Genomic DNA, 57,671 nt, shown 5'->3' on the forward strand with positions numbered 1-57,671 from the left:
AGCAACGCATTCTTAGCGCCATACATGAACTACTCGTCACCAAAGGCTATGCCGGCCTCGGCATTAATCGTATAGCGAAAGAAGCCGGTGTCGACAAGGTGTTAATCTATCGCTACTTTGGCGGCTTTGAAGGGGCACTAAAAGCCTACGCTGAAACAGAACTTTGCTGGCCCCCACTTGAAGAGATGCTTGGATGCGATAAAGACTCTTTCAGTAAAATGTCACCTCTTGAGCAACGCAAGTCTGTGACACGAAACTCATTGCGCGCCATGCGTAAACGCCCCCACACTCTCGCCCTACTAGCCTGGGAGTTGGTCGAAGCCAATGCATTAACGTCTATTCTTGCTGAGCTAAGAGAGAAACAGAGCCAAGAGATTTACCGCTTGATTCCGTTCGATGCTGCCTCTGAAGATGCGATTGACGCTCGAGCCTTCTACTTCGTGCTCGGATCTGCCATTCACTACCTTGCGATCTCAGAGCTTAGCGATAGGAATATATTTGGACTCAATAAACAGCGTGGTGTGGACTGGGATAGCGTCGAGCACGTTCTCGACATGATCCACGATGGCATTCCTCAGAAAGCCACCGCTGAAACAGAGGTTTAATGACACCCTGTTAATACAACAATACCTTGACCCTACATTGCGGCGACACCGGTTGCCGCAATGACAGCAATAAGACGCTATTGATTCTCCTCTAGCCAAGCTAGAACGTCTTCATGATGGGTCTTAGTCTTACTGCCTGTCTTTCGGCCATTGACTTCAATTATGCCGGAGACAGTCCCTGCTGCGTCTATTAGGAACGTTGTACGAACAACCCCCATCGACTCCCTCCCCATGAACTTCTTCAACTGCCAGACACCATAGAGTTCAGCAACTTCATGATTCTCGTCGGCCAACAAAGTGAAGTTTAATGATTTTTTCTCTGTGAAGTTGCTGATTTTCTTAACGGTGTCGGGACTCACACCGAGTACTACGGTATTCAATTTTTCAAACGACTGCAGATGATCCCGAATCCCTTCCGCCTGAATAGTACAACCCGGTGTATTTGCTCGTGGATAAAAATACAATACTACTGTCTTCCCGCGTAAAGAAGATAGCGATATGCTACTCCCATTCTGGTCAAGCAGCGTAAAATCATGTGCGGCACTGCCTATTTTTGGAAAACTCATCTCTAGGTACTCGTATTATATTGATTTAAAGTAATTTAATGCTTTTAGTGAATAATGATAATATTCGATGAAACAAGCCTGTAGGATTATAACAGTGCCCACCACTTTCTCAATGCTCACCCGGTAGCCAGTCATAGTCTGCACCAGAGCACACATCAATCGAGCCGCAGCAATGCCTGACCCCATAGAAGAAGAACACTCCCTACCCGAACAGCTTCATTGCGCAATTCTTCGCCAGTGCCATCAAGGTTATCAACTTTATGATCAGGGCAATTATAAGCAAGCCCTCTTAGTCTTTTATAAGGCGTGGATCAGCATCCCAAAACCGCAAGCAAAATGGCAAGAAAGCACCTGGGTCCTCACTGCGCTCGGCGACGCCTACCTCAAAAAAGGCGATTACGCCGCCGCCTGCGAGGCACTTCGTACCGCGTTGCGTTGCCATTTAGCCTTAGACAACCCCGTGATACACTTAAAGCTGGCGCAGAGTTATGTCGGCGCACGAAAGCACGACCTGGCAAAAGAACATTTCATGAAGGCCATAAGCGGTGGTGGCTGCGAGATCGTCAGTGCTCTACCCGCCAAATATAACAGCTACATTGAGCCGCTCATTCAACAGTTAGAAACCGAGAACAACGGATAACACTATGTTTCTAGAAGTACGCAAAGCACCACAAGTTTACATTCAACACAAGGCAATGGGGCCAAAATACCTCGCGCCAATTACCAGCACACTGCGCATTAACCTCGACTTAGTTGCCGAAGTGTCTATGTACACTCTCAAAGACAACAAGCAACGCATGGCGCTCGACGGCAGAGAGCTCTACGTCCCAGAGGGTAGTACTGTTATCCATTTAGAGATGAGCTACACCCACTCAACCCATCGCGAGAACATTGGCCAACCCTCCGAGCACACCGTCAATGAACGCTACTTCTATAAGTTGGTATTTTTCCCGGATGCCGCTGTCGAATACGCACGCATTCGTGGCATTATCGACCAAATGACGATCGCCAGCTGATCAACTTTACCGTCTGCAGCCTGCCTGCAGACGGTAAATAGATTAGCTCTTAGATATCAACGCCCTGCTGAACAACAATCGTCTTCTCAGTCAATGCAAATTGACCGCTTGGCCTATCCTCACAAAATTGGCGTAGCACAGCCTCGATAGTTGGAAAGGCAAGTTCCGACCATGGTAACTCTGCTTCATCAAAGAGTGCCACCTCAAGGCTCTCCTCACCTACTGAAAAACTCTCATCACTCATCTCTGCCCGATAAAACATATAGACTTGGTCGATCCTTGGCACATCGTAAATGGCGTATAGATTCAGGTCCGATAATGTAACGCCAGCTTCTTCCCGCGTTTCTCGTCGCGCACCTTCGGAGGTCGTCTCTCCGCACTCCATAAACCCTGCTGGTAATGTCCAGTAACCTTTACGTGGTTCGATAGCCCTACGGCAGAGCAAGATCTTACCCTCGAAAGTCGGCAATGTTCCTACGATTAAACGAGGATTGTGGTACTGCACAAAACCGCAAGAAGTGCAGACATCGCGAAAGCGGTCATCGCCCGCGGGAGTGCAACGATCTGTCTTACTACCACATTGGTTACAAAAGTTTATCCTGAACATATCAGCGCTACCATTCACCTAAATGACGGCAATTGTAGAGGCTGTCACCCCATCGGTCGAGTTAAGAATAATTTCACTCTTTGTCGACGGCATAATAAGTTGGGGGGAATATGCTTAAAGCAGTAAGAAAATGTGATGACGTGGCTTGGGGTAGCGCAGGTCAGAGTGGCTTCACGGTGCCAATAACACCGTGAAGAAATAGAGCTAGCGAAGTTGCTCGTACTTACCGCTATGAAACACCAGCGGACGCCCAGTAGGGCTATTATCCATTTCAATAACTTCACCAACGATAATGACATGGTCACCACCGTCATGTTGTGCAGACATTGTACACTCAAAACTTGTGATGGCACCTTTCAAGACCGGCTGACCCGACTTACCTAGACGGAATTCGCCCTCTTTGAGGTCGTGATCACCTTTTTTAGCGTAGGCATTAGAAACATCTACCTGCTCTTCTGAAAGCACGTTAACAGTGAAGCCTTTCGCCTTCTCAAAAACGGCATAACATTCTGAGTTTGTCTGAATGCTCCATAGTACCAGAGCAGGCTCAAGCGATAGCGCTGCAAATGAATTTACAGTCATCCCCATTGGCTTTCCGCCCTCTGGTGTTGTGGTAATAACACAAACTCCAGTAGGGAAACGCCCCAGCGCGTTGCGAAACTCACGACTGTCAAAACTCATAACACCGACCTTTTATTATTTAATCAATACGCTCGCCCGTAACCATAACAGTCTTATAAAGGCGCGCAAAGTACATATCGAAACAAACAGCTAAGCAACTGCTCGTCAAATATTCAATAGTGACTACTTTAACAAATACAGCAATAAAGAGTGTCACTCAAACAGACTAAGAAGGCAGTATTATTCTGCCCAACGCTCTGCCGCACTATGATCTTTCTCTCTTGCATCAACCCACTTTGCCCCTGCAGCTGTTTGCTCTTTCTTCCAGAAGGGTGCCTGGGTCTTCAAATAATCCATAATGAACTCGCATGCTTGGAATCCATCACCACGATGTCGCGAACTAACGCCCACATAGACGATCTGGTCGGCGGGACACAACAACCCCACCCGATGCACCACACTGACGCTATGAACAGGCCAGCGCTGTGTTGCTAGCTGACAGATATCTTCTATTGAACGCTCAGTCATACCCGGATAATGCTCGAGCTCCATAGTGCTAATATCCAGTCCCTCATTTATATCACGCACCAGCCCAACAAAGCTCACCACAGCACCCACATGATCCCCCACGCTTGATAACCAGTCTTGTTGCTGCTGAATATCGAAATCGGACTCCTCAACAACAACCCTGATTAACGCCTGTGATTTATCATTGCTCATCTCTAGCCTCCTGTCACCGGTGGGTAAAAGGCGACTTCATCACCGTCTTTAATAGCAGAGTCAGCCTCTACGACTTGCTGATTACAGGCGCAGATTAAATTGCTCGCCTCTAAAACCTGCTGCCAGCGACCACCGTGGGCCGCGATTAAGGAGCGCTTCAAATCAGCAATAGTAAGTAAGCCCTGTGCCGAGACCTGCAAGCTGCGACAATCAAGATCTTCCCGTACTTTGGCGAAAAACAATACCGTAATCACTTTGCATCCTTCTGCAGTTGATAGTGACCCGACTTGCCGCCCTGCTTCTCTAGCACTTGTACGCCACCAATCACCATTGCTTTATCAACCGCTTTACACATATCATAAATCGTCAGCGCCGCCACGGACGCCGCAGTCAGTGCCTCCATCTCGACACCTGTCTGCCCTGCCAACTTACAGGTCGCAGTCACCAGAACACGGCTGCTATCGGTGTCTGGTGTCAGCAGCACTTTGACAGACGTTAGCATCAAAGGATGGCACAGCGGAATGAGGTCAGAACACTTTTTGGCAGCCTGAATACCCGCAATACGAGCAACCGCAAGCACGTCACCCTTTTTATGGCCACCCTCAATGATGAGCTTGAGCGTTTCAGGCTGCATTTCGATATAGGATTCAGCAACTGCAACACGATGAGTGACTGACTTTGCTGTGACATCTACCATCTGCGCATCGCCAGAGGCATCAATGTGGGTTAGTTCCACCGTTCTCTCCATCACCAAGAATTAGAATAATGGCGGCATTATACTGCAATATAACCGTCTGGCTGTTGATTATTTTGTGCCTTGTTTTGACTCAGTAATGACCGATAAGCATAAACACCTTCAACCAACTGTCGCTCCATGACACCACGGCGTATCAGTTCATGAAGGTGAGCAATACACTCACCAAGGGCTAGCGTGAGAACCCCCGGCGGCAATTCGCGTTTAAAAAGTACTGGCAACAACTCAAGCGCGGTCTTTGCCGTTGCCGTTGCCGCCAGAATCGCCTTAAGGTGATTTTCATGATGTTGTTGGAGCTGGAACAGCCTGCGATGCAAACCATAGAACGGCAGCTTATGTGCTGGCAGCAGCAAGATATCATCATCGAGTAGTTTAAAGCGCTCGATCGACGCCAACCAATGTTGCAGCGGCTGCCCTTCAGGCTCCACTGCAGAAACACTCACGTTGGGGGTGATATCTGCGATAATCTGATCACCAGCCAGCATAACCCCCAAATCACGGCAGTACAGACAAGCATGCTCGGGTGAGTGTCCCCTGCCCACAATCACCTGCCACTCGTGCTTTCCCCATTGCATTCGCTCCCCGTCGACAAGGCGAGTATAACTGCGAGGCATCGATTCCACCGCGGCCGCAAAGCCCCCCATCCCTTTCACCACCTGAGCGATCATCGACTCACTGAGACCACTGCGCGAAAAATACTGCTCGGCACGCCAACCTAATGCCGCTACCTCGTGCCCCTGCAGCGGCCTCGAAAATACGGCTGCCTGAAAGAACTCAGCCATCGTCATGTACAGTGGCACCCGATAGGTATCAACCAGCCAACCCGCCAACCCCACATGATCTGGGTGCATATGTGTACAAACCACTCCAACAATTGGCCGACCAGACAACTGCGTATCTATAATTTGCCGCCAATACTCCCGGGTCTGCTCCCCCTTCATGCCGGTGTCGATCAACATCCAGCCATCGCCGGCATCAACGAGGTAAACATTAATATGATTAAGAGCTAATGGCAGCGGCATTCTCGCCCACAGCACTCCCGGCGCCACCTCGCAAACCTCACCGAAATCAGGTGGGTTTTTAAAAGGCATGGTGATCTCACGCATAACATAACCTCAAGCGGTACTAATAAGTCCATCATTGCCGCCACAACACGTAATAAGGGTTAATCTACGCTTTGCAGCCAATTAAAGCGTGCCATAAGTTCACGAAAAGCGCCCCCTGGCGCACAAGTGATAAGCAGGCTCTCACCCGTTTGAGGGTGTTTCATCGCCATTCTATACGAGTGCAAGAGCAGCCTAGGCGCCATCAACTGTTCAGCAAAGTAGTGATTATGACTGGATTTACCATATTTCGGGCAGCCAATAATCGGGTGGGAAAGGTGCTTAAAGTGACGACGCAGCTGGTGTTTTCGACCGGTCAGTAGCTTCGCCAGCACTAAGGAATAACGGCTTGCGGGGTATTTATCAACACAGACGGGCAGCTCTACCGTTGCCAGCCGTCGGTATTCCGTTTGCGCCTCCTGCGCCTCTCGGGGCTCTCTTGCCTCTTTTCTCTTGTGCTTAAACTCATCGATTGGCCGAATAGCATGATCGATAAATCCCGACTCCGGGGTGTATCCGCGGCAGACTAGCAAGTATTCTTTGGTAGCTTCGTTAGCAGCCATCATCGCCTGTATCTTCGCCGCTGTTACAGGGTCGAAAGCAAATAAGATCAAGCCTGATGTCGGCTTATCTAAACGATGAATAGGGTAAAGGTAACGATCGAGCTGATCTCTCAGGCGCTGCAGTAAGAAGCTCGTTTCATGGGGGTCTATGTTACTTCTGTGTACCAGCAAACCTGCCGGTTTATGTACGGCGACGAAATAATCATCTTGGTACAATATCTGCAAGGCCTCAGTGAGCATTAGTTTCCCCAACTTAGCGCCAGAGGGTCTTGCCAGCCCACGCAGCTCAACTGATCAAGTAAGAGCTGGAAGTATTCCCCCTGAGCCGGCGGGGCAACAAACTGATACGACTTACCACGTAATTCGAAAGCCAGGGCATAAGCATGCAAATAGCCCCTATCTACCTCACGCCCGCCATAGCGGCTATCACCTAATATTGGCACGCCAATACTTTTCATCGCCACCCGCAGTTGATGTGTTTTGCCGCTGTAGGGACGAAGCAGGTAAGCTCTCAGTGAGGGGGCTAAAGAGTGAGAAAGAAAACGCGTCTTCGCCGGGTTACTACGAGTTCGTAGTAGCTTATAGCTGCCCTTCCGTGACTTCGCCATATCCCCGACAATTACCCCCTGCTTCTTACTGGGCTTACCTTCTGCGATGGCCAAATAACACTTCTGTACTTGCTGTGACTCAAACAAGCGACCAAATTCTGCTGCTATCTCCGCGGATTTAGCCAATAGTAATAAGCCAGAGGTCAGTTGATCTAAGCGATGAACCGGCCAGAGCGCGCAGCCTTGCTCTTGCTGAACCTGTTTGAACAGTCCTACGCTACCAGTATTACCGTGAACATCACGATGCACCGAAACCCCCGCAGACTTATCGATCAGCATGAACAGCGCATTATCTTCCAATACTCGATACATCATTGACTACCCAGCTACTCCCAACCATTCCTAAGCACTAGCAAGCCACACAAAGCTACACATAAGCAGTCCTGTGCGGAAATTAGTCGCTATGATGATCGCTTACAGGCGAATTGGCAATGTACGATGCCGCTCGCCCGTTGCTGCATACAATGCATTCGCCAATGCGGGGGCGAGCGGTGGGACACCAGGCTCACCAACACCGGTAGGTGCCGCCGAAGATGGCATAATCTCCACTGTAATGGTAGGCACCTCATTCATTCTCAGCATTGGGTAGTCATGAAAATTACTCTGCTGAATAGTGCCATCTTTTATCGTAATCTCTCCATAAAACGCGGCGGTCAAAGCGAAGATGATCGCGCTCTGCATCTGCGTAACAACAAGATCAGGGTTAATCGCACGCCCACAATCAACGATACAAAACACTTCTTCTACGGAGACCTTCTCACCTGCCATTGAGATGTTAACCACTTCCGCCACGACAGTACCGAAGCTCTCATGCACAGCAACACCTTGAAAAACATCATCGGGCTGCCGACCCCAGTTCGACATTTGCTGAACTCTCTGCAACAGTTTCGCATGCTTACTCTGGGCTTCTAAATGGGCCAACCGAAATGATAGCGGGTCCTGCTTGAGCTTATTCGCTACTTCATCAATAAAACTCTCAACCACAAAAGCATTCTGAGAGTGACCGACAGAGCGCCAAAAACCAATTGGCACATCCGGCGTGTGCTCGACATAGGAGACATCAATATGCTCGAATTGATAAGGCAAGCTCGCCGCACCCTCTATGGATGTCGGGTCCTTTGAGGCCATCATCGCCCCGACACTGTTAGATGCCGCCTCCGGCGCCCAAGAAGGCAGCACCGCCTGCATCGACGTCGGTAGTTGCTGACGATAAAGGCTGGGGCCAACGAGACGATGCGTCCAGCTCAACTTACCAGAGTCACTGACCTTGGCCGTTAAGCGGCTACTATGGCTTGGGCGGTAATAATCATTCGCCATATCATCTTCACGACTCCAGATTAGTTTGACGGGATTTTGCACCGCTTTGGAGACCAGCGCCGCCTCAACCATATAGTCTGGAACAACACGGCGACCAAAACCTCCACCAAGTAAACAGGTAAAGATTTCAACCTGCTCCCGATCAAGCTCTAGGGCACGGGCAACCATGTCACGCGCAATATCTGGCCCCTGATTGCCCGCCCAGACACGCACCTGACCATCACGATAATCGGCCACCGCATTCATCGGCTCCATCGTCGCATGGGCGAGGTGAGGCGCCCGGTAAGAGGCTGTTAAAGTTATGGTATTAGAGCCGATAAACGGCTCCCCTTCTTCACGAACAACTTCAGCCTCATCCGCAGTCAAAAGACGCTGCTGCTCAACAAAAATCACATCGGTAGAAACACCTTTTCCCGCCGACTCATCCCAGTTAGCCGAGACCAAACCGGCAGCCTTACGCGCAGGCCAATACCCCGTCGCGACGACAGCCACCGCCTCACCTACACGAACGACATGCTTGACCCCATTAACTCTCAAGGCCTCAGCGGCATCGTAATCGATTAACAAGCCACCAATAGAGGGCGAACGTAGCAACACCGCTGTCAGCATATTCTGCTGAACCACATCAATACCAAATTGCGCACTGCCATCAACTTTCTGTTGGGCGTCGACACGACCGATACTTTGGCCAATATACTTAAACGTCGATGATGGCTTCAGCGGCACCCGATCAGGCAAAGGCAATTTAGCAGCTAGCGCCACCAAACGACCATAAGCTAGCGATTGTGTTTCGTGATAGACCTTGCCATCACGTGTTGATAACGCCGAAATATCAGCGCTCAAGGCCTTAGCAGCTGCTTGCAGCAACAAGTGCCGGGCAGTCGCTCCCGCCTCTCGCAGCAATAAATAGTTACCTGCAACCGAATTACTTCCACCAGTAAACTGCAAGCCAACATCGGGGTCCTGGAACTCAGGGTGAATACCTGCAAACTCTATCTTGATCTGGCGAGGGTCAAAATCGAGCTCCTCTCCGACAATTTGCGCGAAGCCGGTCGTAATTCCCTGCCCCATTTCAGCGCGATGAATTTGCAGCCCTACCTCTCCTGATGGCGAGATAGAGAGAAACGCGTTAGGAAGAAAGTCACCTTTTTTTCCATGCGAGTACTGGTCCGAGGAACCCCCGCACCCCGTCAAGTGTACCCCTAAAGAAAGGCCTGTACCCGTGACGAGCATCGACTTGATCAAACCACGACGTGTTGTTCTCATGATTGCCCCCCATCTTGCGGGTCGTAATGACCTACCGCCACTTGTTGAATAGCACGCTTGATTCTAGGATAGGTACCACATCGACAGATATTCCCCGACATAGCTTGATCGATCTCTGTTTCACTGGGCTGTTTGTTCTCTGATAACAGCGCTGCTGCTGACATTAGCTGACCTGACTGACAATAGCCGCACTGCGGTACATTGTGCTCTACCCATGCACGCTGCAGGGGGTGGTCAGCCGACTCACTCAACCCCTCAATGGTTGTCAACTGCCGCCCTGCAACAGCTGCAATTGGCAAAATACAACTACGTGTAGCCACACCATCAAGATGTATCGTACAAGCGCCACAGAGACCTGCACCACAACCAAACTTTGTTCCCATTAATCCCAAGTGATCGCGTAATACCCAAAGCACAGGGGTATCAACACCAACATCAAGGGAAACAGCACTACCATTGACGGTTAGATCAATCATATTCACCCTGCAGATTCTTATTATTCGTGTCGGGCTTACTAACAACCCACTCCATGATTATCAGTCTGTCAAAATATTTAAAAGACTTGATAGATTACAGCATATTAACTCTTTTAATACGGCGGGGGTATCACCCATTAGTCCTTGCCAGCATAACAAAGTACGAGCTTAGGTAAGAACAAGCAAATTAGCCTGCAGAGTAGGAAGAGAGTACAGCGTTTAAATAGGTGAACAGGAAAGCAGGAGGGAACTTAAGAAAAAAGCTTGAAAAGAAAAATAATGGGGTGGATGACGGGGATTGAACCCGCGACCACCGGAATCACAATCCGGGGCTCTACCGACTGAGCTACATCCACCACTAACTTCTTAATACTATAGACAGCATAAGAAAGTGGTCGGGGTAGAGAGATTCGAACTCCCGACATCCTGCTCCCAAAGCAGGCGCGCTACCAGACTGCGCTATACCCCGTTTCGATACTAGATCGAGCTGACTAGGCTTAACCCTTGCCAGCGGCGTGCATAATAAGCGTTTTAGATTTAAGGTCAACCCTTAATTAACAAAAACCGCATAAAGAGCAAAACTATCTCAGTAATCAAACAATTCTGTTCGATATATCAGCACCATAATTGCCATTTTAACGTTCATAAAGAGCAGCAAAACGATGCCTAGCGTCAACAGAACACTTCTTCCTAGAGCGACCTTTCAGCACACAAGCTCTTAATCTACATGTCACACGCAAGTAAGCTTTGAGCACGTTGTTTTAAGGGCACTGCTTTGAGTACACAACGTATAAATAAATAACGAGCAGAAAGAACAGGAGCCAATAAATTTAGCCGGGGCAATAGAACAAAAAGGGACTTAAATGACGAATGGAATATATGGTCGGGGTAGAGAGATTCGAACTCCCGACATCCTGCTCCCAAAGCAGGCGCGCTACCAGACTGCGCTATACCCCGATAAAGATAAACAAGAAGACAAAATTGAAGTGGTCGGGGTAGAGAGATTCGAACTCCCGACATCCTGCTCCCAAAGCAGGCGCGCTACCAGACTGCGCTATACCCCGTTCAATATTGTTTGCTGTGCCCACTCTATGAGGAAGAATGGGGTGGATGACGGGGATTGAACCCGCGACCACCGGAATCACAATCCGGGGCTCTACCGACTGAGCTACATCCACCACAACAACGGTCACTCACTTTATAATGGCGCGCCCACCAGGACTCGAACCTGGGACCTACGGCTTAGAAGGCCGTTGCTCTATCCAGCTGAGCTATAGGCGCCCTACACCAAAAGTGGTCGGGGTAGAGAGATTCGAACTCCCGACATCCTGCTCCCAAAGCAGGCGCGCTACCAGACTGCGCTATACCCCGTGACTGTCATAAACAGCATTGCTAGCACCAACCATGGTCGGTGACAGCGGCGTGAATATTAATGATTCCCCCGTGATTCGTCAACGGCTATCTCTAACTATTTCTGCTTATTAGCTCGATGCATCCGCTACCTTGATAGAAAACACCTTCTTAGCCAACACTCCACTAGACTCCCTTTCGATCAATAACATAAGCATCTTCTGACCAAGTGATCAGGTTTTGCATAGATGATGACGTGGTGCGACAATAGCGCCGCTTCAAGCTTGCTCGTCACCTAAAGTTGTACGAGTCAACCAAACAGCCTTTTATTGAATCATAGGATACTCGATGTCAGCTCTCGTTCTCGATGGAAAAACTCTCGCTCAACGTACTGAAGAGCAGCTCTCGCTGCGCGTGGCAGCTCTGAAAGAAAAGAGCGGTGGCCAAACACCGATACTGGCAACAATCTTAGTCGGTGACGACCCGTCTTCTGCCACCTATGTGAAGATGAAAGGCAATGCCTGTCGTCGCGTCGGCATGGACTCTCTTAAGATTGAGATGCCGGCCAGCACCACAACAGAAGAGCTACTCAGTAAAATCGACGCTCTCAATAATGACGCTAACGTTCACGGTATCCTTTTACAACACCCTGTCCCTGAACAGATCGATGAGCGCGCCTGTTTTGATGCCATCGACTTGAACAAAGACGTCGACGGCGTCACCTGCCTTGGCTTTGGTCGCATGGCAATGGGGGAAGAGGCCTACGGCTCTGCCACACCTGCAGGCATCATGCGTATTCTTGAGGGCTACAACATCGAGCTCAGCGGCAAGCATGCCGTCGTTGTTGGTCGCAGCCCCATCCTTGGCAAGCCAATGGCGTTGATGCTACTGAACGCCAACTGCACCGTCACCGTCTGCCACTCTCGCACCCAAAACTTGCCTGAGCACATCAAGCAAGCTGACATTGTTGTTGGCGCCGTAGGTATCCCAGAGTTCATCAAAGGCGAGTGGATTAAAGAAGGTGCCGTAGTAGTCGACGCCGGTTACCACAATGGCGGCCTCGGCGACATTGAGCTCAGCGCAATTGTTGGTAAGGCCTCTGCTTATACCCCCGTCCCTGGCGGTGTAGGCCCCATGACCATCAACACGCTTATTCTCCAGAGTGTCGCTGCCGCCGAGGCGAAGCTAAAGTAAGCTTCTCATGGTAGATCGCTAGCTATAAAAAAACCGGCCACTGGCCGGTTTTTTATTGCGAAAGTGAAATACTATTCGCGACGCCAGGTGGTACCACCCGCTCCATCTTCCAACACGACGCCCTGCTCTTTCAGCAAGTCACGAACCTCGTCGGCACGTTGGAAGTTACGATCAGCCTTGGCTTGAATACGTTCGGCGATTAGCGTATCAATCTGCTCTGCAGAGATAGCAGCCCCCCCCAAACCGGATTGCATATAGCTATCGACATTCTCTAACAACAAACCAAGAGTCGCCGCCATGCTCTTCAATACCTGCGCTAAATCATCGGCATTATCAGCTTGCTGCTTTGTCGCGGTATTTAGCTCCCTCACAGCCTCAAACAGCACCGAAATAGCCAGCGCTGTGTTGAAGTCGTCATCCATCGCCTCACGGAAAGCCTTCACATGCGAGTTTTCATCATCGAATTCACAAAGATCCAACGCTTTGACATGCTCGTAGCCTCGGATACCAGTGTAGAGGCGGTCGAGCTCAACCTTCGCTGTCTTTAAATTCTCTTCAGAGTAATTTATCGGGCTACGATAATGACTGCGTACCAACACATAACGCACCACCTCATGGTGATATTTCTCGAGGATCTCACGGATAGTAAAGAAATTGCCTAATGACTTCGACATCTTTTCACCATCCACTCGCACAGCACCGGCATGCATCCAATAGCGAGCAAACTCTTTATCGTTAGCAGCTTCAGACTGAGCGATCTCATTCTCATGATGAGGGAACGGCAAATCAGGGCCCCCACCATGAATATCGAAAGTTTCACCTAGGCAGCACTTAGTCATCGCAGAGCACTCAATATGCCAACCAGGACGACCTGCCCCCCATGGCGAAGGCCAGCTAACGTCATCGACATTAGCCGACTTCCACAATGCGAAGTCACGAGGGTCTTCTTTGATATCACCGGTTTCGATGCGCGCACCAGCGAGTAACTCTTCCGGATTTTTGTTCGATAGCTTGCCATAACCTTCAAACTTAGCGACACGATAATAGACATCACCATTATCGCAGGCATAAGCGTAACCCTTCTCGATCAGGTTCTGAGTCATGGCAATGATTTCATCGATATAAGCCGTTGCACGAGGCTCAATATCAGGGCGAGCGACGCCTAGCGCTTTCTCATCTTCATGCATAAAGGCAATAAAGCGATCCGTTAGATCAGTAAAGGCTTCGCCATTATCCGCCGCACGATTGATGATCTTATCGTCAATATCGGTGATGTTACGCACGTAGGTCACATCATAACCACTGGCACGCATGTATTTTGTAATCACATCGAAAGCAACTAGCACGCGCGCATGGCCGAGGTGACAATAGTCGTAGACCGTCATGCCGCAAACATACATACGAATCTTCCCTTCTTCTAAGGGAACGAATTCTTGCTTACTGTTCGATAATGTACTGTAAATTTTTAAGGCCATTACGCTACTTCTCTAATGCTTTACTGATGGACAGGCTGCCGGCAATGGGCAGCCAACCTAACGTTTTACTTTTTACTCTTAGACTCAACAAGGCTGATCGTCTTATTAAAGACCAAGCGCCCCTCACCATACTCATAACGGTCGGCAACAAAATAGCCCTCACGCTCGAACTGGAAAGATTGTTCCGGGGTGGTATTTGCCAGCGACGGCTCTACCCAACAGCCCTCTAGCGCGTGCAATGAGTTATCAGTAAGATGGGCCATATAATCACGTCCGCCAAAGTCAGGCGCCTCATGATCAAACAAGCGCTCATAAATACGTACCGTGGCTTTCTGCGCTAGTGTCGCTGACACCCAGTGGATTACACCGCGTGGCTTAACACCCTCCGGCGGTGTCTCACCGACAGTCCCAGGCACCAGCGACGCTTTGATCTCAGTGATTGTACCCTGCTCATCCTTAACAACCTCTTCGGCCTTGATGACATAGCCGCCACGCAGACGAACATACTCACCAAAGACAAGACGCTTAAACTTCTTACGAGATAACGTAGTATCTTCGGTAAAGTCAGCGCGGTCGATGTAAAGGGTTTCCGTAAACGGTAGCTGACGCTCTCCCATCTCAGGCTTGTTCGGGTGACACGGCTGAGTCATCATCTCAACCCCGTCCATCGCCTTGGCTTGATCGAAGTTGGTGATCGACAGCTTAACGGCGTTCATCACACACATTGCTCGTGGCGCGTTGTCGTTGAGGTCGGTACGGATTGCGTGCTCTAGCATGCCCATATCGACAATACCGCCAGCACGATTAACACCGACCATCTCAGAGAAGTTACGCAAAGCCTGGGCAGAGTAGCCGCGACGACGCATACCTGAAATTGTCGGCATACGCGGATCATCCCAACCCTCGACAACTCCTTCATCGACTAACGACTTCAACTTGCGCTTACTGGTCACCGTATAGTTGATATTCAAACGAGAGAATTCATACTGCTTAGGCTGGCTCGGCACCGGCAAATTTTCGATAAACCACTCATACAGCGGTCTATGCCCCTCAAACTCAAGCGTACAGATAGAGTGCGTAATACCTTCGAGCGCATCTGATTGGCCATGAGTAAAATCATAGATCGGATAAATGCACCACTTATCACCGGTCTGATGATGCGGAACCTTGCGAATACGATAAATGATAGGGTCTCGCATATTCATGTTAGGCGACGACATATCGATCTTAGCGCGAAGCGCGCAAGCGCCCTCCTCGAAACCACCATCGCGCATCTTCTCAAAAAGCGCTAAGTTTTCCTCTACACTTCGCTCACGATAAGGACTGTTTTTACCGGGCTGCTTTAAGTTGCCACGGTATTCCTTTGCTTGCTCTGCATTCAAATCACAGACGTAGGCATTGCCTGCCTTAATCAGATAGATCGCATAATCATAGAGCGTATCAAAGTAGTCTGATGAATAGCGAACATCACCAGCCCAATCAAACCCTAACCACTTAACATCTTCTTGAATCGCATCGATAAATTCTTGGCTTTCTTTTTCTGGGTTGGTGTCATCAAAACGTAAATTGCAACGCCCTTGATACTTCATCGCCAAACCAAAGTTGACACAGATCGAGTGTGCATGACCAATATGCAGAAACCCATTAGGCTCCGGTGGAAAACGTGTGACAACTTCCTGGTGTTTACCAGAGGCCAAGTCTTCATCAATTATGGCGTGTAAAAAGTTATTAGCACTCGCGGTAGTGTCGTTGCTCATGTAGCAGAATTCCAATTATAAACAGCAGTAGAGGACCCATAACAAGCCGGCTCTGGCGAACCCGGTCTAAACGGCATCCCATCATATAGCTTGCAGTGAAAATAAAGGCGTCAGTATAACGCCTAGTCGACATCGTTAAAACCGCTGCCAAGTAGTATTAAGTCATGTATCGATCTATTAAAGAGGAAAACTAGTCGTTGCTCTCAGAAGAGGATTGTAAGAACGTTACAATCTGCTGCAGCTCTTGCTCAGTGTAGGTGCGGCCGAAATGATCACAGCGCCGTTCTAACTCCTCAACCTTTTGCTTGAGCAGCTTATTTTCCTGTTCCAATTGTTGCAGACGGACATCAACAGCGTCCTCCACTATAGGTGCCGACGCAGCCGACTGCCCCATATAAGGGATAATATAAACTTGCTTACCTTGATGCCCATCCACACGCTGGCAGATCGATGAGCCTGCTGCAGACACCACGCGAACCGAAAGCCGCTTCATGCTCAGCAACCTACGTAACTGTGGCGTAAACTTCATACGCGTAAGGCCAGAGGCGGCGATTAAGTCTTTCAGGGCCATTGAATCGCTGCTCGCAAAAGCATCTATGATCTGTTGAGCAGCGGGACTCAACGATTGATTATCCACGTAAACATGCCTCCATGACACGAATGTTAATCGAAGCTACTGATCATGACTAGGCTCTACGAAGAGGTCAATAGCGTAACGCTATTTGTTCAGCTACTTTACTCCGAGCTAGTAGGCTACGTATAATTGATCGGTTATTTACATGTCACTCTTTGAGTGGCTACTTTTTTCCGACTCACTATCGAGAATCATCATGCCTCAAGTTACCCTACACACCAGCAAAGGCGACGTCGTCATTGAGCTTAACGCTGAAAAAGCACCAATAACTGTTGCTAACTTCCTTCAATATGCGGAGTCTGGCTTCTATGATGGTGTTATCTTTCACCGTGTAATCCCAGGATTCATGGTCCAAGGTGGCGGCATGCTTGCCGACATGAGCGAGAAGAACACCGAAGCGAATATCACTAACGAAGCCGACAACGGCCTAGCCAACGAACGTGGAACCATTGCCATGGCTCGTACCAACGAACCTCACTCGGCTTCTGCGCAGTTTTTTATCAACGTCGCCAACAACGGCTTCCTCAACCACACAAGCCCAACCCCGCAGGGCTGGGGTTACGCTGTATTCGGTAAAGTTACTGAAGGCATGGATGTAGTTGATAAGATCGAGAAGGTTGATACCGCTAACAGCGGATACCACGGCGACGTTCCAGTTGACCCCATCACCATCAACAGCACCACAGTCGTTAATTAATCTGCTTTAAGGCCGAAGTTATGAGTGTTGTTTTCATCTCCGATATCCATCTTGACCCCAGCCAGCCTAGAGTTAAGCAGGCGTTTATAGACTTTCTAAGCACTGAGGCCAGCACGGCTAAAGCGCTGTATCTATTGGGTGATATTTTTGAGGCCTGGATCGGTGATGATTTCAGCACGCCTTTCGTCGACGAGATCAAATGGGCGCTTAAGGGCCTCAGTGATAGCGGCGTCGAGCTTTACTTCATGCACGGTAACCGTGACTTTCTTATCGGCCAGCAATTCTGTGATGAGATTGGCGCCACCCTGCTGCAAGACCCCAGCATTCTTGAGTACGACAATAAACGATACCTTCTTATGCATGGTGACTCGCTCTGCCTAGACGATGTCGACTACCTTAAATTTCGTCAGATGGCTCGCTCCGATGCCTGGCAGCAACAGGTACTTGCCCAACCCATTGAAGCCCGATTGGCCCTAGCAGCCAAAATGCGTGAGCAAAGCGGGGCAGCAATGAGCGAGAAGTCCGCAGATATAATGGACGTCACAACAAGCGAGGTTGACCGGCAGCTTGCACTCAACAATGCTGACGTACTGATCCATGGTCACACCCATCGACCCGCCATCCATCAACATCAAGACAACAAAACACGCGTTGTTCTAAGTGACTGGACAGATCATTGCCAGTACCTGCGCTTAGAAAAAGACAAGACATTACAATTACGCCGTCTCGATTTCGCTTAATACTGCTTTCTAGTGAAGCTTATTCCTACGCTTGTTTTTGGCTAACATGGCTTCACTAGCCCGCCCCCGCTCTGCTCAATTACTGCACCCCAGTGCTGCGCTCCATTGCCACAAGCTCATTGTCGAGAAAATTTACAAGCGGACGTACTGACGTCACTATTTGGATACATCATAGCCGAGAAAATGGATTATCTGGCCTTAACGGCACAAAACCTGCTATAACAATCTGACAGCTACTCATAAGCGTCAGCATATGATCATCGTTAGCATAATAATAAGATACAAGGACCCCCATGGCACACTTAACATTGCCTCGTTTAGCCTTCAGTTTTTTGCTTAGCTCAACCCTTGTTGCCTGCGGAGGCGGAGGCAGCGGCTCGCCCGAACCAGAACTGCCCGACAATAGTTTAGGGTTTAACGTTGTCGACAGTACCGACCTAACCGGGCTGTGGCTGATTTCAACGACGATTATAGACCCCAATCGTGCGCTGCCTATCAATAACGAGGAGCCCCAAATAGCAGCGATCACCGTACGCTCCTCACTCTACATCAGCGAACATAACGACAGCACCATTGCCGTAAGCGACAACCACCTATCCTGTGATACAAGCTATTCAATCCGACAAAATTCACTCACCCCTATCGACATATCGGCGAACACAATAGCCCTAAACGATGGTACGGGGGCGATTAGTATCTATCATATTAATACTACCGGTGAGCTCAGCGGCTCGGTATATGACGCTAGCCTATCAGCCATCGGCAGCAGCACTATGTATAAGCTAAGTAATAATATCAACGCCCAATTTGGCACCATGAATAGTTTATTCGAACCAGAAGAAGGTTCCCCTGTAACCCACTCGTTTAGCCCAAATTGTTTTCAGGAACTCCTGCTGGAACAAGAAGGAATTGATAGCCAAGAAAAAAGCATCAGCCTAAATATCACCTCTTTTGCCGAAAGCGATCAAGGACAAATAAAAACAGCTAAATTCACCAACCACCTAATAGCAAACGATAGCTATATTGAAAACGATATAGGGGATGGGATTATCGCCAGAAGCAATAGAGGTGATATTGCCACACAAAAAATTACAAGCACCAAAAATACCCTAACCCTTGAGACAACCACCTTTGTTGAGCCAGCCTTACCAAAGAACAGCCTTTTAACAATTACTGCTAGCTTCGACTTAACCGATGTAAAGTAAGAGACAAAAAGCCTAGCTTTAGACATCTATAACAGGCATCGCTAGATGCCTATATAGCTTGGCACTGCTAGCGGGCCATACGTCGTCAATTGTCATTGCAGTGTTTCCAATTGCCGTATTTATACATTATGCAGGGCCGCATAAACTGAAAACAATAAAATAACAAACTGCGGATAAGACCATTGACCATGACAAAACAACTACGTCAGGCCTTCGAAACGCTGACCCTCGACGGCATGCCTTTTGCCATTGAGACATGCCAAAAGAACGGACTCAAACACTATAGCAATCGACCAAAATCACTGAAGGAAATCTTTCTCGCCGCCAGGGAGCATGGCGACCTTCCCTACATGATCTATCAAAATGAGAGTTGGAGCTTCACCGACACGCTTGAAAGAGCAGCAAAACTCGCCCAGTTTCTCGTTTCCGAAAACGTTCAACCTGGTGATCGTGTCGCTATCGCGATGCGCAACACCCCAGAATGGATGACTAGTTTTATCGCCATCACAGCTATTGGCGGAATAGCGGTAGCGCTAAACAGCTGGGGCAGCGCCGCAGAACTTGCTTACGGCATTAGCGACTCCGCAGCAAAAGTTATTATTGCCGATGAAGATAGGCTCAAGCGAATTAGAGAGACTGGAAACACTGACCTTACAGTACTGTGCCGCAGTGAAGAAACAACCCCTCATTGCGTTAACTGGAGCGTAATTCAACAACAAACGCAGGAAGAGTTCCCTGACCAGAGCCCTCCTGATGAGCATGCTCCGGCCCTCATCATGTACACCTCCGGCACCACCGGCGCACCAAAAGGTGCCGTATCTTCACATCACGCCGTTATCAGCGGCCTGATGAATGTTGAGATGTCTGGCGCTGTCGTCGCCATGCAGTACCCTGAGATACTTGAAAAGATGATGAATAGCTCGCAACAGAGCGGTAGCTTGATGACAGTACCACTCTTCCACGTCAGCGGCTTGCATGCCAGCATGTTGCCAGCGCTACGAAGAGGCAGCAAAGTCGCTTTAATGTACAAATGGGACGCCCATGAAGCACTAAACCTTATAGAGAAACACAACCTGCAATCCATTAGCGGTGCGCCTATGGTCGTTGAACAACTACTCAATGCAGCGAACCAAAACAGCATCAGTCTTGAGCAGCTAGTTTCTGTCGCCACCGGCGGTCAGGCACAGCCGGCCGACCTAACTCGTCGCATCAAAGAGCAAGTACCAAACGGCATGCTAGGGGCTGGATACGGCATGACTGAAGCCAACTCGACGATCTGCTCGATGGCGGGTGAGCTATATCTAAACAAACCAAGCAGCTGTGGACTACCATTACCCATTGTTGAGATTGAGTTGAGGGACGACGATAACGACGTCGTCAATAGCCCACTGCTAAGCAACGGCATGCGTGGAGAGGTCTTTGTGCGTGGCGCCATGTTAATGAGCGAATACTGGCAACGCCCGGAGGAGAGCGCAGAGGCGATAGTCGAAGGATGGTATGCCACCGGCGACATCGGTCTAATCGATGAGGACGGACTACTACACATCGTCGATCGAAAAAAAGATATGGTGATCCGCGCCGGTGAAAACATATACTGCACTGAGGTAGAACTCGCCCTCGCTAGCCACCCCGATATCGCGGAGTGCTGCGCCTTCGGGCTACCGCACGAGGCGTGGGGTGAGCAGTTAGTGATGGTCGCCGTAGCCAAGGATGATAGGCAGCTGGACGAGCAACACTTATGTCAACATATCGCTAACCAATTAGCCGCATTTAAGGTGCCCAGCCAGCTATTTCTTCAACAGCAGCCCTTGCCTAGGAATAGCTTAAACAAAGTACTCAAACCCGTGCTAAAAAGTGAGTACAGCCAAAAAACATCTGCAATAAGTTAGCTCGACACTCTGATCAAAGCCCCCTTCACTATCTTGCTCCATAGGCAACTAAGGAGGGGAGCTACAACCTTGGAATACCACTATGAAAGCGAAACTCATTGTCATCCGAGAGGATTAACTCCCGCTCAAGCTCGGCGAAGACATCAATACGCTGTTGCAGTGACGCCTCGTCACAATACTGCCCCGCAAGCGTGATGTAATCACGGAAATGCCGCGACTCTGATTTCAACAAAGAGACGTAAAACTTCTCAAGCTCCTCATCAAGTCTAGGCGCAATCTTAGCAAAGCGCTCACAGGAGCGTGCCTCAATAAGCGCACCGATAATGAGTGTGTCGACCAATTTCTCTTGGTAAGGCTTACGCACTGATTTGTGCAATTCTTTCGCATAGCGCGAGCCAGTAACGACCTTATACTCGACACCACGCTTCTGCATGATAGCTAACACCTGTTCGAAGTGACGCAACTCTTCTCGTGCCAGCTTAGACATTTTGTAAAGGAGATCAGCGTTATCGATATGACGATTCATCAACGTCATAGCGCTACCAGCAGCTTTTTTCTCGCAATTACAGTGATCAATAAGCATTATTTCAGGATGCTGCAGGGCAACCTCTACCCATTCATCAGGCGTCTCGCAGAGCAAGAATTCGTAAATAGGGGCCAACATCTCTTCTGGCGTCATCTCTGTTACTCCACAAACAAATTCGAGGCACACAGGCCACATTAATTGCCGGGCATTATAACGGAAGCCGGCAAATATGCACTCGTCATGACGCTACCGACGAGTTCACTACTTGATCTGTTTTAACTTTACTTTCAACGGGCACCCTCTAAAATAGATAACGGTATAATATAAGGGTTTGTATATGATTGAGACACTCATCGAACACTATCAGCAACTTGAACAAGCCATGATCAAGTTACAGCAGTCGATTACACAGGAGGCTAGGCCTGGTTGGATCTGCCAAGCAGAGCAGCGTCCAGCATACAAAACCATTGCCAACAGCTATGGCGATTGGTGGTATGACGGTGATGGCGATGGACGACGAACCAAGAATTACCACGGACTTATTCTAGCTTCGCCTGAGACAGCGAACTTAGCGCGCTCTCTTAACGTAGCAAAACAACAGTTTCAACAACTAGTACAACAACTACAGAAAACAGACCGGCAGGCGTGGCTACTCAACTACCCTCGCTTACTACCCAGTAATAAACGCAACAGCCTTAAGTCTGTGAGCCTTGCACGGCTGCACCTGAAGCAATGCTACCGCCAAATCCCTGTCTTAGACTCATGCCCTGAAAAAATCGGTTTCAGCTGGTATTGCAGTGGCAAAAGTATTCAACGCGTCAGCAAAAATGAGGCGATCAAAAAACTTGCGAAACTGGGCCAGGCAAAACACATACAGATTCAACAACAAAGACTTGCAGCCCTCCCCGATAACGAAGATATCGCAATCGTACAACCACAAGCTCCCTGCATCAGGGCTAACATCGTTTATAACAGTAACGGCAAAATCACGCGTAAGGCATGCAACAGCGCACTCCCCTTTCTCATTGTTAGTGACGATAATTCACTCCCCCTTTTCAACCAAATCGAACGCCAGCCACCTAACAAGAAAACACGCCTACAGCGCAGTGACACCAAAATTGCCGAGCAGGCCATTGCGCCAAGCATTAGAGGCCATCTCTATCAGTAGGGTAACCCACTAGCACAGCTCTCCCAGTCAATGTATAGATCAAAAACGTGGCGATAAAACTAAGAAGTATCGTTATATTTCACAGCGACATTGCCGCTATTCACTAAAGCTATAGTTAGTCAGTAGGCACTCTAAAGTAAGCAAAAATCGACATATAGCCGCCTAGAAACAAGCAGTTCCAATAACATCAAAGCCTGTGCGGGTTACGCCGAGGGGCTGATTCGTGTATAGTTACGCCCCGTTGCATCTGTTCCACAAGAACAAAATCTCGTATATAACAAAGGCCAAAGAAGCCTTTTGTGAGTTAGGATCTGAGAGGAGTCCAATCGTGTTAGAAGCATATCGCGCCCACGTGGCAGAACGCGCCGAGCAAGGCATACCCGCTAAGCCCCTTAGTGCCGAGCAAGTAGCTGGTCTAGTTGAGCTACTAAAGGCTCCGCCTGCAGGCGAAGAGCAAGCGCTAGTAGAATTAATCACCGATCGAGTTCCGCCAGGAGTAGATGAAGCCGCTTATGTTAAAGCGGGATTCTTATCTGCTATCGTTAACGGCGAAGCAAGCTCCCCCCTCATTAACAAGGAAGAGGCTGTCAAACTACTGGGCAACATGCACGGTGGTTACAATATCGAAACTCTCGTCAACCTACTCGACAGCGATCTTGCCGAGCTAGCCGCCACCGAACTTAAGCATACTCTGCTGATGTTTGATGCCTTCCATGATGTTGAAGAGAAAGCCAAAGCTGGCAACGACTACGCTCAACAAGTACTACAATCTTGGGCCGACGCCGAATGGTTCACCAACAGCGACAAAGTTGCCGAATCAATTAAGGTCACCGTTTTCAAGGCCACCGGTGAAACCAACACCGATGACCTATCTCCAGCACCCGATGCTTGGTCTCGCCCAGACATCCCGCTACATGCTCTGGCCATGTTCAAGATGGAGCGTGACGGTCTAACACCCGACCAGCCCGGCACCATTGGACCGATCAAGCAGCTTGAAGCACTGAAAGAAAAAGGCCATCAGATTGCCTTTGTTGGTGACGTAGTCGGTACCGGCTCAAGCCGAAAGTCAGCCACTAACTCTGTCTTATGGTTCACCGGTGACGACCTACCTGGCGTCCCAAATAAGAAAGGCGGCGGCATCTGCATCGGCAGCAAGGTTGCCCCTATCTTCTTCAACACGATGGAAGACGCTGGCGCCCTCGTATTCGAAGCTCCCGTTGAGCAGCTCAACATGGGCGACGTCATCGAGATTCGCCCCTATGAAGGGAAAATTCTTGCCGAAGACGGCAGTGTACTTTCTGAATTCAGCTTGAAATCAGATGTATTGCTAGACGAAGTACAGGCTGGCGGACGCATCAACTTAATCATTGGTCGCGGCCTTACCACTCGCGCTCGCGAGTCTCTCGGCCTGCCTGCTATCGACACCTTCCGCCAGCCGGTACAGCCTACCGACACAGGCAAAGGCTACAGCTTGGCGCAAAAAATGGTCGGTCGCGCCTGCGGTGTTGAAGGCATTCGCCCTGGCACCTACTGCGAACCTAAGATGACGACAGTGGGCTCCCAGGATACCACTGGCCCGATGACCCGTGACGAACTAAAAGACTTGGCTTGCCTTGGCTTCTCTGCCGACCTAACCATGCAATCTTTCTGTCACACCGCCGCTTATCCTAAGCCTGTCGACATCGACACGCAGCACACGCTACCTGATTTTATCCGCAACCGCGGTGGCGTTTCTCTTCGCCCAGGCGATGGTGTCATCCACTCATGGCTGAACCGCATGCTGCTTCCCGATACCGTTGGTACCGGTGGCGACTCACACACTCGCTTCCCAATGGGTATCTCCTTCCCTGCTGGTTCAGGTCTTGTCGCCTTTGCCGCAGCAACAGGCGTAATGCCTCTGGATATGCCTGAGTCTATTTTGGTTCGCTTCAAAGGTAAGACCAAGCCTGGCATCACCCTACGCGACCTAGTACATGCCATCCCTTACTACGGCATCAAGCAGGGCCTGCTGACCGTGGAGAAAAAAGGCAAAATCAACGAATTCTCTGGTCGTGTACTTGAAATTGAAGGCCTCGATGACCTCAGCGTCGAGCAGGCTTTCGAACTTTCAGATGCAAGCGCCGAGCGTTCTGCAGCTGGCTGCTCAATCAAGCTATCAGAAGCGGCCGTAGCCGAGTACCTTCAGTCAAACATCGTGCTGCTACGCTCGATGATTGCTGACGGTTACGGTGACCCACGTACGCTAGAGCGCCGCGCCCAGAAGATGGAAGCCTGGCTAGCCAACCCTGAGCTAATGGAAGCCGATGCCGATGCCGAGTACCACTCAATCATCGAAATCGACCTCGCCGACATCAACGAGCCTATTGTCTGTGCACCGAACGATCCTGACGATGCACGCCTGCTTAGCGAGTGCGCCGGTCAGAAGATCGATGAGGTATTCATCGGTTCTTGCATGACCAATATTGGCCACTTCCGCGCTGCGGGCAAGTTATTAGAAGCCCACTCTGGCGGGCTCGACACTCGACTTTGGCTAGCGCCACCAACCAAGATGGACGCCCACCAACTAATGGAAGAAGGCTATTACAACACCTTCGGCAAGGTTGGTGCTCGTACGGAAATGCCTGGCTGCTCGCTGTGCATGGGTAACCAAGCACGCGTTAATGCTGGGAGCACCGTGCTTTCGACCTCTACTCGTAACTTCCCCAACCGTCTCGGTGATGGCGCCAACGTCTTCTTGACCTCGGCCGAGCTCGCCTCAGTCGGCGCGATTCTTGGCAAGCTACCGACACCTGAAGAGTACTTCGAGTACTCTAAGGGACTGGATACGATGACCTCTGAAGTCTACAAGTATCTTAACTTTGATCAGATGACCTCGTTTGTCGATGCCGCTGACAAAGGCAAGGCAATCGCCGCGGTACAGATCGACGAAGTACGCTAAAGCGCAGACTTACTCACTCATTGACGAGTGAGTAAGCTGACATTAAAAAGCCGGCACTGCATGCAGCGCCGGCTTTTTTGTACCTCTATTTTCGTAACATTAGCGCTAGAAAATCCCCCAGAATTTACTTTCACGCTCTAGCTTAGCCTGGCAGGCCTTTAGTTGCGTATGATAACGCCAGGACCTATCGCCTACCTTCTTAGAAACCTTGATCAACCACGCCTTGTTCTTATAACTGCCACGATTATATCCACCAGCACCCTCGTGATAGGCCAGATACAGCTTGCTGCTCTCCCAAGGCTTAATATTCGTCGACTTCACCGTGTTATGATTATACCAAGCGATAAAATCGGCTGCGTCACCAAAGTCACTGCGACTCGCCCCGCCATTACCTGAGCGACGTCTGTAGTCACTCCACGTGCCGTTTAACGCTTGAGCATAACCTTCAGCATTTGAAGGCCGACTGCCTGGGAAGACCCATAGGAACTTCCCCCTAGGTGGCTTAGCATCGTGCACAAAACGCGATTCCTGATGCATAAAAGCCATAATGGTCGGAATACTCCCCCCCCACCGCTTCGTAGCCTTTTTCGCCTCTTTATACCACCCGTCTTTCTGCTCAAAGATGTCGCATACATTATTCAGGTTACTGGGTGGTGTCGTCGCACAGCCCCCCAACAAGACAACAAATAGGATCAGCAATAATCGTCTAAATATCATTTATTTTACCTCTTACTCGTACTGGGCCAACAATGCTAAAAGCCCATTTTCATCAATGACATCGACTCCCAGCTCCTCTGCCTTCGTTAATTTAGAGCCAGCACCGGGGCCGGCGACAACGCAATGCGTTTTCTTAGAGACGCTGCCGGCCACTTTAGCACCTAGCTCTTGCAGGCGAGCCTTGGCATCATTGCGCGACAACGATTCCAGCGTACCGGTAACAACATAGGTCAAACCGATCAACGGTTGCTCATCGGCCTCTTTAACTTCAATATCAGGCCAGTTAATCCCCGCTTCGACCAAGGCCTCAATCACTTCAATATTGTGCTCCGCACGCATGAAACGATACAAATAACCTGCAACCACTTCGCCGACAGAGTCAGTCTCAGTTAACTGCTCAATATCCGCTGCAATCAAAGCCTCTAAGCTGCCAAATTTTTTCGCAAACTCAAGCGCGGTCGTCTCACCTACCTCACGAATACCAAGACTATAAATAAATTTTGGCAGCGTGGTCTGCTTGGCTCGCTGCAGAGCACCGACAAGATTCAGTGCAGACTTAGGCCCCATACGTTCTAGGCTAGCCAGCTGATAATCATTCAACGCAAATAGGTCCGCGACATTAGCAATCATCTTACGCTCAACCAGCTGATCAATAATCTTCTCGCCCAAGCCATCTATATCGAACGCCTTTCGCGAAGCAAAGTGCTTAATTGCTTCTTTCTGTTGCGCTGAACAAAACAGGCCACCTGTACAACGGGCTACTGCCTCCCCCTCAATACGCTCTATCGGTGAGTCACACTCAGGGCACGACTCAAGCATCTCAACACAGACACTGCCCGCCGGACGGCGCTCAACAACAACACTGACAATCTGCGGAATGACATCTCCGGCACGGCGCACAAGCACAGTATCGCCCACGCGAATATCTAAACGCGCCACCTCATCCATATTGTGCAAGGTCGTATTACTGACTGTAACGCCGCCAACAAACACCGGCTTTAGGCGCGCCACAGGCGTGACGGCCCCCGTACGTCCCACCTGAAACTCAATAGCCTCGACCGTCGTCATCTCCTCTTGAGCCGGAAACTTATGTGCAATCGCCCAACGCGGCGCACGAGAGACAAAGCCAATCGCCTCCTGCGCCGCAATGCTATTCACCTTGAACACAATACCGTCGATATCCATCGGCAATTGATCACGACGAGCTGCCATTTGATCGAAATAGGTAATACAGGCCTCGCTACCTTGCACCACCTGCGACTCACTATTAATCCTCAACCCCCAGCAATGCAGTTGCTCCAAAATGTCACTATGCCTTGCAGGAAGCTCTCCCCCCTCAACCAAGCCCACACTGTAGCAGCACATCTGCAGCGGTCTTTTCGCAGTTACTGTCGGGTCCAACTGGCGCAAGCTACCTGCCGCTGCATTACGCGGATTAACGAACTCTTTTTCGTAGCGCTCACGCGCCTGCTGATTGAACGCCTCAAACCCCGCTCTAGGCATATAAATCTCACCGCGAACTTCAAGCAGCTCTGGATAACCAGTGCCCAATAGCTGTAAAGGGATCGATTTAATTGTACGGACATTGGAGGTGATATCCTCACCCACTTGACCATCACCACGCGTTGCCCCACGCTCCAATACACCGTTGCGATACAGCAAGCTGACCGCCACGCCGTCAAGTTTTGGTTCGCAGGCATACTCAATCTCTGCGCCATCCCCCAATAGCTTCTTTAAACGCTGATCAAAAGCTGAGAACTCCTCGGCATCAAAAGCGTTATCAAGAGACAACATACGCACTTCATGCTTAACCTGCTTAAAACCGTCGAGTGGCGCGCCACCGACCCGCTGTGTCGGCGATGTTTTCAACCTTAATTCAGGATGCGCCTCCTCCAAGCCCTGTAAACGACGAAAGACTCGATCGTATTCAGCGTCGGTAACTGTTGGTTCATCTAAAACGTAATACTGGTAATTATAAGATTCTAACTCAGCGGTGAGGGCAGAAATCTCTGCAGCCACAGTCTGCGACATGGTAAAACTCCGTCACGAAAAAAGGGCGGTGAAACCGCCCCTGAAAATTAGATAGTCAACTCAGCCAATATCGGTGAGGTTCTTTCGACAATATTCTCGTATATCGTATCGATAATACTCGAGAACTTGTTTATTAATATCACTGCCTTCTCGGTCTTTCATCATACCACCGAGATTTTTAGCGAGATACTCCGCCGTCTGCAGCATCGCTTCAAAGGCATTCAGCGGCTCTTTAGGCCCGGGCAACGTCAGATAGAAGCAGACACCTGGAATATAGATATCGCCCGTGTCATCTGGAGCAAATACGCCACTATCAACCAAGTTAGCAACGCTAAATTGCACTGCCCCCTTACCAGCAGCCTCTTCGTGACGAAGGTAAATTTTACTTTTATTCAGCTGAATATCACAGGCCTTAAAAAAACTATGCAACTTCCCAGCATCAAAGCCTTCGGCATCCTTAGACCTGACATTGATAATCTCGACACGCTGATTTTGATCAATTGTCGGCGCCTGCTCAGGCTGACTCATCAGCTCTGCCTCTTCAAATGTCTCCTCATGGTTATTGACCGAAGACTGTTCTGACTTTCCAAACACGGGCATATCCTCAAGCGTAGATGCCAGCCGACTAAACAGCTTCTTACTAGACCTAGCCGGCTCGCTATAAGTGACCGGCTCCGACATCATCGCTGCCTCGGCCTCGGTCGATACAGGGACCTCCGTCGCATCGAAGCCTATGCTATTTGTAGGCTCCGGCTCAACCAGCTCTTCCTCAGCGAAATCAGTCGTTTTTAACGGCTCATCCTCTTCAAAAGATAGCTCCTGTGGCGCTGTCACCTCGGGTGACGAGGGTAGCGTATCATCTACCTCAGGCTCTGCACTGTGAACTACAGCTTGCTCTATAAAAATTTCTTGCTCCACTACCGGCTGCTCAATCTCGCTAGCTTTACGCTGACCTTTCTTCGGTACCTTTCGCGGCACAAAGCCATGACGGGTGGAGAGATCTGCAACCGCATCTTCATCCTCTGCCAATGAGTCCATCAACATGGGCACCCCCTCATCCAGATCAAATGATTGCTGCTCTGGTACTTTGAAAGGATTAGCACGATATTGCTGCGGCTCTCTGACGCGCGATGAAGCCTCCGCTGTCGTGGCCTTTTGTCTTGGCTCAACACTCGCTGGACTGGTAAAGCTCAGGTCATCAAACACGTCAACTATGTCTTTCTGCACTTGCCCGACATCTAACTCAGCCTGCTCGCCCTCAACGAGGTCATCAAAACTTAAGTCTGGGTTCCGCCTATCGACAACATCCTGCCATTCAGGTTGCTCTTCAACATCAACAAATGACAGATGCTCCTCATGGGCTGGCTCTTGTTCTTCATCATTCGCCAGAGAAGCAGCCTCTAGGTCAGAAAAAGCAACATTTGAAGCTGTAGACTGATCAATTTCCGGCGCCGCGATAGCATCACTGGTCATACTGTTCACTGGCACGCTGTCTTCTACATCCTCAGAAGCGTGATCAGCGACCTCATCACGCATCTGTCCAGCACTCGTAAAGCCCTCAACATCATCAACAGCTATGTCCTCAACAGCGATACCATCAACACCTATTGCTTCAAGCTCTAGCGCCGATATATCTGGATAATCAATAGCTTCATTTTCATCAGCGTGGCCTGCAGCAAAGGCGCTATCGACATGATGAAAAGAGGCCTCATCATCGCCAGAGCGTGACTGCTGATCAATATAAAACTCACCTTCAACGCTAGCGTAATCATCAGCGCCCTGCGTTATATCAGACACCTCGTCCTTTTCTTCAGTGCTGACTGACCCAACGTCTTCAACGGATATCATAGATGGCGCGACAAAAGACAGCTTTTCTTTAGCGGAACTCGTCTCTTTATCAGCGGATGACTGAGTTCGCTTAACAACACGCGCGCCACCGTTGGGTAGCTCGCTCAAATAATCGTCAATAGGGTCGTGTGCAGTCTTAGACACTCTCATATTAGAGCGCCTATCCTGTATTACTCGGCGGATACCATCTGCTAATACCAATAAGACTAGGACAGCTCCTGCGATTAGCATCCACTCCCTCATTCCTAGCTCCATATCACTGACTCCATCAACTTCGCCTTTGCCCTTTTATTCTCGCATTAAATATACAAAACTTTAATGTTAGAGAGATACTTACTAATAGTAAATCGATTGGATCAACGCTACTGCTAACAACCCATCCATGGGGGTATTTACGATGCGCTTATTAAGCATTATAGCGAGCGAGGGGCGATTTAGCTCTTCAGCCCATCACGACTTAACTCTTTCTGCCTAAACCGACCTACAAAGCAGCAAGCTCAGCTGCCTCGTCAATATCAACAGTCACCAGTCGCGAGACCCCAGCCTCCTGCATCGTTACACCCATTAACTGATCGGCCTTCTCCATCGCGATCTTATTGTGCGTAATATAAATAAATTGTACGGTTTTTGACATCTCTTTAACGATATTGGCATATCGCCCGACGTTAGCATCGTCAAGCGGGGCATCAACCTCGTCCAACATGCAGAATGGCGCTGGATTAAGGCGGAAAATTGAGAACACCAGAGCCAACGCCGTGAGCGCCTTCTCACCACCACTTAACAGGTGGATCGTCGAGTTCCGCTTACCCGGGGGGCGAGCCATAATGGTTATACCGGTACTTAACAGGTCATCTCCGGTAAGCTCCAAATAGGCACTTCCCCCTCCAAAGACTTTAGGAAATAGCTCCTGCAAGCCGCCATTTACCTGATCAAAAGTTTCCTTAAACTTAACCCTAGTCTCTCTATCGATACGACGAATCGCGGACTCTAATGAATCCAGTGCATCAACCAAGTCAGCATTTTGATCATCCAAATAAGTTTTCCGTTCCGATTGTGTCTTGTACTCTTCGATAGCCGCCAAATTTATCGCGCCGAGACGCTGAATTCGTGTCGCAATACGTTGCAAGTCTTCTTGCCAACGCCCTTCATCAGCCTCAACTGGAAGGTCGGCCAGCACCTCATCCAGCTCAAACTCAGCTTCCTCTAGACGCTCCTGAAGCGCTTTACGCCTCACCTCAAAACTCTGACCTTCGAGACGATGCTTCTCCAGCTCCGCACGAAACTGTTGCGCTTGGTTCTCACTATCAGCGCGCTTCTTTTCATTGCTGCGCATCTCTTTATCGATAACCTCAAGAGCTTCGCGTGCCTTAGTGAGACTATCCTCTACTTCTAGCCGCTGCTCCAACGCCTCCTCCAGCTCTTGCTGGACATCATCGACCGGCATACGACTCTCGGCAAGTAGCTCCGCAACCTCAGCCTTATTCGCCTCAAACTGCACGCGCTGAGAGATAAGCCGCTGTAGACCTTGCGAGATCGCCCCAACCTGAGCTTTCAACGACTGAGCACGCATCTGTAGCTGATGCGCACCCTCCTTATCTTGACGTGCCTGGCCCCGTATACGCTCCAGCGACTCTCTATTTTTCTCTCGCTCAGCCAGCAACAGCTCACGACGTTCACTATCGAGCTCCATTGCATCAAGAGCTTGCTGTAACTCCATTCTTGATTCACTGAGCGACTCCTGCTCCATAGAAAGCTGCTCACGCTGTTCAGCAATCTCAGCATCTATATTCTTTCGACGCATAACAACCTGTTCAAGCCGCGCCTGCAGACCGCTCAACTTAGCACTTAACTGTCCATGCTGCTGACTCTGCTGCTTGACCTGAGTGGCTATCACCTCACGCTGTTGCTCCGCTCGCTGTACAGCTTCGCGACACTCTTGCTGCTCTGTTTGGAGCGACTCGATCTCAGCTTCTAATACTTGCAGCCTTTCACCTAGCTCAATCAGCTCTTGAGCACGGCCAATAATACCTGCCTGAGCATCTTCACCTCGATTAACCCGCAGCCAATCTCGGCCCAGCCACAAGCCTTCCTGAGTAACGACAGACTCCCCTGCCTGCAACTCTGCTTGTAGTTGCAGCGCAGTAGCGAGATCATCAACCACATAGACGCCCTGCAGCAAGCCTGTCACCGCAAGCCCATCGACCTTGTCGAGTAACAAACTCGCCGTGATATCTGAACCAGTCAGAGGCACAGATGCTCCCTCTCTACGAGCAACAAAACTCACAGCCCCTTTACTCAGCTCAGCCAAATTCTCTGTTGCAGCAGCAACATCATCGACACAAACAGCCTGCAAGTAATCGCCCAAAACCGTCTCAAGTGCTCGCTCATAACCCGGCTGCGCCTTTATCGTCTCGCCCAGCCTTTTATATTCACCCAGCCCTGCAGACTCCAGCCAGTCACTGACCACTGCATTACCCTGGCCAAGGGCAGCCTGCTGCAATGTTTCTAATGAGGCGTGGCGGCCGCGTTTAGACTGAAACTCTTCCCGCGCGGAACTTAATTGCTCGCCAACTTCTTGTAACTCGGCCCTCTTGCTAGAAATTGCCTGCTGCAGTGACTCCACAAGCTCTTGGTCCGACTCAGCCTGCAACTCAAGCTCAGCCAGCTCCTCTTGTAAAATCTCAATCTCTTCGCCATCTTGACCACTAACCAGCTCTTGTTGCTCAGCCTGTAACTTACGAATACGGTCATCTAAGCGGCGCAACACTTGCTCAATATGCATAATTCGCGACTGCTGCACTTCAGCTTGTTGCTTAGGTTGCTGCGCTTGCTGGTTAAAGCTATCCCAGCTCTGCTGCCATTGCTGCTGCTCTTCTTCTGCCTTTAGCAATAATACGGCTGATTCCTCTTCGCCTGCGGCAAGAATCTCTAACTCTGGCTCAATCTCTAATAGCTCCTCACTAAACTGTTCGAGCTGCTCCTCATCCATCTGAATTTGTTCAACAACATCGCTAATCGACACCTGCACCTTAGCTAGGTCAGCGGCGAGCTGCGCCTCACGCTGCTTCTGGTGTTGGATGTTCTGCTCAGAGCGCGCAATTTCAGCTCCCAACGCATAAAACTTTGCCTGTACACTATTAAAGTGCTCGGTAAGCTCACCATGCTGAGTACGTTGCGCATCAATGGCAGACTCAGCACCTAAGCGCTGCGTGATCATATCCTCAAGCGACTCTTCTAAGGATTTGATCCGATCCTCTTGATTACCTGCTAAGCCATCAAGCTCTCGCCACTGAATCGCTTGCAGTTGCGCCTTCAGCAATCTCTCTTGTGCCTTGAATTCAGTATATTGCTCTGCCGAGCGGGCCTGTCTTTTCAAGTGAGAGAGCTGCCGTTCAAGCTCATCGCGTATATCAGTCAAGCGCTCAAGGTTTTCAAAAGTACGCTTCATGCGACTTTCGGTGTCGCGCCGGCGCTCTTTATACTTCGAGATACCCGCCGCCTCTTCAATAAACACTCGCAACTCTTCAGGTTTGGATTCGATTAGCTTACTAATCATCCCCTGCTCAATAATCGCGTAAGAGCGCGGCCCCAAGCCCGTACCAAGAAAAATATCGGTAATGTCACGACGGCGGCATTTTACGCCATTGAGGTAATAGCTGTTTTGAGCCTCGCGCGTTACCTTTCTTTTTATGGAGATCTCAGAGAAACGTGCGTATTCACCAGTTAGACTGCCATCACTGTTATCAAAGATCAGCTCGATGGTTGCCTGCCCCACAGGCTTACGCGCATTTGACCCATTGAATATGACGTCCGTCATATTTTCGCCGCGTAAGTTCTTCGCTGAACTCTCACCCATTACCCAACGCACTGCGTCAATGGTATTTGACTTACCGCAACCGTTTGGACCGATAATCGCGGACATATTGCTGCTGAAGGTGACCGTAGTAGGGTCGACAAAAGACTTAAATCCGGCGAGTTTTATTGACTTCAAGCGCATAAATAATTATTCGATTCCCACATACGACCTACATCGTATGATTTCCAACCTAGCACGACAAACCACGCTGCAAGTTATCAACCGAGACTACAGACGTCGGCATCAATACTCTTAAATAAACCTACAGCTACAGGCGATAATTGATTTCAATGGATAACCCAAGTGTATAACCTTTCGACGTATTTAACTACGTTGAGACATAAAAAAGAGCCCGTAAACGCTTCCGTTTACGGGCTCTTTCTGAATGAGCAAATCAACTTTTAGAGCTGTTTGTCTATCAGTAGGTCGAGCTCATGGGTCTTTTTCGGCGACAGTGGCGCACTAACCGCCTGCCAGTCTCCCTTAGAAGGTGAGACTTTGCCGCTTTTAGTGATCCTGGCAATAATCTCAACCTGCTCAAAGCTAGACATGTTCATGCCGGCCATCATCGACATTGAATCATCAAGAGTCACCGTCAAAGGCAAGGACGCTACGGTTGTGCGATGAATTGCCAGTGGCATCTTAGGTCCATCAACAGCCCTCGCATAGACAAAGACCGTATCAGTCGCAGATGCGCTAACACCGTCAGCCAATGCGATACTCACAGAGATCGATGCTGCAGGTACTGCATTATCTACCTTAGTCACGCTCTGATCCTTAGCCGCATCATCAACGGCTGCGTTTGCTAGGCCCTCAACATGACGAACAGTGTCCGCCAAAAGTTGACCGTTTCGCGTATTCGGCGGTGTTACGCGCTGCAAACGCTTCCAGTAAGTTAACGCTTTCGGATAATCTTTTAGAGTATAAGCATCCATTGCGACCAAGGCCAATAGCGTCGGCTGATTTGGATCCGCCTTCAATATCCGCTCAATGATCATCTTTAAACGATCGTCGATTTTGCGATCGTTTGCCAGGTACTCCGACTGCACGTATTCAGCAGCTAATGACATATCGCCCGGCATCAACTTAACCAAGCGCTTAAAAATAGCTGCTGCTTCCTTAAAATTCTCCTCACGCATCTTTAAAGAAGCTAGTAGGTAGAGGTTGCCTGGGTTATCGTTGCCCTCAAGCTGCTGGGCTAACTTGTTAGTCATCAACTCTAGCTGTTTTGGCGGCACGGCTCCACTTTCACCAGCTGCGGTCAGCTTCTGCCATTGCTGGGCGATAATCACGTCATCAATCGCACCCAACTTGCCGTAAGCAAATATAGCCATTAACGCCAACACCCCGGCACAAATCACCACAGGAAGCTTGCTACCGGCATAACTGGCGACATTCTTCTCACAACCTTCAGTATCTTCAAGTAGCGAGAGTTTGAGCTCTGCCAAAAGGCGCTCAAACTCACCCTCACTCAAACGCTGTTCAGTCAACTCAAGCTCAAGCTCACCTTGGCGCTGCTTAAAGGCAGCAACATTCATCGCTTTACGCTCTGCTGCTGTATCTACTTTTACTGAGTGCTTGCCCAGTACAGGAACGACAACGATGGCAATAGCGAACAGCAACATTAATGCTGCGATTATTATAAACTCAATCATCATTTGTCGTTTTCACCGTCCAATAGTTTGTCTATCTGTTGTTGCTGCTTTTCGGATAGGGCCGCTGCACTCTCATCAGACTTTACCCCCAGCTTTGCCTGCGCACTACGGTGACGACGGACAAGCAGTATGACGAAAACAATCCCTCCTAGGAGCAGACCTAGAGGACCGAACCACAACACAATCGTCTCGTGGTTTAAACGTGGTCGATAAAGAATAAAGTCGCCGTAACGGTCAACCATAAAAGCGGTAATTTCAGTGTCGCTTCTACCATCTTTCAACTGCTTATAGAGCTGCTCGCGTAGATCTTTGGCAATTGGTGAGTTTGAGTCGTTTAAGTTTTGGTTTTGACATTTTGGGCAGCGCAGCTCCGTGGTGAAATGGTGATAGCGCTTCTCCTGCACATCGTTATCAAACTGATAGGTTTCAACAACCGCAAAGCTTTGTGCACTGATCATCCAAGCAGTAAGAACAAAGGCAATATATTTCATCATGACTACTGCTCCTCTGCCCGCAATCTATCGACCACTGGCTTCAAATCTTGTAGCCAAATATTCATATCAACTTCACCAACATGCTTATAACGAATAACCCCCTGACGATCGATCACATAGGTTTCTGGTGCGCCATAAACACCGAGATCAAGCCCTAGCCCACCTTCTCGGTCAGCAATGTTAACCTCATACGGATTACCTAGCTGGCGCAACCACTGCATCGCCTTTGCATCTTCATCTTTGTAGTTCAAACCAATAATAGGAATGCCAAACTGGCGAGAGATATCCATTAGGTGGGGATGCTCAATACGACAGGTAGGACACCAGGTCGCCCAGACATTGAGCAAGATCACCCGCCCTTTCAGATCCGCTTCGGTCATGGTCCGCTCAGGTGTCTCTAATGCCTGTATAGAAAACGCTGGCACTGACTTGCCAATCAACGCGGATGGTAAAATTTGTGGATTGTAGCCCTCACGCGTCAACATACTATAAAACATTCCACCCAACGCTACACAAAGCAGTAGCGGGATAAACATTCGTAAACGTCCCATCGTCTAAGCCTCGATTACTTTCTTTGCTTGCAAGCGATAGCGCTTGTCGAATACAGCCAATGTTGCACCCAGCGCCATTAATATCGCGCCCAACCACATCCAGCGCACAAATGGCTTGTAGTGCAGACGCACTGCCCAGGCACCGTCACCTAGGGGCTCACCCATAGCGACATAAACATCACGCCAAAGCCCGCCATCAATAGCCGCCTCTGTCATCATCTGCCCGGAGGCTAAGAATTGACGCTTTTCAGGGAAGAGCTCAAAACTTTTGCCATGACGCTCAACACCAAAGTGCCCTACTTCAGACTGATAGTTTGGCCCATCGACATGCTTAGTACCATGAAAGGTAAAACTATAGCCTGACACCTCAAGCTTATCTCCTACCACCATACGAACATCACGTTCGACGTTATATTGACTGGTTAGGCAAACACCAATAATCGCCGCCGCCATACCTAGGTGACCAAGCTGCATCCCCCAATACGATGGAGTCAAGCGCCGCACTGAAGCTAGAAAGCTAGAACCGTTTCTTGTCTTATCCAGAAAGTCTACGAGTAAGCAATAAACCAGCCATCCTGCAAAGGCAATCGTTAAGGCTGCCCCGACACTATATTCAGGCGCATCATAGAGCAGCGGAAATAACGCTCCAGAAGCAACACTAATAATCAGCGGCAACCAAAGCTTAAGTTTCATCCGGCTCAGCTCAGTGCGCTTCCAACGAAGCAGTGGTGCTGGCGCCATAAAGACGACCAACAGCGCGATAATCGGTACAAACAAGGCATTGAAGTACGGCGGCCCAACAGAGTACTTACCCATCCCCATCGCATCCATAAGTAACGGGTAGAGAGTACCCAGCAACACCATAATGGCAGCAATAACCAATAACACATTGTTAATGAGTAGGAATACCTCCCTAGAAAGGAAGTTAAAACTGACTTTTGAGGCTACTTGTGGGGCACGCAACGCATACAACAGTAATGAACCGCCTACCACCAAGGCCAAGAAGGCAAGAATAAATAGCCCTCGCTCTGGATCTGCTGCAAAAGAGTGTACAGAGGTAAGTACACCTGAACGCACAAGGAACGTACCCAGCAGGCTCAAGGAAAAAGCAAAAATGGCTAACAAAACCGTCCAGCTCTTAAAGGCACCACGCTTTTCTGTAACCGATAACGTGTGCACCAGAGCCGTACCCACTAACCACGGCATGAATGAGGCGTTCTCGACAGGATCCCAAAACCACCAACCTCCCCACCCAAGTTCGTAATAAGCCCACCAACTTCCCAGAGCGATACCAATAGTCAAAAAAGCCCATGCGACGTTTGTCCAAGGGCGCGACCAGCGTGCCCAAGCACTATCCAAACGACCTGAAATCAGCGCGGCAATTGCAAAAGCAAAAGGCACCGCAAAACCAACATAGCCGAAATAAAGCATAGGCGGGTGAATAATTAGACCAATATCCTGCAGCAGCGGATTAAGATCATTCCCTTCAGAAGGTGGGAAAGGCAGCTCACGCGCAAATGGATTAGAGGTAAAAAGCAAAAATAACAAGAAACCAACGGCTATAAGCCCCATCACCGACAACACTCGGGCAACCATATCATCAGGCAGAGAGCGCGAAAATATTGACACAGCCAGAGTCCAGGAAGATAGAATCAACACCCAAAGCAGTAGCGATCCTTCGTGCCCACCCCAGACGGCGCTTATCTTAAACGCGACGGGCAGCAGACTGTTCGAGTTCTGCGCCACATAGCTAACCGTGAAGTCGTCGCCAACAAAAGACAAGGTTAGACAGAAAAAACTTATCAGCACAAAGACAAAAAGCCCCTGTGACAGTGGGCGCGACATACGCATCCACAATAGGTTGTTGGAAGATGCGCCAGCCATAGGAATAACGGCGAGCGCCATACTCATACACAGGGCTAAAATCAGCGAAAAATTGCCTAGCTCAGGAATCATAAAGCTCAATCACCTAATACGGAAGTGGGTAGTTGTTTCTGGCTATCATTGTAGCCTGACTTATCGAGCGCTTCTGATACCTCAGGAGGCATGTAGTTCTCATCGTGCTTGGCTAACACTTCAATAGCGACGAAGACGCCTTCGTCATTCAGTGTGCCGTGGCAGACAACGCCCTCACCTTCAGAAAACATATCCGGAAGGATCCCCTCGTAGACTACCGGTACCTCAGCCGCAAAATCAGTAACGACAAACTCAATACGCAAAGAGTTCGGGTCACGCTTAACGCTACCTTTCTTCACCATACCACCAGCCCTGATTTTGCGATCAACCGGCGCTTTACCTTCGGCTATTTGCGTTGGCGAGAAAAACAAGTTCATGTTTTCACCCAAGGCATAAAAAACCAACCCTGCCGCCAACGAGGCCCCTAACACAATAATCATTACGATGATTAACCGCTGCTTGCGCAGTGGATGCATAGCCATTTACTACTCTCCAAAAGCTAACTTTTAAATAACAACCACTTCAAATTTATGGGCCGGCGATGAAATGCCTGCTCAAACGCTTTTTTGACTCCGATCAAGGCGTCTTAGTTCATTTTTTTGCAACAAAACAAAACGTTTTTTTACCCGAAGTGGCTGCACAACCAAGGAAATAAGCACAACCGCCGCGACGGCATAGGCACCCCAAACATAAGGACCATGCCCACCCATTGCGATAAGATCTTGAATACTATCGAAGTACATTGATTAAGCCCTCTATTATTTAGACTGCAAAATAATCGCCTTGACCCATTTCTGGTGACGATAACGAATGAGGGTTTCTGTGCGCATACGCAGCATCAACACCGTGGCATAAAAGACGTAAAAACCAACAATCATCACAACTAAGGGCTGCCACATAGAGGGGTGCATGGTCGAAGGCTCAGTGATTTTCAACGATGCGGGTTGATGCAAGCTATACCACCAATCGACAGACTTGTAGATGATCGGTATGTTCACCGTCCCGACAAGAGCCAAGACTGCACAAGCTTTCGCTGCAACCTCTTCATTCTCAAAGGCTTCGTAAAGCGCGCTGATGCCTAAATAGAGGAATAACAGCACCAACATCGAGGTATTACGTGCGTCCCATACCCACCAAGTCCCCCAGGTAGGCTTACCCCAAGTAGCGCCGGTGATGAGCGCCAACAGTGTCATTGCTGCACCAATAGGTGCTGCACACTTAACCGCAACGTCGGCCAGTTTCATCTTCCAAATAAGGCTAACTGCACCCGCAATGGCCATCACATAGTAGCCTGCTAACGATATAAACGCTGCGGGCACATGGATGAATATAATGCGGTAACTATTGCCCTGTTTATAATCAACCGGGGCAAAGGCTAACCCCCAAACCGCCCCACCAATTAACAAGGCAGCAGTAATAACCGCGAACCATGGCAGCATCTTATCAGTCAATTGATAGAACCATTTTGGCGAGCCAAACTTATGAAACAGCGTATAAAGGTATTTTTTCATTAGAGTACAAATTGCAATGAGGCCAAAAAACGATACGCAGTGTAGCATTTTGTTGCCATCAACGGTCAACCAAGCGAGCTACCTGCACCATAAATTATTTACTGCTGCGGACGTTCTTTGCCTATATATTAATTCGTATCACAAAAAAGCATGATGATTAAGACAATCGGCGTAGACAATACCGCTAACCTTCTACACTGATACGCAACGCCCCCGCAATCGCAAAGGGCGCTAGCGTAACCGAGCCTGCTAGCAACGCTCCTAGAATAGCAAGATGACCTGCATACTCATGCGAAGACGCCGCAGAGGTGACGGCACCAGCGCCAAAAATCAAGACTGGCGTATAAAGAGGCAATACAATCAAAGAGATAAGAATCCCTCCCCGCCTCAGCCCCACCGTCAATGCAGCCCCTATAGCACCCACATAGCTCAGCACCATCGAGCCTAGTAGCATGCTGTATACCAACGGCATGACAGCATCAAGTGGCAAATAGAGCATTAATGCCAACAGGGGCGCAAACAAAGTGATCGGCAGGCCTGTAATCAACCAGTGCGACAAGACCTTCGCCATAACCAACAAGTACAGCGGTTGAGGCGCTAACAAAAGATGCTCCAGTGTGCCGTCGTCATAGTCACTGCGAAACAAGCTATCCATCGATAGCAAACAAGCCAACAGTGCCGCCACCCAAACGACACCCGGCGCCAACTCTGCGAGAACCTTGCGCTCGGGGCTTACACCAAGAGGAAACAAGGCGATAATAATCAAAAAGAATATCAGTGGGTTAAATATATCTGAGCGACGGCGATAGGCTAAAGAGAGATCTCTTTTCAATACGCCAAAAAAAGCGCTACCAAGACTAGGCAAAGTATCAGGGCTAAGCACCTTCATAGTGATCCCCCCAACTTTAATGCCGTAACTTGGCGGCTTATATCAAGCTGGTGGTGCGTTGTCAGCACGACCGCACCACCACGCTCAGCATGTCCGGCAATAAACTGCTCGAGCTCCGCCACCCCCTGCTTATCGATAGCCGTAAAAGGCTCATCTAGAATCCATAGCGGCGCACTACTGAGGTGTAGTCGCGCGAGGCTCACTCTGCGCTGTTGCCCCGCGGACAATGAGTGACAAGGAGAGTCCTCAAAGCCATATAACCCCACCTCATCCAACGCTTTCATCAACTGCTGATCACTAAAAGCTTCTCGACTTGAAAAATACCAACGTAAATTCTCCATCGGCGAAAGAATTGCCTGATTGCCAGCCGCATGCCCCATAAAGACCATGTTACGTTGATAATACTGCCGAGTTTTTCGCACATTCTCACCGTCAAAGAGCAGCTCACCAGTATAACGCGCAGAAAGCATCGCTAATATCCGTAACAGCGTCGTCTTCCCTGTTCCGTTAGCTCCTTCTACCTGTAGAATCTCAGCACGAGAAACCGAAAATGACAAATCGTTAAATAAGTCACGATCAAACCAGCCTCCAGTAAGACCTTTTACCTCTAACAAAGGTGACGACAAAACAGGCACACTCCAACACTAAAAAGTTTAAAAGGTTTCCCTTGCATACTAGGGCTATCGGCTTAGCCGAAGAGTATATCGCAAAGCCCCTAAAGTCAGAAGTTCCTTTACACTGTCTTATTGGTATTGGGTAATAACCACACATACTCAGCATTGCGACAGCTTATGCAAGCGGAAGTGAGGCGAGAACAACACGGAAATTTAGTGACAAAAACACGCGAGATGAATTGACGCTTTAACGAACAACACCACCGAACAAAGGCTCAACAACGACTCTTTCGCTACTAGATTTTACTCAAACACGTAACTACAGACCGATACTCACGCTTTACTTGGTCGATAATAGGGTCGGCCTCCGAGATATCCCCCTCGTAACCCATGTCTTCCAATTGCTTACAGAGCCGACTCAATGCGATCGCCCCCATGTTGCTAGCACTCCCTTTAAAGCTATGAGCACTAACACGTAAACTTTCAGCCACGCCTGACTCAACCGCTTTATCAAGACTTTCAATCCGTATTATAGAATCGTTAATAAAGGTCTCAACAAGTAGAGGGTAGTCATCCTCCATCACATCTTTTAACTCTGCCAACATAACAAGATCTAGATGATCAGCTGTTTGCATTCACTTTGCTCCCTTATAAACAGTGACTATTTTATTATTCTTGCCAACGATAGCCAATTTCAACATCGCCCTTAGTATAGCTAACTCTATAGCAAAGCTGCTTGAGGATACCTAAGCCTCTCCCACTATAGGGATTTGACGCTTCAATAATATCCTGACTATCAATGTATTCATGCCCGCTGTCGGTCATCCTGACCGATAACTCCCCACTATTATCATCACCCTGATAACGCATAGCAATCGAAATATGACCGCTAGTCAGATCTTTTAAGCGCCGCTCACGCTGCTGATAGTATTCGATAAAACCCTCACCCGTTGCTTTCTTTACCGACGACAACCGAAGCACACCATGCTCCAGGGCATTAGAATACAGCTCAGCCAAGATCGTATAGATATCACCGCTATAAGTCCTCAGCGCAGGCACCTCAAGTAACAACTGATGCAGCAAAGGTAGTGGGTTACTATTTTTAAGGCTTTCAAAACCTAGACGATACTCCAGGGACCAATCGACACGCCCCTGCTTCGCTCTTGCTAATTGGGGAACATTTTGTTGGCCAAACTGTGTCGACTCGATCATTTCTACTTCTACAAAAGACAAGTCATCGCTTTGAGCACCGCCACCAACAAACTCACTCACACACCGCATGACTTCACCCATTAGCGCTTCATCACCACTGTGCCCATCAAAAACCGCCCGTAGACGCCCCTCGCCAAACATCTCACCACGAGCATTCGACGCCTCAATAATGCCATCAGACCACAGATAGACTTTATCGCCATAACTAATATCGTAATACTGACCTTCACTCTTAAACTTATTCGTTCTCAAGATGCCCAACGGTAAGCCCGTTGAACGAAGTGGCGTAATACCCGCGTCTTGCCGATGAAATATATAACAATCGGGTAGACCACCGTTCCACCCCCACAAGGTTTGCTCGGCAAGATTCAACTCAACAAGGCAAGCACAACAGAAGTAACCGACAGGTAACGCATCACCCAACACATCATTCAATTCACGAAGTATGTCAGGTGCCGAATACCCCTTCTCCGCCATGGCGTAAAAACTCTGCGAAAGAGGCATTGCACCTAATGCCGCCGCCAACCCATGCCCAGTGAAGTCACCAAGAAGGACCAGTAGGGTCCCTCTTGGTCTAATCGCCGCCAATAAAACATCACCATTAAAGATGGATAGCGGCGACATAATATAACGAATATTACTCACCCCTAGGCAGCCGGCCCTCGTCACCTTGTCATATACCGCCTTAGCAACCTCCTGTTCTTGCAGCAAATGCTGGTTATTGCGAGAGATTTCATCCCGCTGTCGCTGCAGCTCAAGGTGCATAGACTGCATGCGCCTAAACGACGTAATTTTCGCAGCCAGCATCACTCGGTTATAAGGCTTAGTGATAAAGTCATCCCCGCCTGCTTGCACATATTGCTCGAGGATTTTCGCTTCCTGCAGTGAGGATAAAAAGATGATCGGAATAAAATCATCACCGGCAACGAGGCGGATCTGACGCGCCGTCTCAAACCCATCCACGACGGGCATAAGCACATCGAGCAAGACAATATTAGGCTGATTACGTTGAAATAACTCAATTGCCTCTTGCCCGTTTTTGGCTTCGACAACCCGATATCCTAAGCGCTTAAGAATCGTCACCAACAATAAACGGTCAGCGGCGTTATCCTCTGCTATCAAGAGGGAAAAATCTTTATTGTCTATTTTATCCTGCGAGTCAGACATAAAGTCGGGGCAGCTCATTCTATCGCGCCAATCACTAACGGCACTCGCCCACAACAAAACCAACTCCCATCAACTGAAACACACATTGCTACTGAATGGTAAAGAGTTGTTCGAAGTTTGATATCACCAAAATCTTTTTCACATCTTCATTACAGTTGACTATTTTTATCGTCGCTGTATCCCCGCCTGCATGATCTCGCAACAGCAACAACATACCCAGCGCAGAACTATCGAGGTAAGTCGTCTCGGTCATATCGACCTCATACTCCTGCGGCGTAAAGTCAACGTCTTCGTATGCTCTTCTAAAGTCTTGGTGAGCACTAAAGTCGAAGCGACCCTGTATATTGATACGGAGAGCCTTGTTGTCTCCCTCCGGTGTTGATGAAATACTCATAAATGCACTCCGTCGCAATGATTTAACACAGCCTTGAACTTACCCTATAACAATTGTCGGCAGACATAATCTTTCACGTACGGCCTCGGCTTAGCTCACACTGTCACACGAACATAGACCACAGTGAACCGACGGCTCACCGCAATCAAAGGTAATCTTAGGATAGACCAGAAACTACCTATTCACAGACGTTTTAACTCATCGAGGACTTCCTCCCGCCTAGCGACGAGAGTCGACGAAAAAACGGCGCAAGCGCCCCATTGCGACACCAGCATCCTCCAGCACCATGTACATTGCCGGCACCAACAGCAGACAGATAACAGTGGAAAACAAAATACCGTAACCGAGCGATATAGCCATGGGTATCAAAAACTTAGCCTGCCTAGAAGTCTCGAAAATCATTGGCGCCAAGCCACCAAAGGTCGTCAGCGTTGTGAGCACGATAGGTCTGAATCGACGCACCCCCGCCAAACTGATCGCCTGCAACGCCTCAGCGCCTTTAGCACGCTGCTTATTGGCATAATCAAGCATAACAAGGGTATCGTTCACCACCACCCCCGACAGTGCCAGAATGCCCAAGATACTGATCATACTCATACCGAAGCCCATCAGCTTATGACCAATAATCGCACCAATAACACCAAAAGGGATGGCCAGCATGACTAATAGTGGCTGGCTGTAGCTACCAAATGGAATCGCTAACATCACGTAAAGCACCCCAAGAGTAAGCAGGCTCGATACCATCAAGCTGGAGGCACTCTCTTGCGTATCTTGTTGTTTACCTCGGTAACTGATCATAAGCGCAGGGAATTGCTCCTGCAGCCCCTGTAAAACACCGCTATTGAGACTAACCAACACCGCCGACGTATTTTCAATCGGCTCGACATTAGCGGTAACATTAATAGTGCGACGCCCCCCACGTCGTGTGATATCAGTGTATGCGTGACCGAAATGAATCTTCGCCACCGAATTCAACGGCACAAAATCCCCATCCGGCGTGACAATCTGCAACTGCTCAAGGTCATAGATCGACAACCGATCCTGCTCTTTTAGCCGCACCTTTACCTTAACCTCATGGCGACCACGCTGCTGTCTCAACGCCTCCGAACCATAGAAAGCAGAACGTAACTGACCTGCAACATCCGCATTGGTGAGCCCCAGCGCCTCACCCCGCGCCAGCAACTCAACATCGAGCTGCGGCTTACCTTGACTGTAGCCATCGGTGATATCACTCACCCCTGCGATAGTGCCGAGACTCGCCGCCAACTCACTACTGGCCTGTTGTAACACCGCATCATCACGATGAGACAACTCGATAGTCAGAGCCGCCCCGCGCCCCGGCCCACCACGATCACTCTCAAACTTCAGCGAATCAACCCCCGCCAAGTCGCCGGTCAGCTCTCGCCAACGCTTAACGACCTGCCCCGTCGATACCGGGCGGACCCCTTCTCCATTGAGTTGCAGGACCACCTCAACCTGGTTGGCCTTTATCTCGCCTCTTACACCGCGAATCAGCTGCTCTCGACCGTACTCGTCGATCATTTTATTAGCACTCGCAATCAGCGAGTCACGCACCTCGATAGCTGACGACATGGGACTGCCTACCGGCAATACTGCCGTTACTGCGGCCCGATCCGACTCTACACGCGGCATCAAGGTAAAACCCATGCGACCACTCATGGCATAGGCCATCACCACCACAAAGACAAAAACTCCCAACGCCACAGTCAAGTAGCGATAATTCAGCACCATCGCCAAAACCTTGCTGTAGCGATGCTCCATACCTATGGTGAGCTTTTCACTGAGTCTCTGCTGACGACGGTGTAGCCTGCCAAACCACCGTCCCTCCTTCTTTTCACTACTATGTGCAAGGTGAGCCGGCAAGATAAACAACGCCTCCACCCAAGATATGATGAAAACAGAGGCGACGACCAAAGGGACTATGCCGAACAGCTTGCCAAGAAAGCCCGGCAGAAAATACAACGGTATAAAGGCGATAATATTCGACAAAATACTAAATGTGAGCGGTACAGCAACAGACTTTATACCCTCGATCGCCGCCTGTATGTTCGAGTAGCCGAGCTTGCGATATTCATGAATATTTTCACCGGCGATAATGGCATCATCAACAACTATTCCTAATGCCAAAATAAACGCAAACATCGACACCATATTTAGCGTGACATCGAACAACGGTAAAAAAAGCATTGCCCCAAGAAAAGAAGTGGGTATACCCAACGTTACCCAAAACGCGAGACGTATATCAAGAAAGATCCCCAGCAAAACCAACACAAGAAGCAAGCCCATAAAGGCGTTCTTCAACAAAAGATCCAAGCGTCCCTGATAGAGATCAGAACGGTCATTAAGCACATCCAGACTGACTCCAGGCGGCAGACTGGCCCGAATAGACGCAAGTTTATCGTGCACTGCAGCTGAAACACTGAGCGGGTCCTGATCACCCGAGCCATACACCTGAAGTGAAACGGAGGGCTCTTCGTTGTAGGTAAAGCTCACCTTATTGTCGCTAAAGTCATCACGTACTGTCGCAATATCACCGAGTGTTAGGTAACTACCATCTGCATGAGTAACAATCGGGATTTTACTGAACTGGTCGGCCCACTCCGCCCGTTCCGATACCCGAACCATAATTTCACCAGCCCGACTATCGATACTACCACCAGGTAATTCGACGGACTGACTTCTGATACGCCTTGCCACATCATCAATTTGCAGCTTATAGCGCTCCAAAGTTTCTCGTGTGATTTCCACCTGAACTTCATAGTTACTCCCTCCCTGAAGCTCAACATCACTCACACTATTGCTCTGCAGTAATTGGTCCCGAACATCCTCGATAACCTCACGCAACACCCAGTTATCAAGATCTCCGTGGAGCACCAGCTTCAACACACTAAAGCGACGCGAAGTCATCGACACCACTGGGCTCTCTGCACCATCGGGAAGCGTCGATAATCCTGAGACAGCCTGCTGAATATCCTGGTAAACCAACGTTCGATCACCGTCACCAGTCAACTCACCATTAATAACGGCAGAGCCTTGTCGTGCGGTAGAGGTTACCTCTTTGATTCCCTCGACCCCTCGCATCACCTCTTCGACAGCCAACACAATCCCCTGCTCTATTTCTGCTGGACTGGAGCCTGGGTAACTCACCTTTACGGTAACGTAATCTGTATCAAAGGTTGGAAAAACTTCTTTCTTGATGATGCCCGACATCGCCAGACCACCAAGGATCAATACGAGCATTAATAAATTAGAACTGACCTTATTTTGAATCATCCATGCGATAGGGCCACGACGAGGCTCACTCATGACTCAATCACCTCGTCCAGCTCAGACACCACCGCATCATCACCCTCGCCAACATCCACATTAGTCGTTATAGCTTTCAATAACGTGCCGACCACCGGCGTCTTCATCAGAGAGGTTATCACCCTTTCACCATCCGTTAGCCCAGCACCGATATAAACCTGCTCCGCACCACGGTAGAGGATTTGCACGTCACGCACAGCAAGGCGGTTTTCATCCGACATCAACCAAACCTTGTCGCCATCACGAATAGCCCCACGCGGCAACGCCACTAGACCATCAACAGGCCGACCATGGATGATAGCTTTAACATATTCGTTAGCCATCACTGCAGGCGCTGCAGCTAACTTGTTCGCTGTTAGTGCCAACGGGTCCTTTAAACTAATCAACAGCTGAGCCTGACGTGTTGTCGATGTCAGCTCTGGTATCAAGCGCAACACTGTAGCCTGCCGTTGCTGCCCACCACTGGTGACCACATTGACTTTAGAAGCTAATGGCGAATCTGCCGTTGGTATATCGATCCACTGCAATTGCTTAGGAGGCAGGGTGACAGTAATCCAAAACTCATCACTCGCCAACAACCCCAACAAAGAGGAGTTAACACTGACAGAGCTACCTAAATCAACTGACTTGTCTACAATAATGCCGTCGAAGGGTGCACGAATCTGCGTACGTGTAAGGTTAAGCTCAGCCTTGTTCACCGCCGCTTGCATCGACGCCACTTGCGCCTCTGCTGACTTCAGCTGCGGCTGCCGAAGAATTAATGAACGCTGTGCCGTCGGCAACTCCTCACCAATAAGCTGATACTCCTGATAGGCGACGGATTGCTGCCCCTTTTCTATATGTAAGTCAGCCCTTGCCTGTGCCAGCTCAGCTTTCGCTTTAGCTAGCGCGCTCTGGTAGTCAGCATCTTCGACCGCCAACAAGAGCTCACCTTTTTTGACCTGGGCACCAGGTATCAGCTTCGGCGAAACATTGATGACCTCCCCCTCTACACGCGATTTAATATCAATTTTGTGTGCTGGCGATACGAGCCCTCGGGCAACGACCTTCGGCATGACCTGTTCTCTATGCACCGTGACTACTTCAACCCATTTGGCCACTTCTGCCATCGGTGGTCGAATACCAGCACGCGTGGGCTTATTAAGCAAAGCCATCGCTATGATGGCAGCCAACAGCAGTACCAGCAGCGGGGCACCCACTTTAATCATTTTCTTTTGTTGTTCTGTTAACGATTTCATCAATGTCTCAGTCCTAGCAATAACTTACTCAACTCAAAGCCAATATAGCCAAGTGATAACTGAATAAATCAGCCATCATTATTCAATTCAAAGATTAAACACACTACTCATCCGCCAACGGCCAGCCACCAGACAGCACTCTATAGAGCTCTATCCGATCACTTAATAACTGGCGCTGAGCCGTCAGCTCCTGTAACTCAAGCTCTTGAGCTGAGTTTTGCGCCGTCAACACGTCAAGGTAGTTGGTGGCACCATTATGGTAATAAACCTGCTTACGCTGCAGCGTAAAGTAAGCCAAGGCCTTCTGCTTGCTGATGCTCGCCAGATAGAGCTGCTGCTGTTGCTCATTCACCAGCGCCTTCTCAACCTCTTCGATAGCGTTGAGCATGACACTGTTGTAGTGATGTACCGACTCACGCACAACAGCCTGTTGACGCCTCACTTCAGCGCGCCGCTGACCGCCATCGATCACTGGGCCGATAATGCTCGCCGTCAGCTGGTTTAGCCAACTATCAAATAAATCGCTGCTATTAGCGCTGGCAGATTCGCCATGGTAGCCGAGACTAATGCGTGGGTAACGGTCTTTAATTGCTGCCGCGAGTGCAGATTGACTTGCATTAATAGAGGTCCAGGCCGACTTTACATCAGCACGGCGCTCCAACAACTCAAGCGGCAACCCCGTTTCCGGCCTATCAGCAATAGCTGGCAAGGTTGCGAGTGACTCATTAATGGCATGATTAGGTGAGCGCCCCAGTAAAACGTTGAAGCGATAGCGGGCGTTCGCCTCCTCGGCCTTTACCTGCGTCAACTTAGCGCGGTTGGACTCTACTTGCTGTCGCTGCTGGCTAACATCGGTAATGACCACCGAGCCGGACTTAAAGCGCAGATCGATCACCTCTAGACGCTTTATGTTGGCCTCAAGCTGTTTTTCCAATAATCGTTGGCGCTGTAATGACTCTTGCCATTGGTACCAGCTATCTGCAACCTCTGCAGAAAGTGTGACGGCTGCTGTCTGATAATCAAATCGCTGTGCACGATATTGTAGCGACGCATCCTCGACACTCGCTGCCACACGCCCCCATAAATCCAGCTCATAGCTGGCATCTACCGAACCACGGTAACTATCCTCACCACTATCGGTGTCACGTTGCTGAGTGACACCGGCATCGACGGCAAACCAGCGCGCAGAGGCTCTACTATCACGAAACGCAGCCGCCTGCTGTAAACGCTCATAGACGACTAATAAGTCCTGATTATTTTCTAACGCTTCCTCTATATAGGAAGTCAGCACCGGGTCACCGTGATTAAGCCACCACGGCCGCTGATCTGCTGTCATCATGCTCTGCTGACTAAACTCAGCATCAACGGGCAATAGCAAAGGATCTATTTCCACTTGCTGCGAACTACAGCCACCAACAATCAACACTAAAAGCATCGACCCGCAACAACTTAGCTTCTTCAAAAAGTCACCCATGAACAATTTTATAGTTATGACTCGCACCGGCCACCCTCATAAATTCAACTGTACTGCACTCATAGTAAACATAAGTGTGATACACCGGGGTAGCTTCTCGTAGAATATTGCAAGAATTATGAAATAATTGTCGAGTAACTCAATATTAATAAATAGCAACATAAGCACGACGCGCTCAACAAAAGTATCGTTTCCTATCAACTCATCTATCAACGACTCACAAACGGCAAAACGTGGTCATCTATAAAGCTCGCGACTACACTGTGTTAACAGCGAGCACATTTATTCACCATATATGCAAAAATATGCATAAGAAACGATGACAGCCACCTGTATCTAAGGTAGATTGCCAGTACACAATACAACTAATAAGGGTTCACACTATGCGTCTCGGTCTTGTACTCGGTTATTCTGGCAAACAAATTAATCTGCCGATGGATCTTATTCATCACGCCGAAGAGCTCGGCTTCGACTCAGTATGGACGGCTGAATCTTACAGCAGCGATGCAGTCAGTACCGCAGCCTGGGTTCTAGCCAACACGACTAAAATACGTGTTGGCACCGCCATCATGCAGATGGTGGCACGCACACCGGCAACAGCCGCCACCACCGCGATGAGCCTCGCTCAACTTTCTGGTGGACGCTTCATCATGGGACTAGGCGCCAGTGGGCCGCAGGTCGTCGAGGGATGGCACGGCACCGGCTACAAGCGCCCTCTTACACGCACCCGTGAATATATCGACATCTGCCGCCAAATCATGGCACGTGAAGCGCCCTGCCAATACGAAGGAAAAATCTATCAGCTACCGTATAACGGCCCCGGTAGTGTCGGTCTCGGCAAGCCCTTAAAAACCATCTTACAAGCCGACACCTCAATCCCTATTTATACCGCTTCAATTACCCCCTCAGGGCTCGCGACAAGCGCTGAAATCGCCGACGGCGTCTTTCCCGTATGGATGGACCCAAACAACTACGATGTTGTCGGCAAGCATCTCGAAAAAGGCTTCGCCAAGGCAGGTAACGGCAAGGGGCTTGCCGACTTCGAGGTCGCCCCAGTGATCACGACAATCATGGGTGATGACTTAAAGGCTTGCGAGGGCCCCGCACGCGCCATGATGGCGCTGTACATCGGCGGCATGGGCGCCAAGAACAACAACTTCTACACTGATTATGCAACGGCAATGGGTTACGGCGCCGATGCCGAAAAGATTCAAGATCTCTACTTAGCGGGGAAAAAAGACGAAGCTGCCCTCGCAATCCCACAGGACCTTCTTGATGCCGTCGCCCTACTCGGCCCCGAGGCGCGAATTCGCGAGCAGCTACAAGCCTGGAAAGCGGCCGGCAGCCGCGGCGATGTTTCTGCCATGCTACTCGGTGCTGTGCAACCCGAAGTGCTGAGCGTTGTTGCAGACGAAATGCTCTAGCAATTAATTGTAAGCACAGAAATGGAACACAAAAAAACCGGCCTTGGCCGGTTTTTTTATCAGCGGTGTTACTCCACCCAGCATCAATATCACCAACGAGGCGACACCTGCCTAACTAGGTATTAAGTAATCGAGCCAATGCCCACCTTGCGGCGCACCTCAGCCAACAATGGCCGTGCATAGGCGCGCGCCTTTTCGCCGCCCTGCTGCAACAATTGCTCTATTTCTTCGCCGTTTTCCATCAAACGCTCATAGCGCTCTCGCGCCTCACTAATTTGACCGTCGATAAGCGCGCAGAGCTCCTTCTTCGCTTGCCCCCAGGCGATACCATTGGCGTATTGATCACGCATGTATTGCACCTGCTCCTCGTTTGCAAAAGCCTCCCAAATCTCAAAGACCGTCGAGCCTTCAACTTCTTTCGGCTCACCCGGCTCCAATAAGTTGGTGACAATCTTATTGATATGCTTCTGCAGCTTCTTCGGCGGCAAGAAAAGCGGGATGGTGTTGCCGTAGCTCTTACTCATCTTGCGGCCATCAAGACCACTCAACACAGCCAGATGATCGTCAACCACCGCTTCAGGCAGTACAAAAGTCTCACCGTAAAGGTGGTTGAAGCGCTGCGCGATATCGCGAGCCATCTCAATGTGCTGCACCTGATCTCGACCGACAGGGATATGCGTGCCATTAAACATCAAGATGTCAGCTGCCATCAGAATTGGGTAGCTATATAAGCCCATAAAGACACCTTTATCGGCATCAACCTCTTCCTCTACATTTGCCTGCACGGCCGCTTTATAGGCGTGCGCACGATTCATTAACCCCTTCGCAGTTAACGACGTCAGAATCCAACATAGCTCTGTAATTTCAGGGACATCCGACTGACGATAGAAAACAGCGTTATCGGTATCAAGACCCAAAGCCAGCCAGGTTGCAGCAATCTCCTTACTCGACTGCTGTACAGCCTTGGGGTCTGTGCACTTGATTAGGGCATGATAGTCAGCCATAAAGTAAAAGGACTCATCGTCATCATTACGGCTTGCTTCGATTGCAGGACGAATCGCTCCCACATAGTTGCCAAGATGAGGAGTACCGGTAGTCGTTATACCGGTCAATACGCGCTTTTTGGTCATAGTCTTATCCAGATAACAGCTTGCGTTTTCGGCCACAAATAGCGGCCTTCATGAGTAACGCTAAAAATAAAGCGGATCATTATGGCATAAACCACTCTAACTAACAGCGCCAACCTTACGCCAGACCGGCTATTTACCGCTTAAAGGCTAACCTCATCTCTTCAATAAGCAACGCATTGCGATGCTTTTTATCTGCAGAAGCTACAAGTACTTTTCCGTAACAAAAAAAGACGCCCTTGGGCGTCTTTTTCGTCGACATCGAATCGACTCAAGTCATGCTGTTAAGGCCACGCTTTCAAGCTACATGAAAGCAAGTAGTGGCGAGATACAAAGCAGGATACCGGTACCGATGATTAGATTTGTTGAAGTCCCCTTGTACTTGTGCAAGCTGGGTGTCGCATGAACAAGGTAAGCCGGAATTAAGCAACCAACAATACCAAAGATGGGAGAGCAAATTGAAGTAAACGATAGGATAGGTAAATTCAAAGCCACTGACGACCAGGCCAATAGGATGATAAATACAATAACCAGCTTCTCTACCAAGGCTACATTAATCTGCTCCTCTTCATACTTACGCTTTAATAGGTTCATCACAATACCGCGACACGCCTCTTTAAAGGCCAAGAAAACACCGAAGAACGATGTCACAACAGCGAAAATATTAACGATCACACCCACCACAGTAACGAAGCTACCTGGCATATGCTCACCAATCATAGCGAGTGCAGAGATGTTCTCTGTCATTGCCGACTTGGCAGCCTCTTGACTAGTAGCAAAGGTAAACGACACCGCGAAAAAGAAGACAATCACAAATAAGATAATAAACGAGATCTTCATTGCTCGATAAGCTTTATACCGCGCCACTTCGATTGACTTCTCATGCGAGCGGAAAGAGATCACCATGGGGCTCAATGACTGGATGAATAAAATCGATGTCAGCGTAAAAGGAAGAGTGATGATCGCATCCTTAAGCATGCTTCCGGCATCGCCCATCGCAGGAATGTTAGAGAAATCCCAGTGCGGCACCAACAAAACACCCATGGTTGCCACCAAGACTAAGACTGTAACAGCCATGAATCCAGATACCTTAAACAGAACCTTCTCACTCTTAGAACCGACAAAAGCCAGAACGCAAATTAGCCCTAAGCCGTAGAAAACATTATGATTAAGATACCCTTCAGTAACGCCAAAGGTATGAAGATATGATGCACTATCATTAGTCACCGCCAACGAATAGACAAGCACCCAGATAACAAGCATCAAGAAGTAAAGAACCCCCAGAGCTACCCCCCAGTTCTTGCCCAGATAACCGGTTATAATCCCGGGGTAATCCTTACACTCTTTAGACTCAGCCAGCGTGTTAATGAACAGCTTTTGAAACAAGTACATCGCTGGATAGCCGATGACTGAAGACAACAAAAAGACCCATAAACCCATCACACCGACTTGAACAGGTAGAAACACAATACCCGCTCCGATCGCCATACCAATGCTCATGACGATCCAGCCATAGTCAACCTCGTCAAACTTTATCGCCTTTTGCCACTCTTGCGTAGTCATGCCATGCATAGCTATTTTCCTTCTTCTCAATACAGTATTAACCAATTTTGAACTCTGGTGATTAACGCCAGCATTTCTAGCCAGCAGCCACCTTATGAAAATTATTTATCAGCTTATTGAGTCGCTCATCCCCCCATCGCTTCACTTACTCTCCTGCCTAACTGATCGCTTCCACCCCCTTATGCTTGACGCAACGATAGTTTAAATACACACACAATCGCAAGGGTTTTTGCTAAAAAAAGTTGCACCCATGATATAACGCTATTTTTAACATTCTAATCAGATGTTGAGGATTGGGATGATTTAGATCTAAGAAATAAGGGGAAAAAAGGAGCTTAGTATAAAAACAGTTAAAAAACACAGCATACTTTTAATCAAATATATTTGCATATAATTGGCCGTGTAATATTTTTTGCAGATTTAACAACCACCACAAAGGCATCATCATTAGCGTTATCGAGCACCACATCATTAATCTTTGCCGCCTAGCAATACCTAGTGTCGGCAGTACTAATAGCAAGATCATTGGCACCATGTCGCCACAGCCATCGCATAGGAATAGGGCCAGCAGCTCCCGCTGCAAGCTCTAACCAATACGGAGACTAATAATGCGTGAATTAAACCAAGGGGACTTCGATATACTTAAGTCTGTTGAAAATATCGTTGATGGTATTGCCGCGATGTTCGGCAAACACACTGAAGTCGTGCTGCATAGCCTTGACGCACGCGCCCCTTCGATTATAAAAATTGCTAACAGCCACATTACTGGCCGCTCTGTTGGTGCGCTCATTACCAATTTGGTGCTAATGAAGCTCAATGATGAAAAAAATATCTCAGAGCCCTACATTACTGAAGACGAAAACGGCAAAACGCTACGCTCAGTCTCGATCATTATCCGCAACCCACAAAAGCAAGCCATCGGCCTTTTATGTATCAACTCTAATCTCGACGCTTCTTTTCTATCCGTGATTAAAAACCTAGTGCCGAACTTCTCAACACCGACCGACACCCCCTCCCCTGAAACCTTTGCTCGCAGCAATGACGAAATGATGGAGGACTCTATTGAAAATATTCGCTGCAAAGTAATGGCAAACAAAAATATCAGTGCCTCGCAAAAAAGCCGTGAAATGATCACACAACTCTATCAACTTGGTATTTTCGATCTCAAAGACAGTATTCAAGCAGCCGCAACTACCCTGCACATCTCTGTTCACACAATCTACCGCTATTTGCGTGAACTACGTGAAGTACAGCCCAGCTAACTGCCAACTCGACAACCTTAATTTCTCAGCACTCGATAAAACAATAAACACCAGTTCACAATAAGTTTCGACACTAAAAAGCGAACAAAGGCAAAGCTATCGCCCCCGACTCAACACCAATTGTTCAAAAACACGTCGATACCCCTCTTTAAGCCTTGCCCAAGAAAAGCGTTGCGCCTCTACAGCTTGTTCATCAGGCCTGATTAAGGCGATATCGAGCAGTTTATTAACGCAAGACTGACTGTCATCATAAAGAAAACGCTCATCAAATAGCTCAGGATAACTGAGCCGATTCGGTAACATAGGCGTCGCCCCCAACGCCACCGCCTCTAATACCGAGAGCCCCTGAAACTCATGTATCGCTGTCGACAACACCACATCAGAGCGTTGTAGCAACTCGATATAAGCTTGACGAGAGGTTACAAAACCAAAGTGCGCAAGACGATGCGGAAAACGCTGTTCAATCACATCAAATGCCTCCGGCCTTTGCCTGAACTGACGACCTACAATATTCAAACGGTAATCGAGCCCCGATGACTCCAGACCCTCGATGATTTGTAACAGCTGATCTGGGTTTTTGTCATACTCCCAACGATGATTCCAAGTAATAACCAACGCCTCTACGTCATTTGCGCTTGTAGGCAACGGCTTTAAATCATCCTCTATTGGAACCGCTAAACACTGTGATTTATCGGAAAGCAGCTCAACAACACCTGCTGGCACACAATCAGGCAAGCGCCTTAACAACTGCTCAACGCCACACAGAAAGCTCGTTCGATTCCATTCACTATTAAAAACCAATCGATCCGCCGCTAGCGCACTATAAAGCGTTACCATTTGGGGCTCTATCGACCGATGTTGCCGGCCAGAGTCTGGGTACTCAAATTGATTCTCGTGAAAGTAAAGCAGCAAGGGAGTCATCGCCAGGCTCGGAATACAACCTCGTAACACACTAACATCGACCATCGAGGTTGCCACAATAAGATCATAAGCCTGCTCTAGCACAGCTCTATGACCTACAGCCCAGGTCAACGCATTCCCTCTAATTCGCCAACTAAAATACCGCCCAGGCAACGACAACAACTGCCAATCGATATCGTCAAGTTCTCGCATCAAGCCATCGCACCAGCTTTTGTGTGAGTCGGTATGGTAGGCCGACAGCAGTAACACTTTCATTGAGCTCTTCCCGAATAAACCTGACGCTATTAACAACTAATTACCGCAGCTAAAAGCCAGCCTCGGCATAATGACTATCTACCACACACTATTGACGCCTACAGTTCGCTCCACTAAAGTCGCTGCACTAGAAATAAAAGCATAAATCACTTGCCGCCTTAGCTTACCGAGCCGTGCAATCACACTGGAAGCCTATAATGTCAGATTTTAACACTATCAAGCTTGAGATTAACGATGCGGTTGCAACACTTACATTAAACCGCCCCAATGCTGCAAATAGCATGAATGTAGAGCTCAGTCGCGAAGTCAGCCTCGCCTCGATCATTATCGATGAGGACCCTACTATCCGTGCCGTGATCATAACCGGGAAAGGAAAAATGTTCAGCGCCG

Annotated in this window: 50 protein-coding genes and 7 tRNA genes (2 of these 57 running past the window's edge); 13 read left to right on the plus strand and 44 right to left on the minus strand. The window is 49.1% G+C overall.

Annotated elements, in window-relative coordinates; all coding sequences use genetic code 11:
* Positions 1-605 carry the 3' portion of a TetR/AcrR family transcriptional regulator gene (locus EDC56_RS00715; protein ID WP_123710628.1) on the plus strand. 31 nt of this gene lie to the left of the window's left edge, so the window shows 605 of its 636 coding nt (coding positions 32-636); its start codon lies off the left edge, out of view; it ends in the stop codon at positions 603-605.
* Positions 606-682: 77 nt separating this feature from the next.
* Here the strand turns inward: EDC56_RS00715 and bcp are convergent, their stop codons facing one another.
* Complete coding sequence (bcp, locus tag EDC56_RS00720; protein WP_123710629.1) at positions 683-1,171, minus strand: thioredoxin-dependent thiol peroxidase; 489 nt, start codon at positions 1,169-1,171, stop codon at positions 683-685.
* A 172-nt stretch (positions 1,172-1,343) separates the two neighbouring features.
* On the opposite strand from bcp, the gene EDC56_RS00725 reads away from it, so the two are divergent.
* Both EDC56_RS00725 and EDC56_RS00730 read left to right on the plus strand, forming a co-directional pair.
* Complete coding sequence (locus EDC56_RS00725) at positions 1,344-1,811, plus strand: hypothetical protein (RefSeq protein WP_123710630.1); 468 nt, start codon at positions 1,344-1,346, stop codon at positions 1,809-1,811.
* 4 nt (positions 1,812-1,815) lie between these two features.
* Positions 1,816-2,187 carry a hypothetical protein gene (locus tag EDC56_RS00730; protein WP_123710631.1) on the plus strand — a complete coding sequence of 124 codons (372 nt, stop codon included), beginning with the start codon at positions 1,816-1,818 and terminating at the stop codon, positions 2,185-2,187.
* A gap of 49 nt (positions 2,188-2,236) precedes the next feature.
* Here EDC56_RS00730 and EDC56_RS00735 read toward each other — a convergent pair whose 3' ends face one another.
* From EDC56_RS00735 to EDC56_RS00815, 17 genes are all read right to left on the minus strand, one after another.
* The gene (locus EDC56_RS00735; protein WP_123711712.1) at positions 2,237-2,794 is read right to left on the minus strand and encodes an NUDIX hydrolase; all 558 of its coding nucleotides are present in this window, start codon (positions 2,792-2,794) and stop codon (positions 2,237-2,239) included.
* Between the two features lie 204 nt (positions 2,795-2,998).
* Positions 2,999-3,475: a flavin reductase family protein gene (locus EDC56_RS00740; RefSeq protein WP_123710632.1), complete on the minus strand. Its 477-nt coding sequence runs from the start codon at positions 3,473-3,475 to the stop codon at positions 2,999-3,001.
* A 180-nt stretch (positions 3,476-3,655) separates the two neighbouring features.
* Positions 3,656-4,135, minus strand: a complete 480-nt coding sequence (moaE, locus tag EDC56_RS00745) for a molybdopterin synthase catalytic subunit MoaE (protein WP_123710633.1) — start codon at positions 4,133-4,135, stop codon at positions 3,656-3,658.
* Between the two features lie 2 nt (positions 4,136-4,137).
* Positions 4,138-4,389: a MoaD/ThiS family protein gene (locus tag EDC56_RS00750; protein WP_123710634.1), complete on the minus strand. Its 252-nt coding sequence runs from the start codon at positions 4,387-4,389 to the stop codon at positions 4,138-4,140.
* Positions 4,386-4,883 carry a cyclic pyranopterin monophosphate synthase MoaC gene (moaC, locus tag EDC56_RS00755; protein ID WP_123710635.1) on the minus strand — a complete coding sequence of 166 codons (498 nt, stop codon included), beginning with the start codon at positions 4,881-4,883 and terminating at the stop codon, positions 4,386-4,388. The genes EDC56_RS00750 and moaC overlap by 4 nt, the downstream gene beginning before the upstream one ends.
* 26 nt (positions 4,884-4,909) lie before the next feature.
* Entirely contained in the window at positions 4,910-5,995 is a 1,086-nt protein-coding gene (locus EDC56_RS00760; protein ID WP_123710636.1) for an MBL fold metallo-hydrolase, read from the minus strand.
* Positions 5,996-6,054: 59 nt separating this feature from the next.
* Positions 6,055-6,795, minus strand: coding sequence for a pseudouridine synthase (locus EDC56_RS00765; RefSeq protein ID WP_123710637.1), 741 nt, complete (start codon positions 6,793-6,795; stop codon positions 6,055-6,057).
* Complete coding sequence (locus EDC56_RS00770) at positions 6,795-7,478, minus strand: TIGR01621 family pseudouridine synthase (RefSeq protein WP_123710638.1); 684 nt, start codon at positions 7,476-7,478, stop codon at positions 6,795-6,797. Before EDC56_RS00770 ends, EDC56_RS00765 begins: the two co-directional genes overlap by 1 nt.
* Positions 7,479-7,577: 99 nt before the next feature.
* Entirely contained in the window at positions 7,578-9,746 is a 2,169-nt protein-coding gene (locus tag EDC56_RS00775; protein ID WP_123710639.1) for a xanthine dehydrogenase family protein molybdopterin-binding subunit, read from the minus strand.
* Positions 9,743-10,222, minus strand: a complete 480-nt coding sequence (locus EDC56_RS00780; RefSeq protein ID WP_162844038.1) for a (2Fe-2S)-binding protein — start codon at positions 10,220-10,222, stop codon at positions 9,743-9,745. The genes EDC56_RS00775 and EDC56_RS00780 overlap by 4 nt, the downstream gene beginning before the upstream one ends.
* Positions 10,223-10,502: 280 nt before the next feature.
* Positions 10,503-10,578, minus strand: a tRNA-His gene (locus EDC56_RS00785).
* Positions 10,579-10,614: 36 nt separating this feature from the next.
* Positions 10,615-10,691, minus strand: a tRNA-Pro gene (locus EDC56_RS00790).
* A gap of 411 nt (positions 10,692-11,102) precedes the next feature.
* Positions 11,103-11,179: transfer RNA gene (locus EDC56_RS00795), tRNA-Pro, on the minus strand.
* A 30-nt stretch (positions 11,180-11,209) separates the two neighbouring features.
* Positions 11,210-11,286: transfer RNA gene (locus EDC56_RS00800), tRNA-Pro, on the minus strand.
* 38 nt (positions 11,287-11,324) lie between these two features.
* A tRNA-His gene (locus EDC56_RS00805) sits at positions 11,325-11,400 on the minus strand.
* 26 nt (positions 11,401-11,426) lie between these two features.
* Positions 11,427-11,503: transfer RNA gene (locus EDC56_RS00810), tRNA-Arg, on the minus strand.
* 13 nt (positions 11,504-11,516) lie between these two features.
* Positions 11,517-11,593: transfer RNA gene (locus EDC56_RS00815), tRNA-Pro, on the minus strand.
* Positions 11,594-11,920: 327 nt separating this feature from the next.
* Here EDC56_RS00815 and folD point away from each other — a divergent pair.
* Positions 11,921-12,766 (plus strand): bifunctional methylenetetrahydrofolate dehydrogenase/methenyltetrahydrofolate cyclohydrolase FolD, encoded by an 846-nt coding sequence (gene folD / locus EDC56_RS00820; RefSeq protein WP_123710641.1) that lies wholly within the window; start codon positions 11,921-11,923, stop codon positions 12,764-12,766.
* Between the two features lie 71 nt (positions 12,767-12,837).
* Here folD and cysS read toward each other — a convergent pair whose 3' ends face one another.
* The 3 genes from cysS to EDC56_RS00835 all read right to left on the minus strand — a co-directional run bounded on the left by cysS (position 12,838) and on the right by EDC56_RS00835 (position 16,635).
* Positions 12,838-14,241, minus strand: coding sequence for a cysteine--tRNA ligase (cysS, locus tag EDC56_RS00825; RefSeq protein WP_123710642.1), 1,404 nt, complete (start codon positions 14,239-14,241; stop codon positions 12,838-12,840).
* Positions 14,242-14,306: 65 nt separating this feature from the next.
* The gene (locus tag EDC56_RS00830; RefSeq protein ID WP_123710643.1) at positions 14,307-15,998 is read right to left on the minus strand and encodes a glutamine--tRNA ligase/YqeY domain fusion protein; all 1,692 of its coding nucleotides are present in this window, start codon (positions 15,996-15,998) and stop codon (positions 14,307-14,309) included.
* A 190-nt stretch (positions 15,999-16,188) separates the two neighbouring features.
* Positions 16,189-16,635 carry a hypothetical protein gene (locus EDC56_RS00835; protein ID WP_123710644.1) on the minus strand — a complete coding sequence of 149 codons (447 nt, stop codon included), beginning with the start codon at positions 16,633-16,635 and terminating at the stop codon, positions 16,189-16,191.
* 193 nt (positions 16,636-16,828) lie between these two features.
* Between EDC56_RS00835 and EDC56_RS00840 the strand changes: the two genes are divergently transcribed.
* The 4 genes from EDC56_RS00840 (at position 16,829) to EDC56_RS00855 (ending at position 21,163) form a co-directional block, all read left to right on the plus strand.
* Positions 16,829-17,329, plus strand: coding sequence for a peptidylprolyl isomerase (locus tag EDC56_RS00840; RefSeq protein ID WP_123711713.1), 501 nt, complete (start codon positions 16,829-16,831; stop codon positions 17,327-17,329).
* 20 nt (positions 17,330-17,349) lie between these two features.
* Positions 17,350-18,069, plus strand: coding sequence for a UDP-2,3-diacylglucosamine diphosphatase (locus EDC56_RS00845; RefSeq protein WP_123710645.1), 720 nt, complete (start codon positions 17,350-17,352; stop codon positions 18,067-18,069).
* Between the two features lie 293 nt (positions 18,070-18,362).
* The gene (locus tag EDC56_RS00850) at positions 18,363-19,274 is read left to right on the plus strand and encodes a hypothetical protein (RefSeq protein ID WP_123710646.1); all 912 of its coding nucleotides are present in this window, start codon (positions 18,363-18,365) and stop codon (positions 19,272-19,274) included.
* A 188-nt stretch (positions 19,275-19,462) separates the two neighbouring features.
* Positions 19,463-21,163 carry a class I adenylate-forming enzyme family protein gene (locus EDC56_RS00855; RefSeq protein ID WP_123710647.1) on the plus strand — a complete coding sequence of 567 codons (1,701 nt, stop codon included), beginning with the start codon at positions 19,463-19,465 and terminating at the stop codon, positions 21,161-21,163.
* Between the two features lie 61 nt (positions 21,164-21,224).
* Here EDC56_RS00855 and EDC56_RS00860 read toward each other — a convergent pair whose 3' ends face one another.
* A complete protein-coding gene (locus EDC56_RS00860; protein WP_245980621.1) occupies positions 21,225-21,842 on the minus strand; it encodes a MiaE family protein in 618 nt (205 codons plus the stop codon).
* Positions 21,843-22,026: 184 nt separating this feature from the next.
* Here EDC56_RS00860 and EDC56_RS00865 point away from each other — a divergent pair, with 184 nt between their 5' ends.
* Together EDC56_RS00865 and acnB are read left to right on the plus strand one after the other, a co-directional pair.
* Positions 22,027-22,857 (plus strand): DNA replication terminus site-binding protein, encoded by an 831-nt coding sequence (locus EDC56_RS00865; protein ID WP_123710648.1) that lies wholly within the window; start codon positions 22,027-22,029, stop codon positions 22,855-22,857.
* A 328-nt stretch (positions 22,858-23,185) separates the two neighbouring features.
* A complete protein-coding gene (gene acnB, locus EDC56_RS00870) occupies positions 23,186-25,795 on the plus strand; it encodes a bifunctional aconitate hydratase 2/2-methylisocitrate dehydratase (protein ID WP_123710649.1) in 2,610 nt (869 codons plus the stop codon).
* 105 nt (positions 25,796-25,900) lie between these two features.
* Here acnB and EDC56_RS00875 read toward each other — a convergent pair whose 3' ends face one another.
* The 19 genes from EDC56_RS00875 to EDC56_RS00965 all read right to left on the minus strand — a co-directional run bounded on the left by EDC56_RS00875 (position 25,901) and on the right by EDC56_RS00965 (position 50,717).
* Entirely contained in the window at positions 25,901-26,512 is a 612-nt protein-coding gene (locus EDC56_RS00875) for a transglycosylase SLT domain-containing protein (protein ID WP_123710650.1), read from the minus strand.
* 12 nt (positions 26,513-26,524) lie between these two features.
* Positions 26,525-28,543 (minus strand): NAD-dependent DNA ligase LigA, encoded by a 2,019-nt coding sequence (ligA, locus tag EDC56_RS00880; protein WP_123710651.1) that lies wholly within the window; start codon positions 28,541-28,543, stop codon positions 26,525-26,527.
* Between the two features lie 60 nt (positions 28,544-28,603).
* Entirely contained in the window at positions 28,604-30,541 is a 1,938-nt protein-coding gene (locus EDC56_RS00885) for a cell division protein ZipA (protein WP_162844039.1), read from the minus strand.
* 331 nt (positions 30,542-30,872) lie between these two features.
* Complete coding sequence (smc, locus tag EDC56_RS00890; protein ID WP_123710653.1) at positions 30,873-34,388, minus strand: chromosome segregation protein SMC; 3,516 nt, start codon at positions 34,386-34,388, stop codon at positions 30,873-30,875.
* Positions 34,389-34,648: 260 nt separating this feature from the next.
* Positions 34,649-35,905, minus strand: coding sequence for a c-type cytochrome biogenesis protein CcmI (gene ccmI, locus EDC56_RS00895; RefSeq protein WP_123710654.1), 1,257 nt, complete (start codon positions 35,903-35,905; stop codon positions 34,649-34,651).
* A complete protein-coding gene (locus tag EDC56_RS00900) occupies positions 35,902-36,396 on the minus strand; it encodes a cytochrome c-type biogenesis protein (protein WP_245980622.1) in 495 nt (164 codons plus the stop codon). The genes ccmI and EDC56_RS00900 overlap by 4 nt, the downstream gene beginning before the upstream one ends.
* A gap of 2 nt (positions 36,397-36,398) precedes the next feature.
* A complete protein-coding gene (locus EDC56_RS00905) occupies positions 36,399-36,947 on the minus strand; it encodes a DsbE family thiol:disulfide interchange protein (RefSeq protein WP_123710655.1) in 549 nt (182 codons plus the stop codon).
* Between the two features lie 3 nt (positions 36,948-36,950).
* Entirely contained in the window at positions 36,951-38,903 is a 1,953-nt protein-coding gene (locus EDC56_RS00910) for a heme lyase CcmF/NrfE family subunit (protein WP_123710656.1), read from the minus strand.
* 5 nt (positions 38,904-38,908) lie between these two features.
* A complete protein-coding gene (gene ccmE / locus EDC56_RS00915; RefSeq protein ID WP_123710657.1) occupies positions 38,909-39,379 on the minus strand; it encodes a cytochrome c maturation protein CcmE in 471 nt (156 codons plus the stop codon).
* 78 nt (positions 39,380-39,457) lie between these two features.
* The gene (gene ccmD, locus EDC56_RS00920) at positions 39,458-39,646 is read right to left on the minus strand and encodes a heme exporter protein CcmD (RefSeq protein WP_123710658.1); all 189 of its coding nucleotides are present in this window, start codon (positions 39,644-39,646) and stop codon (positions 39,458-39,460) included.
* A gap of 15 nt (positions 39,647-39,661) precedes the next feature.
* Complete coding sequence (locus EDC56_RS00925) at positions 39,662-40,414, minus strand: heme ABC transporter permease (RefSeq protein WP_245980623.1); 753 nt, start codon at positions 40,412-40,414, stop codon at positions 39,662-39,664.
* 184 nt (positions 40,415-40,598) lie between these two features.
* Positions 40,599-41,303: a heme exporter protein CcmB gene (gene ccmB, locus EDC56_RS00930; RefSeq protein WP_123710659.1), complete on the minus strand. Its 705-nt coding sequence runs from the start codon at positions 41,301-41,303 to the stop codon at positions 40,599-40,601.
* On the minus strand, positions 41,300-41,929 hold the full coding sequence (ccmA, locus tag EDC56_RS00935; RefSeq protein WP_123711717.1) for a cytochrome c biogenesis heme-transporting ATPase CcmA: 630 nt from the start codon (positions 41,927-41,929) through the stop codon (positions 41,300-41,302). Before ccmA ends, ccmB begins: the two co-directional genes overlap by 4 nt.
* 284 nt (positions 41,930-42,213) lie before the next feature.
* Entirely contained in the window at positions 42,214-42,552 is a 339-nt protein-coding gene (locus EDC56_RS00940) for an Hpt domain-containing protein (RefSeq protein WP_123710660.1), read from the minus strand.
* A 34-nt stretch (positions 42,553-42,586) separates the two neighbouring features.
* Complete coding sequence (locus EDC56_RS00945; RefSeq protein ID WP_148059268.1) at positions 42,587-44,353, minus strand: PP2C family protein-serine/threonine phosphatase; 1,767 nt, start codon at positions 44,351-44,353, stop codon at positions 42,587-42,589.
* A gap of 31 nt (positions 44,354-44,384) precedes the next feature.
* Complete coding sequence (locus EDC56_RS00950; RefSeq protein ID WP_123710662.1) at positions 44,385-44,690, minus strand: STAS domain-containing protein; 306 nt, start codon at positions 44,688-44,690, stop codon at positions 44,385-44,387.
* Between the two features lie 219 nt (positions 44,691-44,909).
* Positions 44,910-48,017 carry an efflux RND transporter permease subunit gene (locus EDC56_RS00955; RefSeq protein ID WP_123710663.1) on the minus strand — a complete coding sequence of 1,036 codons (3,108 nt, stop codon included), beginning with the start codon at positions 48,015-48,017 and terminating at the stop codon, positions 44,910-44,912.
* Positions 48,014-49,255, minus strand: coding sequence for an efflux RND transporter periplasmic adaptor subunit (locus EDC56_RS00960; protein WP_123710664.1), 1,242 nt, complete (start codon positions 49,253-49,255; stop codon positions 48,014-48,016). Before EDC56_RS00960 ends, EDC56_RS00955 begins: the two co-directional genes overlap by 4 nt.
* A 103-nt stretch (positions 49,256-49,358) precedes the next feature.
* Entirely contained in the window at positions 49,359-50,717 is a 1,359-nt protein-coding gene (locus EDC56_RS00965; RefSeq protein ID WP_162844040.1) for an efflux transporter outer membrane subunit, read from the minus strand.
* 395 nt (positions 50,718-51,112) lie between these two features.
* Between EDC56_RS00965 and EDC56_RS00970 the strand changes: the two genes are divergently transcribed.
* Positions 51,113-52,153 carry an LLM class F420-dependent oxidoreductase gene (locus EDC56_RS00970; RefSeq protein ID WP_123710666.1) on the plus strand — a complete coding sequence of 347 codons (1,041 nt, stop codon included), beginning with the start codon at positions 51,113-51,115 and terminating at the stop codon, positions 52,151-52,153.
* 122 nt (positions 52,154-52,275) lie between these two features.
* Here the strand turns inward: EDC56_RS00970 and EDC56_RS00975 are convergent, their stop codons facing one another.
* Positions 52,276-53,283 (minus strand): tryptophan--tRNA ligase, encoded by a 1,008-nt coding sequence (locus EDC56_RS00975; protein ID WP_123710667.1) that lies wholly within the window; start codon positions 53,281-53,283, stop codon positions 52,276-52,278.
* Between the two features lie 300 nt (positions 53,284-53,583).
* On the minus strand, positions 53,584-54,852 hold the full coding sequence (locus tag EDC56_RS00980; protein WP_123710668.1) for an SLC5/6 family protein: 1,269 nt from the start codon (positions 54,850-54,852) through the stop codon (positions 53,584-53,586).
* Positions 54,853-55,451: 599 nt separating this feature from the next.
* Between EDC56_RS00980 and EDC56_RS00985 the strand changes: the two genes are divergently transcribed.
* Positions 55,452-56,105, plus strand: a complete 654-nt coding sequence (locus EDC56_RS00985; RefSeq protein WP_123710669.1) for a helix-turn-helix transcriptional regulator — start codon at positions 55,452-55,454, stop codon at positions 56,103-56,105.
* A gap of 96 nt (positions 56,106-56,201) precedes the next feature.
* Here EDC56_RS00985 and EDC56_RS00990 read toward each other — a convergent pair whose 3' ends face one another.
* Positions 56,202-57,281 (minus strand): tRNA-queuosine alpha-mannosyltransferase domain-containing protein, encoded by a 1,080-nt coding sequence (locus EDC56_RS00990; protein ID WP_123710670.1) that lies wholly within the window; start codon positions 57,279-57,281, stop codon positions 56,202-56,204.
* Positions 57,282-57,478: 197 nt separating this feature from the next.
* Here EDC56_RS00990 and EDC56_RS00995 point away from each other — a divergent pair, with 197 nt between their 5' ends.
* Positions 57,479-57,671, plus strand: partial view of an enoyl-CoA hydratase/isomerase family protein gene (locus EDC56_RS00995; protein ID WP_123710671.1) — the 5' portion only. The gene runs 599 nt beyond the window's last position; the window shows 193 of its 792 coding nt (coding positions 1-193); its start codon is at positions 57,479-57,481; the stop codon falls past the right edge of the window.

The sequence above is a fragment of the Sinobacterium caligoides genome, assembly GCF_003752585.1.
Lineage (GTDB): Bacteria > Pseudomonadota > Gammaproteobacteria > Pseudomonadales > Sinobacteriaceae > Sinobacterium > Sinobacterium caligoides.

Excerpts from the sequence above, each read along its gene's own strand:
- EDC56_RS00860 (WP_245980621.1), bottom strand. The coding sequence starts at position 21,842 with ATGACGCCAGAAGAGATGTTGGCCCCTATTTACGAATTCTTGCTCTGC.
- EDC56_RS00990 (WP_123710670.1), bottom strand. The coding sequence starts at position 57,281 with ATGAAAGTGTTACTGCTGTCGGCCTACCATACCGACTCACACAAAAGC.
- EDC56_RS00960 (WP_123710664.1), bottom strand. The coding sequence starts at position 49,255 with ATGAAATCGTTAACAGAACAACAAAAGAAAATGATTAAAGTGGGTGCC.
- EDC56_RS00840 (WP_123711713.1), top strand. The coding sequence starts at position 16,829 with ATGCCTCAAGTTACCCTACACACCAGCAAAGGCGACGTCGTCATTGAG.
- EDC56_RS00925 (WP_245980623.1), bottom strand. The coding sequence starts at position 40,414 with ATGAAAAAATACCTTTATACGCTGTTTCATAAGTTTGGCTCGCCAAAA.
- EDC56_RS00740 (WP_123710632.1), bottom strand. The coding sequence starts at position 3,475 with ATGAGTTTTGACAGTCGTGAGTTTCGCAACGCGCTGGGGCGTTTCCCT.
- EDC56_RS00885 (WP_162844039.1), bottom strand. The coding sequence starts at position 30,541 with ATGAGAGTGTCTAAGACTGCACACGACCCTATTGACGATTATTTGAGC.
- ligA (WP_123710651.1), bottom strand. The coding sequence starts at position 28,543 with ATGTCGCAGACTGTGGCTGCAGAGATTTCTGCCCTCACCGCTGAGTTA.
- EDC56_RS00900 (WP_245980622.1), bottom strand. The coding sequence starts at position 36,396 with ATGATGAAATATATTGCCTTTGTTCTTACTGCTTGGATGATCAGTGCA.
- EDC56_RS00775 (WP_123710639.1), bottom strand. The coding sequence starts at position 9,746 with ATGAGAACAACACGTCGTGGTTTGATCAAGTCGATGCTCGTCACGGGT.
- EDC56_RS00910 (WP_123710656.1), bottom strand. The coding sequence starts at position 38,903 with ATGATTCCTGAGCTAGGCAATTTTTCGCTGATTTTAGCCCTGTGTATG.
- EDC56_RS00905 (WP_123710655.1), bottom strand. The coding sequence starts at position 36,947 with ATGGGACGTTTACGAATGTTTATCCCGCTACTGCTTTGTGTAGCGTTG.
- EDC56_RS00855 (WP_123710647.1), top strand. The coding sequence starts at position 19,463 with ATGACAAAACAACTACGTCAGGCCTTCGAAACGCTGACCCTCGACGGC.
- moaE (WP_123710633.1), bottom strand. The coding sequence starts at position 4,135 with ATGAGCAATGATAAATCACAGGCGTTAATCAGGGTTGTTGTTGAGGAG.
- EDC56_RS00730 (WP_123710631.1), top strand. The coding sequence starts at position 1,816 with ATGTTTCTAGAAGTACGCAAAGCACCACAAGTTTACATTCAACACAAG.
- EDC56_RS00765 (WP_123710637.1), bottom strand. The coding sequence starts at position 6,795 with ATGCTCACTGAGGCCTTGCAGATATTGTACCAAGATGATTATTTCGTC.
- cysS (WP_123710642.1), bottom strand. The coding sequence starts at position 14,241 with ATGGCCTTAAAAATTTACAGTACATTATCGAACAGTAAGCAAGAATTC.
- ccmE (WP_123710657.1), bottom strand. The coding sequence starts at position 39,379 with ATGCATCCACTGCGCAAGCAGCGGTTAATCATCGTAATGATTATTGTG.
- bcp (WP_123710629.1), bottom strand. The coding sequence starts at position 1,171 with ATGAGTTTTCCAAAAATAGGCAGTGCCGCACATGATTTTACGCTGCTT.
- EDC56_RS00735 (WP_123711712.1), bottom strand. The coding sequence starts at position 2,794 with ATGTTCAGGATAAACTTTTGTAACCAATGTGGTAGTAAGACAGATCGT.
- folD (WP_123710641.1), top strand. The coding sequence starts at position 11,921 with ATGTCAGCTCTCGTTCTCGATGGAAAAACTCTCGCTCAACGTACTGAA.
- EDC56_RS00875 (WP_123710650.1), bottom strand. The coding sequence starts at position 26,512 with ATGATATTTAGACGATTATTGCTGATCCTATTTGTTGTCTTGTTGGGG.
- EDC56_RS00970 (WP_123710666.1), top strand. The coding sequence starts at position 51,113 with ATGCGTCTCGGTCTTGTACTCGGTTATTCTGGCAAACAAATTAATCTG.
- EDC56_RS00725 (WP_123710630.1), top strand. The coding sequence starts at position 1,344 with ATGCCTGACCCCATAGAAGAAGAACACTCCCTACCCGAACAGCTTCAT.
- moaC (WP_123710635.1), bottom strand. The coding sequence starts at position 4,883 with ATGGAGAGAACGGTGGAACTAACCCACATTGATGCCTCTGGCGATGCG.
- ccmB (WP_123710659.1), bottom strand. The coding sequence starts at position 41,303 with ATGAAGGTGCTTAGCCCTGATACTTTGCCTAGTCTTGGTAGCGCTTTT.
- smc (WP_123710653.1), bottom strand. The coding sequence starts at position 34,388 with ATGCGCTTGAAGTCAATAAAACTCGCCGGATTTAAGTCTTTTGTCGAC.
- EDC56_RS00950 (WP_123710662.1), bottom strand. The coding sequence starts at position 44,690 with ATGAGTATTTCATCAACACCGGAGGGAGACAACAAGGCTCTCCGTATC.
- EDC56_RS00980 (WP_123710668.1), bottom strand. The coding sequence starts at position 54,852 with ATGCATGGCATGACTACGCAAGAGTGGCAAAAGGCGATAAAGTTTGAC.
- EDC56_RS00940 (WP_123710660.1), bottom strand. The coding sequence starts at position 42,552 with ATGCAAACAGCTGATCATCTAGATCTTGTTATGTTGGCAGAGTTAAAA.
- ccmD (WP_123710658.1), bottom strand. The coding sequence starts at position 39,646 with ATGTACTTCGATAGTATTCAAGATCTTATCGCAATGGGTGGGCATGGT.
- EDC56_RS00760 (WP_123710636.1), bottom strand. The coding sequence starts at position 5,995 with ATGCGTGAGATCACCATGCCTTTTAAAAACCCACCTGATTTCGGTGAG.
- EDC56_RS00985 (WP_123710669.1), top strand. The coding sequence starts at position 55,452 with ATGCGTGAATTAAACCAAGGGGACTTCGATATACTTAAGTCTGTTGAA.
- EDC56_RS00865 (WP_123710648.1), top strand. The coding sequence starts at position 22,027 with ATGATTGAGACACTCATCGAACACTATCAGCAACTTGAACAAGCCATG.
- EDC56_RS00845 (WP_123710645.1), top strand. The coding sequence starts at position 17,350 with ATGAGTGTTGTTTTCATCTCCGATATCCATCTTGACCCCAGCCAGCCT.
- EDC56_RS00955 (WP_123710663.1), bottom strand. The coding sequence starts at position 48,017 with ATGAGTGAGCCTCGTCGTGGCCCTATCGCATGGATGATTCAAAATAAG.
- EDC56_RS00770 (WP_123710638.1), bottom strand. The coding sequence starts at position 7,478 with ATGATGTATCGAGTATTGGAAGATAATGCGCTGTTCATGCTGATCGAT.
- EDC56_RS00975 (WP_123710667.1), bottom strand. The coding sequence starts at position 53,283 with ATGACCAAAAAGCGCGTATTGACCGGTATAACGACTACCGGTACTCCT.
- ccmI (WP_123710654.1), bottom strand. The coding sequence starts at position 35,905 with ATGATGATTGAGTTTATAATAATCGCAGCATTAATGTTGCTGTTCGCT.
- EDC56_RS00780 (WP_162844038.1), bottom strand. The coding sequence starts at position 10,222 with ATGATTGATCTAACCGTCAATGGTAGTGCTGTTTCCCTTGATGTTGGT.
- EDC56_RS00850 (WP_123710646.1), top strand. The coding sequence starts at position 18,363 with ATGGCACACTTAACATTGCCTCGTTTAGCCTTCAGTTTTTTGCTTAGC.
- EDC56_RS00830 (WP_123710643.1), bottom strand. The coding sequence starts at position 15,998 with ATGAGCAACGACACTACCGCGAGTGCTAATAACTTTTTACACGCCATA.